This is a genomic window from Roseicella aerolata, assembly GCF_020523605.1.
Classification (GTDB): domain Bacteria; phylum Pseudomonadota; class Alphaproteobacteria; order Acetobacterales; family Acetobacteraceae; genus Paracraurococcus; species Paracraurococcus aerolatus.
In genome coordinates this window covers 1-56,239 of record NZ_JAJAQI010000002.1, presented here as the reverse complement: position 1 = coordinate 56,239, position 56,239 = coordinate 1, and the positions used below count along the sequence as shown (strand labels likewise).

The 56,239-nt window shown below is 73.3% G+C and carries 45 protein-coding genes (1 of these 45 cut by a window edge); 22 read left to right on the top strand and 23 right to left on the bottom strand.

Annotated features, from left to right (window positions below; all coding sequences use genetic code 11):
* From LHA35_RS01525 to LHA35_RS01515, 3 genes are all read right to left on the bottom strand, one after another.
* Window positions 1-3,807 carry the 5' portion of an AAA family ATPase gene (locus tag LHA35_RS01525; RefSeq protein ID WP_456316071.1) on the bottom strand. It extends 744 nt beyond the left edge of the window, so 3,807 of the gene's 4,551 nt are visible here — the first part of the coding sequence; the start codon lies at window positions 3,805-3,807; its stop codon lies off the left edge, out of view.
* Between the two features lie 80 nt (window positions 3,808-3,887).
* On the bottom strand, window positions 3,888-4,508 hold the full coding sequence (locus LHA35_RS01520; RefSeq protein ID WP_226603612.1) for a thioredoxin domain-containing protein: 621 nt from the start codon (window positions 4,506-4,508) through the stop codon (window positions 3,888-3,890).
* Window positions 4,509-4,554: 46 nt separating this feature from the next.
* Window positions 4,555-5,052 (bottom strand): DUF721 domain-containing protein, encoded by a 498-nt coding sequence (locus tag LHA35_RS01515; RefSeq protein WP_226603611.1) that lies wholly within the window; start codon window positions 5,050-5,052, stop codon window positions 4,555-4,557.
* Here LHA35_RS01515 and LHA35_RS01510 point away from each other — a divergent pair, their 5' ends adjacent.
* Together LHA35_RS01510 and LHA35_RS01505 are read left to right on the top strand one after the other, a co-directional pair.
* Complete coding sequence (locus LHA35_RS01510) at window positions 5,053-6,123, top strand: A/G-specific adenine glycosylase (protein ID WP_226603608.1); 1,071 nt, start codon at window positions 5,053-5,055, stop codon at window positions 6,121-6,123.
* A 103-nt stretch (window positions 6,124-6,226) separates the two neighbouring features.
* Window positions 6,227-6,745, top strand: a complete 519-nt coding sequence (locus LHA35_RS01505; protein ID WP_226603605.1) for a biotin transporter BioY — start codon at window positions 6,227-6,229, stop codon at window positions 6,743-6,745.
* 137 nt (window positions 6,746-6,882) lie between these two features.
* On the opposite strand, the gene LHA35_RS01500 is transcribed toward LHA35_RS01505, so the two are convergent.
* Window positions 6,883-8,097, bottom strand: coding sequence for a M20/M25/M40 family metallo-hydrolase (locus tag LHA35_RS01500; RefSeq protein ID WP_226603603.1), 1,215 nt, complete (start codon window positions 8,095-8,097; stop codon window positions 6,883-6,885).
* A gap of 118 nt (window positions 8,098-8,215) precedes the next feature.
* Between LHA35_RS01500 and LHA35_RS01495 the strand changes: the two genes are divergently transcribed.
* Window positions 8,216-10,054, top strand: a complete 1,839-nt coding sequence (locus LHA35_RS01495) for a GH39 family glycosyl hydrolase (protein ID WP_226603601.1) — start codon at window positions 8,216-8,218, stop codon at window positions 10,052-10,054.
* Between the two features lie 466 nt (window positions 10,055-10,520).
* A complete protein-coding gene (locus LHA35_RS01490; protein ID WP_226603598.1) occupies window positions 10,521-11,390 on the top strand; it encodes a hypothetical protein in 870 nt (289 codons plus the stop codon).
* 81 nt (window positions 11,391-11,471) lie between these two features.
* Here the strand turns inward: LHA35_RS01490 and LHA35_RS01485 are convergent, their stop codons facing one another.
* Window positions 11,472-12,197 carry an SGNH/GDSL hydrolase family protein gene (locus tag LHA35_RS01485; RefSeq protein ID WP_226603596.1) on the bottom strand — a complete coding sequence of 242 codons (726 nt, stop codon included), beginning with the start codon at window positions 12,195-12,197 and terminating at the stop codon, window positions 11,472-11,474.
* 113 nt (window positions 12,198-12,310) lie between these two features.
* Here LHA35_RS01485 and LHA35_RS01480 point away from each other — a divergent pair, with 113 nt between their 5' ends.
* The 3 genes from LHA35_RS01480 to glcF all read left to right on the top strand — a co-directional run bounded on the left by LHA35_RS01480 (window position 12,311) and on the right by glcF (window position 15,702).
* A complete protein-coding gene (locus tag LHA35_RS01480; RefSeq protein WP_226603594.1) occupies window positions 12,311-13,516 on the top strand; it encodes an OpgC family protein in 1,206 nt (401 codons plus the stop codon).
* Window positions 13,513-14,274, top strand: a complete 762-nt coding sequence (locus LHA35_RS01475; RefSeq protein ID WP_226603591.1) for an SGNH/GDSL hydrolase family protein — start codon at window positions 13,513-13,515, stop codon at window positions 14,272-14,274. The genes LHA35_RS01480 and LHA35_RS01475 overlap by 4 nt, the downstream gene beginning before the upstream one ends.
* A 105-nt stretch (window positions 14,275-14,379) precedes the next feature.
* Window positions 14,380-15,702: a glycolate oxidase subunit GlcF gene (gene glcF, locus LHA35_RS01470; protein WP_226603589.1), complete on the top strand. Its 1,323-nt coding sequence runs from the start codon at window positions 14,380-14,382 to the stop codon at window positions 15,700-15,702.
* Between the two features lie 158 nt (window positions 15,703-15,860).
* Here the strand turns inward: glcF and LHA35_RS01465 are convergent, their stop codons facing one another.
* Window positions 15,861-16,949, bottom strand: coding sequence for a YihY/virulence factor BrkB family protein (locus LHA35_RS01465; protein WP_226603587.1), 1,089 nt, complete (start codon window positions 16,947-16,949; stop codon window positions 15,861-15,863).
* Between the two features lie 393 nt (window positions 16,950-17,342).
* Between LHA35_RS01465 and LHA35_RS01460 the strand changes: the two genes are divergently transcribed.
* Entirely contained in the window at window positions 17,343-17,930 is a 588-nt protein-coding gene (locus tag LHA35_RS01460; protein ID WP_226603585.1) for a tetratricopeptide repeat protein, read from the top strand.
* Between the two features lie 425 nt (window positions 17,931-18,355).
* A complete protein-coding gene (gene ada / locus LHA35_RS01455) occupies window positions 18,356-19,417 on the top strand; it encodes a bifunctional DNA-binding transcriptional regulator/O6-methylguanine-DNA methyltransferase Ada (protein WP_226603583.1) in 1,062 nt (353 codons plus the stop codon).
* 379 nt (window positions 19,418-19,796) lie between these two features.
* Here the strand turns inward: ada and LHA35_RS01450 are convergent, their stop codons facing one another.
* Complete coding sequence (locus LHA35_RS01450; RefSeq protein ID WP_226603581.1) at window positions 19,797-21,377, bottom strand: coiled-coil domain-containing protein; 1,581 nt, start codon at window positions 21,375-21,377, stop codon at window positions 19,797-19,799.
* Between the two features lie 207 nt (window positions 21,378-21,584).
* Here LHA35_RS01450 and LHA35_RS01445 point away from each other — a divergent pair, with 207 nt between their 5' ends.
* The gene (locus tag LHA35_RS01445; protein WP_226603579.1) at window positions 21,585-23,051 is read left to right on the top strand and encodes a DUF2231 domain-containing protein; all 1,467 of its coding nucleotides are present in this window, start codon (window positions 21,585-21,587) and stop codon (window positions 23,049-23,051) included.
* 409 nt (window positions 23,052-23,460) lie between these two features.
* On the opposite strand, the gene LHA35_RS01440 is transcribed toward LHA35_RS01445, so the two are convergent.
* The 4 genes from LHA35_RS01440 to LHA35_RS01425 all read right to left on the bottom strand — a co-directional run bounded on the left by LHA35_RS01440 (window position 23,461) and on the right by LHA35_RS01425 (window position 27,879).
* The gene (locus LHA35_RS01440; protein ID WP_226603577.1) at window positions 23,461-23,853 is read right to left on the bottom strand and encodes a hypothetical protein; all 393 of its coding nucleotides are present in this window, start codon (window positions 23,851-23,853) and stop codon (window positions 23,461-23,463) included.
* Between the two features lie 151 nt (window positions 23,854-24,004).
* The gene (pyk, locus tag LHA35_RS01435) at window positions 24,005-25,642 is read right to left on the bottom strand and encodes a pyruvate kinase (RefSeq protein ID WP_226603574.1); all 1,638 of its coding nucleotides are present in this window, start codon (window positions 25,640-25,642) and stop codon (window positions 24,005-24,007) included.
* 95 nt (window positions 25,643-25,737) lie between these two features.
* The gene (locus tag LHA35_RS01430) at window positions 25,738-27,045 is read right to left on the bottom strand and encodes a glycerate kinase type-2 family protein (RefSeq protein WP_226603571.1); all 1,308 of its coding nucleotides are present in this window, start codon (window positions 27,043-27,045) and stop codon (window positions 25,738-25,740) included.
* 129 nt (window positions 27,046-27,174) lie between these two features.
* Complete coding sequence (locus LHA35_RS01425) at window positions 27,175-27,879, bottom strand: GntR family transcriptional regulator (protein ID WP_226603568.1); 705 nt, start codon at window positions 27,877-27,879, stop codon at window positions 27,175-27,177.
* Between the two features lie 37 nt (window positions 27,880-27,916).
* Between LHA35_RS01425 and LHA35_RS01420 the strand changes: the two genes are divergently transcribed.
* Window positions 27,917-28,990, top strand: coding sequence for a tartrate dehydrogenase (locus tag LHA35_RS01420; protein ID WP_226603566.1), 1,074 nt, complete (start codon window positions 27,917-27,919; stop codon window positions 28,988-28,990).
* Between the two features lie 298 nt (window positions 28,991-29,288).
* Here LHA35_RS01420 and LHA35_RS01415 read toward each other — a convergent pair whose 3' ends face one another.
* The gene (locus LHA35_RS01415) at window positions 29,289-31,193 is read right to left on the bottom strand and encodes an AMP-binding protein (RefSeq protein ID WP_226603563.1); all 1,905 of its coding nucleotides are present in this window, start codon (window positions 31,191-31,193) and stop codon (window positions 29,289-29,291) included.
* Window positions 31,194-31,400: 207 nt separating this feature from the next.
* Between LHA35_RS01415 and LHA35_RS01410 the strand changes: the two genes are divergently transcribed.
* From LHA35_RS01410 to LHA35_RS01390, 5 genes are all read left to right on the top strand, one after another.
* Window positions 31,401-31,730, top strand: a complete 330-nt coding sequence (locus LHA35_RS01410) for a DUF485 domain-containing protein (protein WP_226603562.1) — start codon at window positions 31,401-31,403, stop codon at window positions 31,728-31,730.
* Window positions 31,730-33,427 carry a cation acetate symporter gene (locus tag LHA35_RS01405; RefSeq protein WP_226603560.1) on the top strand — a complete coding sequence of 566 codons (1,698 nt, stop codon included), beginning with the start codon at window positions 31,730-31,732 and terminating at the stop codon, window positions 33,425-33,427. Before LHA35_RS01410 ends, LHA35_RS01405 begins: the two co-directional genes overlap by 1 nt.
* Before the next feature lie 136 nt (window positions 33,428-33,563).
* Window positions 33,564-35,384 carry a DUF294 nucleotidyltransferase-like domain-containing protein gene (locus tag LHA35_RS01400; RefSeq protein WP_226603558.1) on the top strand — a complete coding sequence of 607 codons (1,821 nt, stop codon included), beginning with the start codon at window positions 33,564-33,566 and terminating at the stop codon, window positions 35,382-35,384.
* 244 nt (window positions 35,385-35,628) lie between these two features.
* Entirely contained in the window at window positions 35,629-36,306 is a 678-nt protein-coding gene (locus LHA35_RS01395; RefSeq protein ID WP_226603555.1) for a 3'-5' exonuclease, read from the top strand.
* A 57-nt stretch (window positions 36,307-36,363) separates the two neighbouring features.
* The gene (locus LHA35_RS01390; RefSeq protein ID WP_226603553.1) at window positions 36,364-36,501 is read left to right on the top strand and encodes a hypothetical protein; all 138 of its coding nucleotides are present in this window, start codon (window positions 36,364-36,366) and stop codon (window positions 36,499-36,501) included.
* A gap of 75 nt (window positions 36,502-36,576) precedes the next feature.
* Here LHA35_RS01390 and LHA35_RS01385 read toward each other — a convergent pair whose 3' ends face one another.
* Window positions 36,577-37,815 carry an O-antigen ligase family protein gene (locus tag LHA35_RS01385; protein WP_226603552.1) on the bottom strand — a complete coding sequence of 413 codons (1,239 nt, stop codon included), beginning with the start codon at window positions 37,813-37,815 and terminating at the stop codon, window positions 36,577-36,579.
* A gap of 82 nt (window positions 37,816-37,897) precedes the next feature.
* Entirely contained in the window at window positions 37,898-39,292 is a 1,395-nt protein-coding gene (locus tag LHA35_RS01380; protein WP_226603551.1) for an aspartate aminotransferase family protein, read from the bottom strand.
* Between the two features lie 200 nt (window positions 39,293-39,492).
* Between LHA35_RS01380 and LHA35_RS01375 the strand changes: the two genes are divergently transcribed.
* Entirely contained in the window at window positions 39,493-41,034 is a 1,542-nt protein-coding gene (locus tag LHA35_RS01375; protein WP_226603550.1) for a PhoX family protein, read from the top strand.
* Window positions 41,035-41,446: 412 nt separating this feature from the next.
* Here LHA35_RS01375 and LHA35_RS01370 read toward each other — a convergent pair whose 3' ends face one another.
* From LHA35_RS01370 to LHA35_RS01345, 6 genes are all read right to left on the bottom strand, one after another.
* Window positions 41,447-41,677 carry a hypothetical protein gene (locus tag LHA35_RS01370; protein ID WP_226603549.1) on the bottom strand — a complete coding sequence of 77 codons (231 nt, stop codon included), beginning with the start codon at window positions 41,675-41,677 and terminating at the stop codon, window positions 41,447-41,449.
* A gap of 94 nt (window positions 41,678-41,771) precedes the next feature.
* Window positions 41,772-42,182 carry a hypothetical protein gene (locus LHA35_RS01365; RefSeq protein ID WP_226603548.1) on the bottom strand — a complete coding sequence of 137 codons (411 nt, stop codon included), beginning with the start codon at window positions 42,180-42,182 and terminating at the stop codon, window positions 41,772-41,774.
* Between the two features lie 202 nt (window positions 42,183-42,384).
* Complete coding sequence (locus LHA35_RS01360) at window positions 42,385-43,257, bottom strand: energy transducer TonB (RefSeq protein ID WP_226603546.1); 873 nt, start codon at window positions 43,255-43,257, stop codon at window positions 42,385-42,387.
* 33 nt (window positions 43,258-43,290) lie between these two features.
* A complete protein-coding gene (locus LHA35_RS01355) occupies window positions 43,291-43,740 on the bottom strand; it encodes a biopolymer transporter ExbD (RefSeq protein ID WP_226603544.1) in 450 nt (149 codons plus the stop codon).
* Window positions 43,741-43,745: 5 nt separating this feature from the next.
* The gene (locus tag LHA35_RS01350; RefSeq protein ID WP_226603540.1) at window positions 43,746-44,429 is read right to left on the bottom strand and encodes a MotA/TolQ/ExbB proton channel family protein; all 684 of its coding nucleotides are present in this window, start codon (window positions 44,427-44,429) and stop codon (window positions 43,746-43,748) included.
* Window positions 44,426-45,667: a PepSY-associated TM helix domain-containing protein gene (locus LHA35_RS01345; RefSeq protein WP_226603538.1), complete on the bottom strand. Its 1,242-nt coding sequence runs from the start codon at window positions 45,665-45,667 to the stop codon at window positions 44,426-44,428. Before LHA35_RS01345 ends, LHA35_RS01350 begins: the two co-directional genes overlap by 4 nt.
* Before the next feature lie 444 nt (window positions 45,668-46,111).
* Between LHA35_RS01345 and LHA35_RS01340 the strand changes: the two genes are divergently transcribed.
* Window positions 46,112-48,238 (top strand): TonB-dependent receptor, encoded by a 2,127-nt coding sequence (locus LHA35_RS01340; protein WP_226603536.1) that lies wholly within the window; start codon window positions 46,112-46,114, stop codon window positions 48,236-48,238.
* A gap of 21 nt (window positions 48,239-48,259) precedes the next feature.
* Here LHA35_RS01340 and LHA35_RS01335 read toward each other — a convergent pair whose 3' ends face one another.
* Both LHA35_RS01335 and LHA35_RS01330 read right to left on the bottom strand, forming a co-directional pair.
* Window positions 48,260-49,921: a peptide ABC transporter substrate-binding protein gene (locus LHA35_RS01335; RefSeq protein ID WP_226603534.1), complete on the bottom strand. Its 1,662-nt coding sequence runs from the start codon at window positions 49,919-49,921 to the stop codon at window positions 48,260-48,262.
* A gap of 85 nt (window positions 49,922-50,006) precedes the next feature.
* Window positions 50,007-50,738, bottom strand: a complete 732-nt coding sequence (locus tag LHA35_RS01330) for an orotate phosphoribosyltransferase (RefSeq protein WP_226603531.1) — start codon at window positions 50,736-50,738, stop codon at window positions 50,007-50,009.
* A 60-nt stretch (window positions 50,739-50,798) separates the two neighbouring features.
* Here LHA35_RS01330 and LHA35_RS01325 point away from each other — a divergent pair, with 60 nt between their 5' ends.
* Window positions 50,799-51,761 (top strand): mitochondrial fission ELM1 family protein, encoded by a 963-nt coding sequence (locus LHA35_RS01325; protein ID WP_226603528.1) that lies wholly within the window; start codon window positions 50,799-50,801, stop codon window positions 51,759-51,761.
* A 250-nt stretch (window positions 51,762-52,011) separates the two neighbouring features.
* Window positions 52,012-52,890, top strand: coding sequence for a protein-methionine-sulfoxide reductase heme-binding subunit MsrQ (locus tag LHA35_RS01320; protein ID WP_226603526.1), 879 nt, complete (start codon window positions 52,012-52,014; stop codon window positions 52,888-52,890).
* A 213-nt stretch (window positions 52,891-53,103) separates the two neighbouring features.
* Here the strand turns inward: LHA35_RS01320 and LHA35_RS01315 are convergent, their stop codons facing one another.
* Window positions 53,104-54,081, bottom strand: coding sequence for a phosphoribosylaminoimidazolesuccinocarboxamide synthase (locus tag LHA35_RS01315; RefSeq protein ID WP_226603523.1), 978 nt, complete (start codon window positions 54,079-54,081; stop codon window positions 53,104-53,106).
* Window positions 54,082-54,205: 124 nt separating this feature from the next.
* Here LHA35_RS01315 and LHA35_RS01310 point away from each other — a divergent pair, with 124 nt between their 5' ends.
* Together LHA35_RS01310 and LHA35_RS01305 are read left to right on the top strand one after the other, a co-directional pair.
* Entirely contained in the window at window positions 54,206-55,276 is a 1,071-nt protein-coding gene (locus LHA35_RS01310) for a tartrate dehydrogenase (RefSeq protein ID WP_226603520.1), read from the top strand.
* A 268-nt stretch (window positions 55,277-55,544) separates the two neighbouring features.
* Window positions 55,545-56,123: an NAD(P)H-dependent oxidoreductase gene (locus LHA35_RS01305; RefSeq protein ID WP_226603517.1), complete on the top strand. Its 579-nt coding sequence runs from the start codon at window positions 55,545-55,547 to the stop codon at window positions 56,121-56,123.
* The last annotated feature ends 116 nt before the right edge of the window (window positions 56,124-56,239 follow it).

The window sequence follows — 56,239 nt, the reverse complement described above, 5'->3', positions numbered from 1 at the left end:
CTCCAGCACGCGCTCCCGCACCGCCTCGGCCGCGGTGGTGGCCTGCCCGGCGGCGTTCTCGGCGCGCAGCTGCGCCTCGCGCGCCGCGGCGAAGGCGGCATCGGCGGCGCGGCGGGCGTCATCGGATTCGCGGCGCTCGGTCTCGGCAGCCGCGAGCGTCGCCGCGGCGGCGGCATGGGCCGCTTCCGCCTCGGCCAGCAGCGCTCCGGCCTGGCGTCGCCGGGCGGCGGCGGCCTCGGGCAGCTCGGCGAGCGCGTCACGTTCGGTGCGCGCCTCGGCCTCGCGCGCCTCCAGCGCCTCGCGCCGCGTCGCGGCATCGGCCCGGCGGGTGGCCCAGCCTTCCTGCTCCGCGGCGGCGGCGGTCCGGCGGGCGGCGACGCGCTCGCGCTCGGCGCGCAGCCCGGCCAGGCCCTCCAGCGCCGAGACCTCGCCGGCACGGGCGGCCGACAGCGCCTCGCGCGCCCGGTCCACCCCGGCCCTGATTTCGGCGAGGTCGGGCAGCGCCGCCTGGGCGTCCCGGGCGCGGGCGAGCGCGGCCTCGGCCTCTTCCGCCTCGGCGGTGATGCGGGCGAGCTGCGGCGCCAGGGCCTCGATCCGGCTCTCGGCCTGCGCGGCCTCGGCCGCGAGCCGGGCGGCCTCCCCGCGGGCCTTCTCCAGCGCGGCCTCCGCCGCGGCGCGGGCGGCGCGGGCGGCGGTCTCGGCCGCGACCGCGGCGGCGTCGCGGCCCTGCGCGGCGCGGGCCGCATCCCGCAGCGCAGTCACATCCGGCAGGGCCGCCACGGCGTCGCGGGCGGCGGCCAGTGCCGCCTCGGCCTCGCCGCGCTCGGCGGTCAGGCGCGCGAGCTGCGGCGCCAGGGCGCCCAGCCGGCTTTCGGCCTGCGCCGCGGCGGCGGCCAGGGAGGCCGCCGCGCTGCGCGTGCGCTGCAGCCCCATCTCCGCCTCGGCGCGGGCATCGCGCGCCTCCGCCTCGGCGGCAGCGGCGGCGGTCTCGGCCAGCGCCGCGGCATCGTATTCGGCAATCGCCGCTTCCGGCCCCGGCAGGGCGGCGAGCGTGGCCGCAGCCATCTCGGCGGCGGCCTCCGCCGCGGCGCACTCCTCGGCGAGGCGACGGAGCTGCGGCTCCAGCGCGGAGAGGCGGCTCTCGGCCTCGGCGGCGGCGGCGGTCAGGCGGCTGGCCTCGGCCCGCGCGGCGGCAAGCCGCGCCTCGGCCCTGCGCCGGGCCTCGCGCGCCGTGGTTTCCGCCGCGACGGCCTCGGCCTCGGCGCGCTCGGCCTCGGCGCGGGCGGTGCGGGCGGCGGCGGTCGCCTCCCGCGCCGTCGCCAGCCTGGCCTCGGCGGCGCGCAGCCGGTTGCGCTGCTGCAGCCGGACCGCCCCGGGATTCGGCGCATCGGCGCGGGCGGTATGGCCGTCCCAGCGCCAGACCGCGCCGTCCCGCGCCACCACGGCCTGACCGGGGGCGAGGGCCGCCTGCAGCGTGGCGCCATCCGCGCCCTCCGGCAGCAGCCCGATCTGGGAGAGGGCGCGGGCCAGGGCCGGTGGCGCCTCCACCAGCGTCGCAAGCGGCGTGAGGGCAGGGGGCAGGGCGGGCGGTTCGGCGAAAGGCGGCAGGATGCGCCAGTGGCGCGCCGCGGCCGGGTCGGCCGGGCTGTCCAGCGCCTCGCCCAGCGCGGCGCCGAGCGCGGCCTCCAGCCCCGGCGGGACGGAGACGGCTTCCAGCACCGGCGGCGCCTTGCTGCCGGGCTTCTCGCCGGCGGCCAGCGTCTCGCTCAGCGCCTGCACCTCGGCGGCGGCACGGGCCTCGTCGCCCTCGGCCCCGGCGGCGGCGGCGCGGGCGGTGCCATGGCCCGTTGCGGCGGCGGTGCGGGCAGCTTCGGCGGTGGTCACCGTCTCCAGCGCCGCGGCCAGTGCCGCCTCGGCGGCACCGGCCTCCGCCTGCGCGGCGGCGACGGCCTCGGCCGGCACCTGGGCGGCACGGGCGGCTTCCAGCTGCGTGGCCAGCCGCTCATGCTGCGCCCGGGCCTGGGCGGCGCGCTGGGCGGCGGCGGCCTGCTCGGCGGCGGCGCGCTCGCGCGCGGCCTCGGCATCAGCGATGCGGCGGCGGGCGGCGGCATGGGCTTCCTGTGCCGCGGCGCGGGCGGCCTCGGCGGCCTCCAGCGCGGCCCGGCGGGTGGCAAGCTCGGCCTCGGCCGCGGCGGCGGCGGCCTGCGCGGCCGCCAGCCGCTCGGCCGGAACCTGCGCGGCGAGGGCTGCCTCATGGTCCCTGGCGATGGCTGCATGCTGCGCGGCAATGCGCCCCGCGCGCTGCTCGGCCTCGGCCAGGACGGCGCGGGCACGGTTGGCCTCGGCCTCGGCGGCGGCGGCCTCGCGCCTCGCGGCGGCATGGGCTTCCTGCGCCGCGGCGCGGGCGGCTTCGGCCTCCGCCAGGCCGGTGCGAGCGGCGGAGAAACCCTGCTCGGCCGCAGCGACGGCGGCCTGCGCGGCCGCCAGCCGTTCGGGCGCCACCCGGGCGGCGAGTGCCGTCCCGTGTTCCGAGGCGAGCGCGGCGCGCTGGCCGGCCAGCCGCCGGGCGCGCTGCCCGGCCGCCTCCAGCTCGGCCGCCGCCGCATTCACCCGGGCGGCGAGGGAGGCTGCCTCCTCGGTCGCCAGATTGGCGGCGCGCTCGGCGGCGCGGGCAGCCTCGGCCGTCTCCTGCAGCGCCGCCTCGGCGGCGGCGAGGCGCTCCGGCAGGGTCCGGGCGGACTCCTCCAGCGCCTCCCGCTCCGTCTCCAGCCGGCGCTCGGCGGCGGCGGCATCGGTCTCCACGCCGCGGGCATGCGCCAGGTCGCGCTCGATCTGGGCGAGGCGTGCCTCGGCCGCCTCCAGCGCGGCGCGGGCGCGGCGCTCCTCCGCCTCCAGCCCTTCCGTCTCGACGCGCCGGCGTTCCAAGGCGGTGCGGGCCAGCCCCTCCGTCTCGCGCGGTGCCGGCAGGGCCTTCTCCGCCTCGAAGCTGCGGATGGCGGCGGCCTCCGCCTCCGCCTCGGCGCGCTTCGTCGCGGCGGAGGCGGCCTCGAAGCCGGCGCGGGCGACGGCGAGCGCCGCCTCCGCGCGGGCCTTCAGCAAGGCCAGCCATTCGGCCTCGGCCTGCCGGACCAGGCCGGAGATGTTGCGGTAGCGGTTGGCCTGCCGCGCCTGGCGTTGCAGGGAATTCCGCTGCACCTCAAGCTGCCCGAGCAGGTCCTCGGCACGGGTCAGGTTGGTCTCGGCCTGGCGGAGCTTCAGCTCGGCCTCATGCCGGCGGGCCCGCAGGCCGCTGATGCCGGCCGCCTCCTCCAGCACCTGCCGGCGTTCCTCCGGCTTGGCGCCGATCATGGCGGCGACCTTGCCCTGGCTGACCATGGCGGAGGCCCGGGCGCCGGAGCCGATATCGGCGAACATGGTCTGGACGTCGCGCGCCCGGACTTCCCGCCCGTTCACCCGGAAGCTCGATCCCTCGCCGCGGGCGATCTTGCGGACGATCTCGAGATCCGCCGCCTCGGCATTCGGCGGCGGGGCGAGGCCCTGCGCCTCCTCCAGGTAGAGCGTCACCTCCGCGAGATTCCGGCCCGGGCGGGTCGCGGTGCCGGCGAAGATGACGTCTTCCATCTCGCCGCCCCGCATGGAGCGGGCGGAGGTCTCGCCCATCGCCCAGCGCAGGGCTTCCACGACGTTGGACTTGCCGCAGCCATTCGGCCCGACGATGCCCGTCAGGCCCGGCAGGACCTCGACCGTGGTCGGCTCGGCGAAGCTCTTGAAGCCGGCGATGCGCAGCCGGGCGAGGGTGGCGCGCAGGGCGGCGCGCGCAGCCTCGCTGGCGGACGCCGCCTCCTGTCCGGGCTCGGGCGCCGTTCCGGCGGCTGCTGCCTCCTCGCTCAAGCCTGGCGGACTTCCGTGGCGAGTTGCGCGAACCGGTCGAAGGAGAGGTTGCCGGACTGGTTGACGGTCTTCTGCCGGCCCTGGAAGGAGAAGCTGGGCGTCGCCCGCACGTCGAACTCCCGCTCCGCCATGGCCCGATCGCCGAGGATGGCGCGCTTCAGCCCCTCATCGGCCTGCACCTGGTCGAACTGCGCCCTGGACATGCCAGCCAGCGCCGCCAGCTTGGCGAGTTCCGCGATGGGGTCGCCACCCCGGCTGAAGGCCCAGCGGTCCTGCGTGGTCAGCAGGGTGCCGATGAAGCCCTCATAACGCTCGGCCGGCAGGCTGCGGGCGACCGCCGCGGCGGTGAGCGCAACCTGGTCGAGCGGGAAGTCCCGCCAGATCAGGCGGACGGCGCCGGTCTCCACCAGTTCCCGCTTCACCCGCGGATAGGTGTCCCGGTGGAAGGCGGCGCAGTGGCTGCAGGTGAGGGAGAAGAACTCCATCACCTTCACCGGCGCGTCCGGCCGGCCGATGCCGCGCTCGGCCATGCGGGGATCGGTCCCCTGGGCGTGCAGGGCGGGCGCCGTCGCGGCCAGCGCGGTGGCGGCGAGGAGGGTACGGCGGGGCAGGCGCATGCGGCCTCCGATTGTCTCTGGCGTCGACTCCGGCCGCCGGTGGCGGTCAGCGGCCATTCCGATAAACGCCCCGGCCGAGCTTTGCCAGCGCCGCGCGCAATTCCTCCCCCGGGACCGTGGAGACGGCCTGCTCGACCTGGCTCGGCAGGGGGGCATCCGGGGCGGGGCGGGGCGGTGCCGGTCCCGGAGCGGCGGCCTGCTGGACGAAGCGCAGCCGCTCCACCGTCACCTTCCCGAGATGGCCGTTGATCCGGGCGATGAGCTGGGGGGCGAGATGGGAAAGTTCCATCGCCACCGGCCCGGCGCAGGCGATGGTGAGTGTGCCCGAGCTGAGCCGCCGGGGGGTGGTGACGGCGGCCAGCGCCGGGCCCACCACCTCCGCCCAATCGGCCATGAGCTGCGCGCCGGCCGGGCTCTTCTTCCGGAATACCGGCCGGGTGAGGGCGGGGATGAGCGCGCCGAGCGGCCGCGGCCCCCAAGGGGAACGAACACCTTGCGAGCGGGCGGGGGTGAAGGCGTCGCGCTTCCCGCTATCCTTGGCCATATGTCCGCCCCTTCCGCAAAGCTGCCCCCGGCCGCGCCGCTGCTTGCCTGGTATGACCGCCACCGCCGCGTGCTGCCCTTCCGCAGCCAGGGCGGTCCAGGCGGCGGACACCCCAATCCTTATCAGGTCTGGCTCTCCGAGGTGATGCTGCAGCAGACCACGGTCGCTGCCGTCGGGCCGCGCTTCGACCGGTTCCTGGCGCGCTTCCCGACCGTCGAGGCCCTGGCCGCGGCGCCCGAGGGCGATGTCATGGAGGAATGGGCCGGCCTTGGCTACTACGCCCGCGCCCGCAACCTGCATGCCTGCGCCAGGCTGGTGGCCGGGCAGGGCGGCTTCCCGCGCGACGCGGCCGGGCTGCGGGAGCTGCCGGGCATCGGCGCCTACACCGCCGCGGCGGTGGCGGCGATCGCATTCGGCCAGCCCGTGGTGCCGGTGGACGGCAATGTGGAGCGGGTGGTGGCGCGGCTGGCCGCCGAGGAAGCGCCGCTGCCCGGCGCCAGGCCGCGACTCGCCGCGCTGGCCGGGGGCTTCATGGAGGATCCGGCGGCGCGGGCGCGGCCGGGAGACTTCGCCCAGGCGCTGTTCGACCTCGGCGCCACCATCTGCACGCCACGCGCGCCCGCCTGCGCCCTCTGCCCCTGGCGCGGGGATTGCGCGGCGCAGCAGCGCGGCCTTCAGGAGGAATTGCCGCGCAAGGCACCGAAGCGGGCGCGGCCGCTGCGGCATGGGGTGCATTTCCTGCTGACCGATTCGGTCGGGCAGGTGCTGCTGCGCCGCCGGCCGCCGCGCGGGCTGCTGGGCGGCATGCTGGAGGTGCCGGGCACGCCCTGGCGGGACGAGAGATGGGGGGAGGCGGAGGCGCAGGATTTCGCCCCGCTGCCCGGCCTGTCCTGGCGCCGCGTGCCGGGCTTGGCGCGGCACGGCTTCACGCATTTCGAGTTGGAGATGGTGCTGCTGGCGGCCGAGATTCCCGCCTTGCTGCCACCGGACGGGATGGAGGCGCGGCCGCTGGCCGAGGCCGAATCGGCGCTGCCGACGGTGATGCGCCGCTTGCTCCACCTGCCGCGCTGACCGGGCCGGGCTTCGCGCCGGCCTGCGCGCACGCGGTTCGAACCGGCGCTTGCCGCCGGGCCCGCGCCATGGGAGAGGCGGCGCCCCTTTCGGAGTAGCGGATGTGAACGACCTTGCCCTCTCCCCGCCGCGTGCCCTGCGGCTTGCCGGCGCGGCCCTGCTCGGCTCCGCCATCCTGGCCGCGAGCGCCCAGGTCAGCCTGCCCTTCTGGCCGGTGCCGGCAACCCTGCAGAGCCTGGCGGTGCTGCTGCTCGGCGCCATCGGCGGCGCGCCGGTCGGCCTCGCCGCGGTCGGGCTCTACCTGCTCGAGGGCGCGCTGGGCCTGCCGGTCTTCGCCGGCGGCACGGGCGGCCCGGCGGTGCTGGCGGGCCCGACCGCGGGCTATCTGCTGGGCTTCCTGCCGGCGGCCTGGATCGCCGGCCAGGCGGCGGGGCGGGGCCTCGCGGCGCAGGCCGCCCTGCTGCTGGCGGCGCATCTCGTCCTCTTCATCCCCGGAGTCGCCTGGCTCGCCGGCTTCACCGGGCTGGAGAAGGCCTGGATGGCCGGCTTCCTGCTCTTCGTGCCGGGCACGCTGGTGAAGACCGGCCTTGCGCTCGCCCTGCTGCGCGCCCTGAAGCGCTGAGCCGGCGCGGCCGGGGCACCACACGGCCTGCCCGGACCGATCACCCCATCGGGGAGCGGGCCGGGCAGCATCGTCTCCGCGGGTCCCATGCGTCATGGCCGTGACCGGCCATGACGGAGTTGCGGCCCCGCCGGTTGCTACGCCTCCATCCCCGCCACGGCGAGGATCGTCGCCAGGCTCGCCGACATGCCGCGCAGGCTCTCGCGCGGCTCGACATCGATCCATTCCTCCAGCGAATGCGCCCGGCCGCCGCTGCCGCCCGAGCCGATCTTGATCGCGGGGATGCCGAGGCTCATCGGGATGTTCGCATCCGTCGAGGAGTATTCGTGCCGCGGCGCGTAGCCATGCGCCGCGACGGCGGCGGTGGCGAGCCGGACGATGGCGGCATCCATCGGCGTATGGCCGGCCGGGCGGTCGCCGATCGGCCGGCATTCCACCGTGACCGCGCCTTCCTTCGTCGAGCGCGCGGCATTCTCGGCGGCGACCGCCGTCTCGACGCCCGCCAGGAATTCGCGCTCCAGCCGGGCCAGTTCCGCGGCTGACCGGCTGCGCAGGTCCACCTCCATCCAGACCTCGTTCGGGATGGCGTTCACCGAGGTGCCGCCGCCGAGCACGCTCACGCAATGCGTGGTCTGCGGGTCGGCGGGCGCCGCGAGGTCCGAGAGGGTCAGCGCCGCGCGCGCCATGGCATAGGCGGGGTTGACCAGGCCGAAGGCGCCGAAGCTGTGGCCGCCCGGGCCGCGGAAGGTGACCCGGTAGCGCTTGCTGCCGATGCCGCCGGTGACGATGCGGTCCACCTCCGGGCTGTCCACGGTGAAGAAGGCCTCCACGTTGTGGCGGTGGCGCCCTTCGGTGAAGAAGTGCCGCACGCCGCGCAGATCGCCGAGCCCTTCCTCCCCCACATCGCCGAGAAAGAGGATGTCCGCCCGCGTGCGGATGCCGGCGGCGTCCATGGCGCGGAGGAAGGCGAGGTTCACCGCGAGGCTGCGGGTGTCGTCGCCGATGCCGGGGGCGAGGAGCCGCGTCCCCTCCCGCCGCACGCGAACATCCGTGCCGGCGGGGAAGACCGTGTCGAGATGCGCAGCGACGACGACCGTCGCGCCGTTCCCGGTGCCGCGGCGGCGGCCCATGACATTGCCGATCGCGTCCTGCTCCACCTCCTCCAGCCCATGGGCGCGCAGCATCTCCAGATAGGCCGCGGCGCGCTTCTCCTCGCCGAAGGGCGGGGCGGGGATCTCGGTGAGGGCGATGATGTCGGCGACGGTGCGGTCGTGCTCGCGCTCCATCACCGCGACGGCGTCGCGGAAGCGCGGGTCGGCGAGGATGCGGGCGATGGTCGCGTCGGCGGTCATGCTGGGGTCCCTGGGAGCGTCGGGCGGAGATCGGGGCAGGTCGCGCCCGGCGTCAAGCGGCGGCGGAACGGGCCCGGATGGCAACCGTTCTCGGCCCGGCGCGGATGGGGAGGGGGCGATGGCGGCACGGCGGGCGGTGCTGGCAGGGATGGCCGCGGCGGCCGTGGCGCCGGGGACGCCTCCGCGCGCGCAGGCCGGGCCGGGCGCGGTGTCCGCGCATGCCACGATCGGGGAGTTCCGCCGCGGCGAGTTCGACATGGTCGGCGTCTTCGACGCGGACTGGCTGCCGGAGCCGCGCATGGCGCGGATGCTGGACGCCATGGCGGCCTCGCCCGGGGCCTTCGGCGCGGTGCGGTTCTTCGGCCTGCTGAATGCGGGGGAGCGGGAGCAGACCTTCCCGACGGGCAGCGGCAGCACCTGGCCGTCGCCGGAGGCGCCGATGGACTTCTCGCCCTCCTTCGCGGCGCTCGACGCCCTGGTCTCGCGCGGCCTGATTCCCTTCATCGCGCTGACCTTCTTCCCCGCCGCCGTCTCGCCTTCCCCGATCGCGCCGCCGGACGGCTTCGCGCGCTGGCAGGCGCTGCTGCGCGGCTTCCTCGATGCCGCCGTCGCGCGCTTCGGCGCGGATGAGGTCGCACGCTGGTGGCTGGAGGTGTGGAACGAGCCGAACATGCCGCCCTTCTGGCAAGGCGATTTCGAACGCTATCTCGATCTCTACCGCGCGACCGCCCATGCGGTGCGCGAGAGCGGCCATCGCCTGCGGCTGGGCGGGCCGGCCATCGCCTGGATGCCGCCTGAGGAAGGGCCGCGGCTGATGCGCCGCTTCCTCGAATTCCTGCGCGACGCGCCGGACATGCCCTGCGACTTCCTCAGCTACCACCGCAAGGGCATCTGGGTGAATGAGGAGACGGAACCGCGAATCAGCCGCCTGGTCGAGGCCGCGGAGCAGACCGCGTCGATGGCGCGGGAACTGGTCCCGGAGCGCTGCCGCGGTCTCGTGCTGGTGAACAACGAGGCCGACATGAAGGTCGGCTTCGACCACCCCTATGCGCCGCGGATGGATGAGCGCTTCCCCTCCTGGCTCGCCGCCGCCGCCATCGGCCATGCCGCGCTGTCGCTGCGGCATGCCGATGCCGGGCTGCGCTTCATGGCGGCGGCGGACAATGCCAACCAGCACCTGGTGCGGGCGCCCTTCGATGGCAGGCGGGCGCTGTTCACGCGGACGGATGCCGGGCCGGCGGACCTCATCAGGCTGCCGGTCTTCCAGTTCTACGAGCTGCTGCGGCTGCTCGGCGACCGCCTGCTGGCGATCGAGCCGGGGCCCGGGCTCTTCCAGGTGACGACGGCGGGCGAGGGGCGGATCTCCGCCCTGATGACGCTGCACCCGGAGGGGCCAGGCGGGCCCCGGCGGCTGCGCTGGACGATCGCCGACCTGCCCTGGCCGCGGGTCAACCTCGCCGTCTTCCGGATCGACGGCGCGCATTCCAATGCCTTCGCCGCGGCGGGGCGGCGGATGCCGGCGCGGGTGGATGCGGCGGCGGCACGCCGGCTGCGGGTGGCGGCGGAACTCGCGGCGCAGCCGCCGCTGCGCTCCGGCCTGGTGCCGGAGGAGGGCGGGCGCCTGTCGCTCGACCTGGTGCTCGACCCCTTCGCCACGCTGCTGGTCTGGGTGACGCCCTTCGACCCCGCGCCGCCTGCCAGGCCCGCCGGCCTGCGCGCCGAGTCGCGCGGCGCCGATGTGCTGCTGCGCTGGGAGGCATCGCGCGCGCCGGAGCTGTTCGGCTATGAGGTGCTGCGGCGCGATCCCGGCCGGCCGTGGCGCGTCGTGGCGCCGGTGCTGCGCGGCGCCGAATGGACCGATACGGCGCCGCCCTCCGGCGCGCTGGACTATCGGCTGCGCGCCCTCTCCGCCTCCGGCAGACGCAGCCCGGCCGTGGCGGTGGCGCTGCGCCGCTGACGGGCCGCCGCCGCGGACAGGGCGGGACCCGCCGCTGTGCCGCCCTGCCGGTCATGGCGGGCCGGAGCCGCCACCGGCAACCCGCCGGCCCGTGGCCTGCCGCCGGCGATCACCACCCCCCCCCGCTACCCGGCCCGGCACGCGGGAGGAGAGGGTGATCATGTTCGCTGCCGTGCGCCCGACATCCAGGATGGCATGGGCAACAAAGCGGTGGAGCAGCCAAGCGCTGCGCCGCGCTCCATGGCAGCGCCGGCCCTGGCGGGGTGCTGCAGCGCTGTGCGTCCGGATCGGACCGACAACGCGGGAGGGACCGGGCGACGCGGTGGTGCCGGGGGGAAAGGGAAGGGCTGTGGGCATCGGCGGCCAGCTTCCCCGGGGATGCGGATTGCGACCCTCGTGCCACAGCCCGGGCCTTCCGGCGCCGCAGGCGAAGACGGCGCTGGCAGGCGGGCCTGCATAGTGTAAATTGAACGCGATCAATCATCACTTTTTTGAGACCAATATGGGAGGGCTGCTCGCCTTGCGCCTGCTCGCACGCGCCATCGGCTTCGGCCTGCTCCTGCTTGCTGCCCTCGTGCCGATCTGCGCCCTGGCCCTGCTGCTGACCTCGGCCGGGCCGGAGGGGCTGCTCGCGCTCGGGCCGGCAGGCTGGGCGAGCCTCGCGGCCGGCCTCGTCCTGCCATCCGGCATCGCGCTGCTCGCGCTCTGCTGGCTGACGCAGCGGCGGGAACTGGCGGAACTGCGCGCCGCGCTGCTGCGCCAGGGCCAGGCCTCCGACAGCCGGCAGCTGGCCCTGCAGGCGCTGGTCGCGGAGACGCGCGAGCAGACCGCCCTGCTGCAGGAGCAGGCGCGGCTGCTGCTCGGCCAGCTTTCCATCGGCAAGCGCCAGGCCGACACGACCCAGGCGCTGATGACCGAGACGCGGCTGGAGCGGCTGGTCGCCGAATGGGACATGACGGGGCGGGAACTGGCCGCGGTCATGGCGGCCATGTGGCGGCTGGTCTTCGGCTGGCGGACGCCCGAGGGGCCGGAGGGGCAGCCTTCGGTGGAACTCCCCCTGCCGGCCGGTCCGGAGCTGGGCCTCGCCATCCTGCGGCTGCTGCCGGCGACGCCGGAGGAGATGGCAAGGTTCGAGGTGGACGAGCGCTTCGTCCGGCAGGCGGCGCATTACCGCGCCATCTTCCGCTCCTTCCTCGATCGCGTGCCCGAGACCGGCCCGGTCAACCGCGCGCTCTTCCTCGATATGGTGCAGGGCCGCCTGGATGCGCGACTCGCGCTGCTGCCGCGCCCCAATCATGCGGCGATCATCGCGCCGCAAACCCTGGCGGCCGAATAGAGAGACGCAGACCGGCCCGGGCCATGGTCCGGCCCGGCGGCACCGCCGCCGCGGGCCGGGGAAGGCAGGGGCCGTCCGGATCTACCGCCTGGCGATCTGTGCCGGCGCCGTCGCCCCGAGGATGGTCCGCGCCAGCGCCTCCGCCACGCAGGCATAGCCGCGGTCGTTATGGTGCAGCCCGTCCGGCGAGAGCATCTCGCCCTGCGGCGTGCCCGCCGCCGCCCAGGCCTGCATCAGCGCGGCGCGCGAGAAGAGCGGCGCGTGGCTTTCGGCGGCCAGGTCGCGGATGGTGGCGTCGAAGCGCTCGAAGCCCGGGGCGTCGAGGATGCGTGGCGCGCGCTGGCTGTCCATCAGCAGCACGTCGATCCCGGCGGCCTGCAGCCGGGCAATGCCGCCGGCGAGCGCGGCGCGGAACTCCTCTGCCGGCATGCCGCGCAGCACGGCATTCGCGCCGGCCTGCCAGACCACCAGGTCCGGCCTGGCGGCCAGCACATCGGCCTCCAGCCGCGCCAGCATCTCCTGCACCTCCTGGCCGCCGATGCCGCGGTTCAGCACCTCGACCGGCAGGCCAGGGAGGGCGGCGCGCAGCCGCGCCTCGAGCTGGGCAGGATAGGCGCGGTCCGGCCCGCTGGCCCCGGCGCCCTCGGTGGAGGAGGAGCCGAAGGCGACGATGGTCAGCGGCTCCCGTTGCTGCATGGCGGCGCGGGTGATCGGCAGGCTCACGCCGGTGACCGGGGCGGGCGGGCAGGGCTCGGCCGCGACGGCGGCAGGCAGCAGCAGGGCGAGGAGGGCGGCGAGGCAGCGCATCCAGCTACTCTGCCAAAAGCGGCAGCGCCGTGCCAGCACGCCCCGGTTGCACGACTCCGTAACGTTGCTTGCATTGCCGCCCGGCCAGGGCAAGCTGCCCGGCGGAGGTGCGGATGCGGGGGCTGATCCGGGGTGGCGGCGGTGCCGCGCGCGACCTGCGGGTCGACTTCTTCCGTGGCCTCGCCCTCTGGTTCATCTTCATCGACCATATCCCGGGCAACCGGCTGGGCGATTTCACCCTTCGCAACATCGCCTTCTGCGATGCGACCGAGGCCTTCGTGCTGCTGGCGGGCTATGCCGCGGGCATGGCCTATGGCGCCGCGCTCGACCGGCGCGGCTGGCTATTCGGCGGCGCGGCGCTGCTGCGGCGGGCCGCTACGCTCTATGTCGCGCATATCTTCCTCTTTGTCGTCTTCGCGGCGCAGGTCGGCTATTCCGCCGCGCTCCTCGACAGCCCGGCCTATCTCGACGAACTGCAGCTCGACCCCTTCCGGGAGCAGCCCTACCACGCGCTGCTGCAGGCGCTGCTGCTGCGCTACCAGCCAGCCTTCCTCGACATCCTGCCGCTCTACATCGCCTTGCTGGCGATGCTGGCGCCGGCGCTGCCGCTGCTGCGGCAGCCGGTGCTGCTGCTCGGGCTGTCGGGCTTGCTCTATGTCCTGGCGCGGCTGCTCGGCCTGAACATGCCGAACTGGATCGATGGCGGCTGGTTCTTCAACCCCTTCGCCTGGCAGTTCCTGTTCTTCATCGGCTGCACGCTGGGCTATGCGCCGCGCCTGGCGGGGGGCGGGCGGGCGCCGGCCCCGGCGGTGCCCTTCCGCCGGGATCTCGCGGCCGCTTCGGTCCTCGTGCTGCTGCTGGGCGCGGCGGCGATGCTGATTCCTTTCCACGCCCCGGAGTGGCTGGCCCTGGTGCCGGAGAGCCTGGGCCTGCTGCTGACCACCATCGACAAGGGCGCGCTGCACCCCTTCCGGCTGCTGTCGATCCTGGCGCTGGCCTATCTGGTCGGCCATGCGGTGCCGCCCGGCGCCGCCTGGGTGCAGGCCAGGGCGGCCGCCCCCTTCGTGCTGATGGGCCAGCACGGGCTGCCGGTGTTCTGCTTCGGCATCTTCCTCTCCTTCCTCGGCAGGCTGGCGCTGGAGCAGTCGGACCGCGGCGTCATGCAGTTCGCGGTCAATTCCGGCGGGCTGGCCGCGCTGGTCGCGGTCGGCGCCATTGCCGCCTGGTACCGGGAGGGCGGGGACCGGAAAGCCGCCACCGGCGCCCCCCGAACGGTCGGCTTGCCCGCGGCGGCGCCGTCTTCTACGACTCCGGCATGATCCGGACAGCGCGGCTTCTCGGCCCGGTGCTGCTGCTCGGCGCGCTGCTCGCCCCGGCGGCGCGGGCCGAGACCCGCGCCTGCGCCGCGCCGCCCGAGCTGCTGGAGGCGGGCGCGCCGCTGCCGGCCACGGTCCGGGCCGCCCGCGCCGGCAGCCTGCGCATCCTGGTCGTCGGCGGCGCCTCCGTGCTCGGTCTCGGCACCAGCGGGCCGGCTGCCGTCTGGCCGGCGCGGCTGGAGGCACTGATCGCGGCGCGCCGCCCGGGCCTGACGGTCGAGGTGGCGGTGCGCGGGCGGCGTGGCCTGACCACCGCGGAGGCCGCCGCGCTGCTGGCCGCGGAACTGGCACAGGCGCCGGCGCACCTCGTCCTCTGGGCCACCGGCACGGTCAGCGCGGTGCGCGGCCTGGAGGTGGACGAGATGGTCGAGGCGCTGAATGCGGGGCTGGAGGCGCTGAAGGCCGCCGGCAGCGATGCGGTGCTGATCGACCCGCAATTCTCCCGCTTCCTGCGCACCAATGCCAATATCGAGCCCTATCTGGGCACCTTGCGGCTGGTGGCGGCGGCGCATCAGGTGCCGCTGCTTCGGCGGTGGGAGCTGATGCGCCACTGGACGGAAACCGGGCAGGTGGATGTCGAGCGGGCGCCGAAGCCCGAGCGCGTGGCGGCGACCGACCGGCTGAACGAGTGCCTGGCCGAGGCCATGGCGGCCCTGCTGCGCAGCGGTGTGGCGGAGGCGCGCGGCCAGCCACGGCCCTGAGCCGGTGCCCCGCCACGGCCGGCCCGGCGGGGGCGGGCGGAGAGCCCCGGTTTCGCCGCCTTCCTCCCCGTCCTATATCCGGAGGGAGGGGGCCCCCATCCGATCATGCAGACCAATTTCGCGCCTGAGCAGCTGAAGGACCCGGATACGCGGGAGAGCAACCAGATCCTCCGCACCTGTGTCCATTGCGGCATGTGCACGGCGACCTGCCCGACCTTCCTGCTGCTGGGCGATGAGCTCGACAGCCCGCGCGGGCGCATCTACCTGATCAAGGACATGCTGGAGAGCGGCCGCCCGGCGACGGCCGAGGTGGTGAAGCATGTCGATCGCTGCCTCTCCTGCCTGTCCTGCATGACCACCTGCCCCTCGGGCGTGCACTACATGCATCTGGTCGATCATGCGCGCCGCTATATCGAGGAGACCTATGACCGGCCCTGGCACGAGAGGCTGCTGCGTCGCGTCCTCTCCTCCATCCTGCCCTACCCCGCGCGGTTCCGTGCGGCGATCTCGGGCGCGCGGCTCGGCCGGCCGCTGGCCGGGCTGATGCCGGGCGGGCATGTGCTCGGGCGCCGGCTGCAGGCCATGCTGAAGCTCGCCCCCGGCGCGCTGCCGCCGCCGAGCCCGATGCAGGCGCCGCAGGTGCATCGCGCACAGGGCCAGCGCCGCGGCCGCGTCGCGCTGCTGACCGGCTGCGCCCAGCAGGTGCTCGCCCCCTCGATCAACGAGGCGACGATCCGCCTGCTGACCCGGATGGGGATCGAGGTGGTGGTGACGAAGGAGCAGGGCTGCTGCGGCGCGCTCGACCACCATATGGGCCAGCACGACCCGGCGATGCGCCTGGCGCGGGCGAACATCCAGGCCTGGAGCCGCGAGATCGAGGGCGAGGGGCTGGACGGCATCGTCATCAACACCTCGGGCTGCGGCACGACGGTGAAGGATTACGGCTTCATGTTCCGCGAGGAGCCGGAGGCCGAGCGCGCCGCGAAGGTCTCGGCACTGGCCATGGATGTTTCCGAGGCGCTGCAGAAATTCGCCTATGCCCCGGTGCGGGAGGCGCCCGGGCTGACGGTGGCCTACCACTCTGCCTGCTCCCTGCAGCACGGGCAGAAGATCACCGCGCTGCCGAAGCAGCTCCTGGTGAAGGCGGGCTTCGCGGTGAAGGACCCGGCCGAGCCGCATATCTGCTGCGGCAGCGCCGGCACCTACAACCTGCTGCAGCCCGAGATCGCTGGGCAGCTCCGGGAGCGGAAGCTCTCCAACCTCAACCGCACCGGCGCCGACCTGATCGCCGCCGGCAATATCGGCTGCTTGACCCAGCTCGGCGGAGATGCGCTGCCGGTGGTGCACACGGTGGAGCTGCTCGACTGGATGGCAGGCGGGCCGGAGCCCGCGGCGATCGGGCAGGCCAGGCGCGCGAAGGCGGCCTGAGGGCCGCCCCGGCCCGCCTGCGGGTCGCGCGCCGCACAGACGAGTGGCGACACGGCTGGTTCTCCCGCGGCCGGCGCGCTGCCGCTGACGCATGAAGGGGGCCAGCGCCGCCGTGCTGCACCGCTCAGCGCGGCGGCGTTGAAGACGCGCCTGGCCGGCTATCCCGCCACCGTGTCCGCCATCCGCGCGCCCCGCGCGCCCATCGGCCGCTCCGGCCCCTTGGTGGTGTCGCGCGCGGTCTGGTGCTCCATCTCCGCATCCAGCTCCGCTCCCACCAGGACGACGGTGGAGGAGAGCCAGATCCAGGTCATGAAGCCGATGACCGCGCCGAGCGAGCCATAGGTCTCGTTGAAATTGCCGAAATTCGTGACATACCAGGAGAAGCCGAGGGAGAAGGCGACCCAGGCAACGGAGGCGAAGGCGCTGCCCCAGCTCACCCAGCGCCACTGCGCCTCCTCGCGGTCCGGGCCATAGCGGTAGAGGCAGGCGAGGAAGAGGGCGACCGCCAGCAGCATGACCGGCCAGCGCGCCAGACGCAGCACCGCATCCAGCGTGCCACCGAGGCCGATGAAGCTCAGCACCACCGGGATCGCCACCACCGCGACCATGGCGAGCACGATGAAGAGGATGCCGGCCAGGGTGAAGGCCATGGTGACCAGCAGGCGCTTGAAGAAGCCGCGCTCCTCCTTTTCCTCGTAGACGATGTTTAGGGAATCGACGAAGGCCTTCATCGCCTGGTTGGCGGACCAGAGCGAGGTGGCGAGGCCGATCACCGCGCCGAAGCCGAGCGTGCCGCTCGCCGTCGCGCTGATGCGCTGCACCTGCTCGGTGAGGATCTCCATGCCGCCGCCCGGGATGACGCCGCCGAGCGCCGCGAGGTGGCCGTTGATCTCCGCCGGGTCGGCGAACAGGCCGTAGATCGAGATCAGCGCCGCCAGGGCGGGGAAGAGGGCAAGCAGGGTGTAGAAGGTGATCCCTGCCGCCTCGGTCAGCACGCGATCCTCGGAGACCTGGTAGGCCGTGCGCTTGAGGATGTCCCACCAGCCGCGGGCCGGGATCTCCGTCGGGCTGGTGGCGGTGCGGCCACGGTCATCGCCTGCCTCGCGCCGGGCCGGGCGATCGGCCCCGCGGGCGACGGCACGGGCCGGCCGGCGCGATTCGCCGCCGCGATTGAGCATGAGCATGACCAAGCCACCGGCGGCGGCGAGGGTGGCGAGCAAGGGATTCGGGCGACGTTCCGCCGGCATGGCCGTCTCCTGAACGCAAGGGGCAGCGGCTTGCGAACGCCTGGATCGCGCAAGGGTGCCCGGAGCGAGGCGATTTGCCCGCCAGCGCATCGCACGCCCTCTCGACGGCAGGACATCCCGGACAAGATCGCATGAGGCCGACCCGGCGCCTGCTCCCCGCCGCTGCGGTTGCAGCGCCCGCTGAGGCCGCGATCAGGCTCGGTATCGGCCCGCTGCGCGCTCCCCCTCCCGCCACCCCAGGGCGCAAATCGCGCGGGCTGGCGCGGGGGCGCCTGGCCCTGACCACACCCCCTGGCTCTGACCCGTGCCCCGCGAACCCCTGCTGGCACCGGAGGGACGCCCGACCGGCCATGCCGTCTTGCCAGATGGTCCATGGCGCCCGACTTTTGCGGCATGCGCCGGCTCCTCGCCCTGCTGCTGCTCCTGCCGATTGCCGCCCTGGCCCAGGCGCCCAGCGGCCAGCCGCCGCTGAGCCCCGCCGCCCGGGCGGCCGAGGCGCGCCGGGCCGAACTCGACCGCGCCTTCGAGGCGCTGCGCACCGCGCCGGACGAGGCCGGTGCCGCCATGGTGGAGGCGCGCATCCGCACCCTCTGGGCGCAGTCGGCCACGCCCTCGGTCACGCTGCTGCTCCGCCGCGGCGCCCGCAACGTGGAGGCGCAGCTCGCGGCCGAGGCGCTGGAGGACTTCGATGCCGCCATTACCCTGCAGCCGGATTTCGCCGATGCCTGGTTCCTGCGTGCCCAGGCCCATGCCCGTGCGGGGGACAGCGCCGCGGCGGCGCGCGACCTGCAGGAAGCCCTGCGGCTGGAGCCGCGGCACTGGATGGCGCTGCTGAGCCTCTCCTCGCTGCAGGACGAGGCCGGCAATGCCATGGGGGCGCTGCGGACGCTGGAAGCGGCGCTGGCCATCAACCCCCGCATGCCGGGTGGCCAGGAGAGGCTGCGCGAGCAGCGGCGGAAGGCGGAGGGCGACGTCACCTGACCCTCCCGGCTGCCGCGGAAGGGTTAACCGCCTGTCATTCCGTTGCTGCATGGCAGCATGTCGGATTCATGGATGGCGTGTCATCTTTCGGGCGGTCACGGTCCCGCCACCGGAAAGCGAGGCCATCCGGCCCGCCGCGTGAGGATGGTTGGCGTGAACGAGATCCTGTCGGTGCTCCCCTGGGTGTTCGGCCTGGTGGCCGCCGCTGCCGCGGTGTCCCAGTCGAAATAGGCGCAGGTCGCGGGACGGCGTGAACGACCGGGCGCCTGAATTGGCCCGAGGAACGAATCGCGGCAGCGGATCGGCATTCAGTCCTGAACGCCAGTGCGTTGCAGCCTGCGCGCCTGCCCGCCGCGCCGCGATGCCGGCGCAACCCGCGGATGGCCCCCCGCCGGGCACGGGGCCAAGCTACGGGCATGACGCACATGGCCCCCATCCCCGACCTCGACACCGCCCGCTGGGATGCCCTGCTGGCGCGTGATCCCGCCCCCGCCTGCGGCCCCTTCCTCTATGCGGTGACGACCCAGGGGGTCTTCTGCCGCCCGGGCTGCCCGAGCCGCCCGCCGCTCCGGCGCCATGTCCGCTTCTACGCCGATGCCCCCTCCGCCGAGGCGGACGGCTTCCGCGCCTGCAAGCGCTGCGACCCGAAGGGCGACCGCGCCGCGCTCCACGCCGCCGCGATCCGCGCCGCCTGCGACCTGATCGAGGCGAGCGAGACCATCCCGAGCCTCGCGGCGCTGGCCGACCGTGCCGGCTATGCCCGGCACCATTTCCTGCGGCTGTTCAGGGAGATCACCGGCGTGACGCCGCGCAGCTACGCGGAATCCGTCCGCGCCCGCCGGTTGCAGGCGGCCCTCGCCGCCGGCGACCGGGTGGCGGAGGCGGTGGCCGGTGCCGGCTATGGCAGCGAGAGCCGGGTCTATGAGGCGCCCGGGCGCGTCCTCGGCATGACCCCGGGCGCCGCCCGCCGCGGCGGGGAGGGGGAGACCATCCGCACCGCGACGGCGATGAGCGTGCTCGGGCCCCTGATGGTCGGCGCGACGGCGAGCGGCGTCTGCTTCATCGGCTTCGCCGAAGATGTCGAGGCCCTGGAGGGCGACCTGCGGCGGCGCTTCCCGAAGGCACGGGTCGAGCCGGCGCCGGAGGCGCTGGCCGCGACGATCCGTCAGGTGGTGGCCTTCCTGGAGGAGCCGAAGGCCGCCCTGGCGCTGCCGCTCGATCTCCGGGGCACCGCCTTCCAGCGCCGGGTCTGGGAGGCGCTGGTGGCGATCCCCTTCGGCGAGACCCGCACCTATGCCGAGATGGCCGAGGCGATCGGCGCCCCGCGGGCCGTGCGCGCCGTGGCCCGGGCCTGCGCCCAGAACCATGTCTCACTGGCCGTGCCCTGCCACCGGGTGGTCGGCAAGGATGGCGACCTCACCGGCTATCGCTGGGGCGTGCCGCGCAAGCGCGCGCTCCTGGCGAAGGAGCGCGCCGGCAAGGCCTGACGGCTCGCGCCCCCCCCGGCTGCCATCGGCCGCGCCCGCTTGCGCGAGACCTGGCGCCGGGCCGGGGCGCTGCCCCGACCGCCGGCGTCCTGGGGCGGGACAGGCGGCCGCTACGCGCCTGCAGCGGCCTGCGTTCAGACCAGGAGGCCAATCCGCCACATGTCCTGCCGACCGGCGTCGGTCCTGACAGGCAGCCGCCACCGGCGGCCGAGCGCCCGAACGGGCGCCGCGTCCGGGGGCGCGCAGCCAGACCGCCGGAGGCGGCGCCGGCGCCTGAGGCCGCGGACATGCGTCTGCACCTATGCGGGTGGTACCCTTGATGGGAGGGCAGGGTCTCGCTCCCGGGCGGGCATGCCCGTCCGCGATCCTCCTAGGCCGATCAGCGCCGGTCGCCCGCGCCCCCGCCCTCCGGCGCCGCGGCCGGGATCGCCGGTGCGCCCTCCGACCGCTCCCGTGCGATCCGCGCCGTGATCTCGGCCAGGTCGCGCCGCTGCGCCTCCAGCCGCGCCTGGGCGGTGGTGATCTCCCCGTTCAGCGCCTCGCGCCGCCGCTCCAGCGTCGTCACCTCGCCGCGCAGCCCCTCCACCTCGCGGCGGAGCTGCGCCTGCTCCTGCCGGGACGCCTCGGTGGCGCTGCTGGCCTGGCGCACCTGGCCCTCCAGCCCGGCAAGGGCGTTGCGCCGCTGCGCCAGCTCCTGCTCCGCCGCCGCCGCCTCCGCGCGGGCGGCCTGCAGGCGCTGCTCCTCCGCCGTGGCACCGTTGCGCAGTTCCGCCAGCCGGCGCTCGGCGGTGCCGATCTCGGTCCGCAGCTCGGCGGTCCGCTGCTCCAGGCTGCGCAGGGTCGCCGCCGCCTGCTCCCGTGCCGTGTTGAGGCGGGCCAGCTCCGCCTCGGCCTGGCCGACCGCGTTGCGCCGCTCGGCCAGCGTCGCCTCGGCCGCGGTGACGTCGCGCCGCAGCCCGGCCAGGCGCTGCTCCGCCTCGCCGCCCGTGCGGGTGAGCTCGGCCGAGCGCGTCTCGAGGCCGCGCACCCGCCGGTCCGCCTCCTCCGCTGCCTGGTTGGTGCGGGCGAGGCGGCCATCCGCCTCGGTCAGGGCGGTCCGCCGCGCCGCGAGGTCGCGCTCCGCCGCCGCGGTCTGCTCGCGTAAGCCGGCCAGCCGCCGCTCCGCCTCGCTGCCTGCCTGCCGCCGTTCGGCAATGGTGCGCTCGGCCTCGGTGATGGTGCTGCGCAGCGCCTGCAGCCGCGCCTCCTCCTGCGCCACCCGCTCGCGCTGGCCGGCGAGCGTCCGGTCCTCGGCCGCCGCCTGCTGGCGGAGCCCCGCCAGGCGCTGCTCGGTCGCGGTCGCCTGGTCGCGCAGCATCGCCAGCCTGCGGTCCTCGGCGGTGATCCGCTCACCGAGGGCGGCAAGGCGGCCATCCTGCGCCCTCGCCTGGTCGCGCAGCTCGGCCAGCCGCCGCTCCGCCGCGCCGGACTGGTCGCGCAGCCCGCCCAGCCGGCGTTCCTCGGCGCCGGCCTGCTCCTGCAGCCCGGTCAGGCGCCGCTCCGTCTCGCCCAGCAGGCCCAGCCGCTCGGTCCGGTTCCGCTCGACCTCCCCGGCCTGGGTCTGCAGCCCGCCCAGGCGCTGCTCCTCCTCGGCCAGCAGGGCGCGCTGCTGGCGCAGATCGGCCTCGGCCTGGGCGCGGTTGCGCTGCGCGGCGGCAAGGGAAGCGCGCGCCTGGCTCAGCCGCTGCTCGATGGCAGCGAGGTCGCCGGCCGCCTGCCGCTCCTGCGCCAGGCTCTGCTCCAGCTCCGCCACCCGCTGCCGCAGCGTGCCGGTCTCCGCCCGGGTGGTGGTGAGGTCGCGCTGCAGACCCTCCACCCGGCTGGTGCGTTCGACCGTGAGGCCGCAGCCGGCGAGCGATGTCAGCAGTATCGGCCCGAGCACGGCCATGGCCGGCCCCGGCCCACGCGACGACCATAGCATGTCGATCTCTCCCCCAACCCCCAATCCCGCCGGGCATGGCGCCCGGTTGCGGCAGGGCGGTCAATCATCGGCATGCCGGTGCGCTGCCGCCCGATGGTCACGATTCAGTTTCCTATTCTAAGCGACAGGGCGAACCCGAGCGGCTGCACTGCTTTAGGCGGGGGAGGCGGCCTGCATCCCATGCGGCCCGAGGCAGGAGGGCAGGCAATGGCACGGTCACCGCGGCGCGGGGTGGAGGCCCTGATCGGACGGATCGAGGCGACGGAGTCGCTCGACCCGCCGGGCTACGCCATCGGCAATGCACTGGCCCGGCCGGCGCAGATCGCCGGGCGGCCGGCGCAGCGCCTCGGCAATGCGCTGCATGGCACCCGCTACGGCCATCCGGTCCATCCGATGGTGGTGACGCTGCCGATCGGCGCCTGGACGCTCGCCTTCGGGCTCGACCTGCTGGCAATGCTCGGCCTGGCGCGGGAGAAGCGGGCGGCGCCGGTCGCGGAGACCGCGTTGCGGGCGGGGGCGCTCGGCGCCGTCGCCGCGGCGGCGACCGGCCTTGCCGACTGGCAGTACACCGATGGGCGCGACCGCCGGCTCGGCCTGGTGCATGCGCTGGCGAATGGCACGGCGCTCGGGCTCAACCTGCTCTCCCTGGCGCTCCGGGGGCGCGGCCGGCTGGGGGAGGGGCGGGCGGCCTCCGCGGCCGCCTGGGGCGCGATGTTCGCGGGCGGCTATCTCGGCGGCCATCTCGTCTATCGCCGCCGCGTCGGCACCGACCATGCCGACCGCAGCCCGGAGCCGCGGGAGTGGCAGCCGGTGGTCCCGCTCGCCGAGTTGCGGGAGGACCGGCCGCGCCGGGTCGAGGTCCGGGACGCGAACATCCGGCAGGAGATCGGCATCGCCCTGGTCCTGCATCGCGGCCGGGTGCATGCCATGGGCGCCCGCTGCTCGCATGCCGGCGGACCGCTGGACCAGGGCTGGGTGCTGGAGGGGCGGCTGGTCTGCCCCTGGCATGGCTCGCGCTACTGCCTGGAGAGCGGCCAGCCGATCGACGGCCCCTCCACCATCCCGCAGCCGCGCTACGCCGTGCGGATCCGGGACGGCATGGTCGAGCTGCGGCGGGAGCAGGAGCCGGGCGACGAGGTGGTGACGCGCGAGCGCGTGGCGCAGGCCGCGGTCCCGCAGGGTGGCGCGCTCGGTCGCCGGGCGGATGAGGTGCTCGTCGAACACCACATGATGCTCCGGCGGATGTTCGAGCGGATCGAGGCCATGCCGCGCGAGGATCCCGAGCGGCGCGACCTGATGCGCGCGCTGGCAGAGGAGCTGGAGATCCACGAGCATATCGAGGACAAGCTCTTCTACCCCGCGGTCCGGCCGATCAGCGAGGATGTGGCGATCGCCCATGCCGAGCACCGGCAGCTCGCCGACCTGCTGGCGATGACGCTGAAGCTCAACACGGCGACGCCGGAATTCGAGGAACACCTGCGCGCCCTGCATGCGGCGGTGGACCACCATGCCGGTTCCGAGGAGCGGTCCATGTTCCGGGAGGCGGAGCGCCTGGGCGAGCGGCGGCTGCGCGAGATCGGCCACGCGCTGGAGGCGCTGCTGGAGGAGATGCGGGCCTCCCGCGCCCGGCAGGCCTTCCGGGCGCTGAAGGTCAGGCTGCTGGAAGGCGCCTGACGCCGATCGGAATGATACCGGCGGCCTTGATGGGCCCCCATCAATGGCCGCTCCATCGCCGCGCGGGTTGCTCCGCACGCCTTGACGATGCCGCATCTGCGGCGGCGCCCCTTCGGACACTCGGGCGGAATGGAACATCGATCCCGCTGGTGTAAGCCCTGCCTTGCAGCCGCAAGCGGCGGCCGAGGCCGCATCCATGCGTCAGCATTGATGCGGGATGGGGTGACGCCGTTCCGCGGGCGGGGCGGCCCTTCCCGGTGCAGATGGCCTGCGGGTCACGCTACAGGTCATCTACGGGCGGCGCGGCCGCGGTCGGGCCAGCGGCCGAAGGTCCGAGGATGGGCAGCAGGGTTCGCGGCCGGGCCGGCCCGTGAGGCGTTTCTCTGCGGCGCGGCCCGGCTATGCCGGCTCAGCGCGGGGTGGAGCCGGGCGCGGGGGCGCCGCCGCCGGAACGCTGGACCTCGGCATTGCTGATCCCACCCATGATCTGGCCGGTGCCGGGCACGATGGGGGCCTGCACGCCGGCGCCGGGCGTGGTCCGCTGGACCTCGGCATTGCTGATGCCGCCCATGATCCGGCCGGTGCCCGGCACGATCGGTGCCTGGGCGCCAGTGCCCTGCTCGACGCGCTGGATGTCGGCATTGCTCGACCCGCCCATGATCCGGGCCGTGCCCGGCACGACCGGGGCCGCCGCGCTGGCCCCGGGCTGCGGCACCGTGCTGGTGCGGGTGGGGTTCTGGCAGGCCGCGAGCAGGGCGAGGCTGGCGGTGAGTGTCACGGCGGCAAGGCGGGGTCTGGACATGTGCGGTTCCCTTCGCTGGTCGGGATCCGCCGACGGGAACGGCAGCCCGAACGCGAGCGGCAACGCGCCAGCACGCCGGTCTTTCCACCCGAGTATCACCGCCGGGTCACGAAACGGCGGATAACCGCATCACAAACGGGTGGGGGCGCAACTACTTCACCGTCGCCACCCGGAGCGCGTTGGTCGTCCCCGGCGTGCCGAAGGGCACGCCGGCGGTCACCACCACCTCCTGTCCCGGCGTGGCGAAGCCTTCCTGCTGCGCGCTCCGCGTCGCCTTCGCCACCATGTCGCCCATGCTGTGCGGCTCCTGCGTCACCAGCGGATGGACGCCCCAGACCACGGCCAGCCGCCGCGCGCTCTCCATGCTCGCGGTGAGGCCGAGGATCGGGCAGTCCGGCCGCTCCCGCGCCACGCGCAGCGTGGTGCTGCCGGTGCTGGTGAAGGTGGCGATGACCTGGGCCTGGATGGTGTGCGCCACCTGCCGCGCCGCGGCAGCGATGGCGCCGGCGCTGTTCGGCTCCGGCGCCGGCCGCGCCGCATCCGTCAATTGCCGCCAGTCGCTGTCCAGTTCCACCCGGAAGAGGATGCGGTCCATCATGTTGACCGCCTCGAAGGGGTACTGGCCGGCGGCGGTCTCGGCCGAGAGCATGACCGCATCCGCCCCATCGAAGACGGCCGTCGCGACGTCCGACGCCTCGGCCCGGGTCGGTGCCGGGGCGGCGATCATGCTCTCCAGCATCTGGGTGGCGACGACCACCGGCTTCCCCGCGGCCTTGGCGGCGCGGACGATGCGCTTCTGGATGAGCGGCACCTCCTCCGGCGGGCATTCCACGCCGAGATCGCCGCGCGCGACCATGACGCAATCCGTCAGCGCCATGATGGCGTCGAGATTCTCGACCGCCTGCGGCTTCTCCATTTTCACCATGATGAGGGCGCGACCGGCGACGATCTCCCTGGTCTCCGCCACATCCTCCGGCCGCTGCACGAAGCTGAGGCCGACATACTCGATCCCGCGCTCCAGCACGAAGGCCAGGTCCTCGCGGTCCTTCTCGGTCAGGGCGGGGATGGGCAGGGCGACATCCGGGACGTTGACGCCCTTGCGGTCGGAGAGCGGGCCGCCGATCACCACCTCCGTCTCCAGATGGTCGCCGCGCACATGGGTCACGCGCAGGCGCAGCTTGCCGTCATCGAGCAGCAGGGAGGTGCCGATCTGCGCCGCCTGGATGATCTCCGGATGCGGGAGCTGGACGCGGCTGACATTGCCGGGGGTGGGGTTGAGGTCGAGCCGGAAGGGCTGCCCTGCCTGGAGCTGCACGCGGCCGCCCTGGAAGCGGCCGACGCGCAGCTTCGGGCCCTGGACATCGGCGAGGATGCCGATGGGGCGGCCGACCTTCTGCTCGATGGCGCGGATGATGGCGATGCGCTCGGCATGGTCGGCATGGGTGCCGTGGGAGAAATTCAGCCGGAAGACATCGGCGCCGGCGCGGTAGAGCCGCTCGATCACCTCCGGCGAGGAGCTGGCGGGGCCGAGCGTCGCCACGATCTTGGTGCGCCGCCGGCGGCGGAGGGGGATGCGGGGCGCGAGGCGCAGCTTTCCCTCCGGCGGCGGGTGCAGGTCGGGGCGGAGCTGCCAGGCCGGCAGGTCGAGCAGGCGGGAGAGCTCCGCAACCCGGTCGGCGGGGATGCGCTGCCATTGCGAGACTGCGGCGGGCGAGATGCCGAGGGCGGTAGCGATCTTCGCGCCGGTGCCGCGGCGGTTCAGGAGGTCGTCAAGGATGGCGTCTCTCATGGCCACAGCTTACGGCGCTTAATTTGCGGCGCAAAGACTTAATCTGTCTTGGCTTTACTTAAGATTAATCTTCCGGGCCGCCGGGCGATGCGCGTTCAGCCGATCAGCACCGCCCGGACATCGTTCACATTGGTCAGGGTCGGTCCCGTCACCACCAAGTCGCCCAGCATCCGGAACAGTCCGGTGCTGTCATGCCCCGCCAGCGCCGCCCGAGGGTCCCGCCCGAGCGCCCGGGCGCGGGCGAGCGTGTCCGGCGTGGCGATGGCGCCGGCGGCATCCGACTTGCCGTCGATCCCATCCGTGTCGCAGCAGAGCGCCCAGACGCCCGGCGCGCCGTTCAGCGCGAGGGCGAGGCCGAGCAGCGTCTCCGTCCCGCGCCCGCCCTCGCCGGCAGGACCATCGATGGTCACCGTCGTCTCGCCGCCCGAGAGCAGCACCGAGCCCCGCCCGACCGGCAGGCCATGGGTCGCGGCGGAGAGGGCGATGCCGCCCAGCGCCCGGCCGAGCTCGCGCGCCTCCCCCTCCAGCGCATCCCCGAGGATCAGCGGCGTGAGGCCCATGGCCCGCGCCGCCTCCGCCATGGCCCGCAGCGCCATCAGGGGGGTCGCGATCATCCGCAGCTCGGTCCCGGCGAGGCGCGGGTCGCCCGGCTTCGGCGTCTCCTCCACCGCCGCCTCCAGATGGCGCAGCGCGGCCTCGGGCAAGCGCATGCGGTAATGCGCGACCAGCGCCCGCGCCTCGGCGAAGGTGGTGGGGTCGGCGACGGTGGGGCCGGAGGCGATGACTGCCGGATCATCCCCCGGCACGTCCGAGATCGCCAGCGTCACCACCCGCGCCGGATGCGCCGCCGCCGCCAGCCGCCCGCCGGAGAAGGCGGAGAGATGCTTGCGGATGCAGTTCATATGGTCGATCGGGGCGCCGCAGCGCAGCAGCTCCCGATTCACCGCGATCAGGTCCTCCAGCGTCAGGCCGGGGGCGGGGAGGGTGGAGAGCGAGGAGCCGCCGCCCGAGACCAGGAAGAGGACGAGGTCGGCCGGGGTCAGCCCGCGCATAGCGGCCAGGATCTCGGCCGCCGCCGCGGCGCCATGCGCATCCGGTACCGGGTGGCTGGCGAAGCGGACAGGGATTCGGCGGTTCGGGGGCGGGTTGGGCAGATCGGCGCCATGCGTCGTCACTACCAGGCCGGTCAGCGGCACTTCCGGCCATGCCTGCTCGACGGCCAGCGCCATCTTGGCCGCGGCCTTGCCGACGCCGACCACGACGACGCGGCCGGCTTTCGGCGGCTCCGGCAGGTGCGGCGCAAGGACCGCGAGCGGATCGGCGGCGTGCACTCCGGCCTCGAACAGCCTCAGCAGCGCCGCGCGGGCCGATGCGTCATCCCACTGCCTGGTCCCGCCTGCCATGGCCGTCCTCCCGCTCTCGATCCCTTGTCCCGTCCGGCGCCGCCCGGCGCCAGGGGGCGGGTTGTAAGATTTCTCGTGGTATGGAAGAAGGTCCGCAACCGGAGCGCCGGAGCAGGAAACTTGCGGTCATCAGGCCGGAACGGCGCCCAGCACACGGAGAATCTCCTCGCTCGCCCGGCGCCGATGCGCCGCGACGGCGGCCCGGGCCTCCTCGGCCCGGCCGGACCGCAGCGCGGCCAGGATCGCCGCATGTTCGGCGGTCGAGGAATTCGGGTCAGCCCGCAGCGCCGCGGTGGCGCTGCGGGCGCGCTGCGCCTGGTCAGCCGCGGTCTGCGCCAGCCGGGCCAGCTTGGCATTGCCGCAACCCTCGATCAGGCTACGATGGAAGCGGTCATCGGCCGCTGCCCAGCCCCGGCGGTCACCGCGGGCGAGGGCGCCGGCCATCTCCGCCGTCGCATCCGCCATGCCCGCCAGCGTCCCTGCCGCCGCGCCGCCCTGCGCCGCGAGCCGGGCCGCCGCCGCGCCTTCCAGCGCGATCAGCACCTCATAGGTCTCCCGGAGATCGGTCGGGTCGATCGGCAGCACCCGCACGCCGCGGCGGGGCAGCACGCGCAGGAAGCCTTCATGCTGCAGCCGCAGCACCGCCTCATGCACCGGGGTGCGGCTCATGCCGAGCTGGTCGGCGATGGCCTGCTCGGTCGCCTCATGCCCCGGGGGCAGGAGGGTTTCCAGGATGCTCGCCTTCAGCGCGGTGTAGGCGGCCTGGGCCAGGCTCTCGCGCGGCTGGTCCGGCCGCGGCGCCGGCCGCACGCGTAGCCCCGTCTCGTCTTCCATGCCACTTGGTATGCCAGGAAACCCCCAAGGAGTCCCCATGCGCACCCATCGCATTGCCGCCATTCCCGCCGATGGCATCGGCAAGGAGGTTATCCCGGCCGGCCTCCGGGTCCTGCAGGCGCTCGCCGAGCGCAGCGGCGACTTCCGGCTGGACGTCACGGAATTCCCGTGGGGCAGCGACTACTACCGCCAGATCGGCCGGATGATGGCGGAGGACGGCCTCGAGACCCTGAAGGGCTTCGACGCCATCTTCTTCGGCGCAGTCGGCGACCAGCACATCTCCGACGACATCACCCTCTGGGGCCTGCGCCTGCGCATCTGCCAGGGCTTCGACCAGTACGCCAATATCCGCCCCACCCGGGTGCTGCCCGGCCTGACCAGCCCGCTGCGCGCCGTGAATCCGGGCGACATCGACTGGGTGATCGTGCGGGAGAACTCGGAAGGCGAGTATGCCGGCCATGGCGGCCGCGCCCATCGCGGCCATCCGGAGGAGGTGGCGACCGAGACCGCCATCTTCACCCGTGCCGGCGTCACCCGCATCATGCGCACGGCCTTCGAGATCGCGGCGAAGCGCCCCCGCAAGCTGCTGACGGTGGTCACCAAGTCCAATGCCCAGAAGCACGGCATGGTCTTCTGGGACGAGATCGCGGCCGAGGTCGCGGCGCAATACCCGCAGGTGACCTGGGAGAAGGAACTGGTGGACGCGATGGCCGCGCGCATGGTCCGCCGGCCCGGCTCGATCGACACGGTGGTCGCCACCAACCTGCATGCCGATATCCTCTCCGACCTCGCGGGCGCCGTTGCCGGCTCGCTCGGCGTCGCGCCGACTGCCAATCTCGACCCCTCCCGCCGCTTTCCCTCAATGTTCGAGCCGATCCACGGCTCGGCCTTCGACATCGCTGGTCTTGGGGTGGCCAATCCGGTCGCCACCTTCTGGACCGCGGCGATGATGCTGGAGCATATCGGTGAGGCCCCCGCGGCCGAGCGGCTGATGGCGGCGGTGGAGCGGGTCTGCGCCGATGGCGTGCTGACCGCCGATCTCGGCGGCACGGCGAAGACCGAGGAGGTGACGCAGGCGGTCATCGCCGCCATCCGCGGCGCCAACGCCTGAACCGCCCGACATAAGCCCTGACCGGCCGCCGCTCCGGGCGGCTGAGGCCGCAGCCATGGGCCTGCATGTCTGCGGCGCGGTATGAGGTCATGCCGCCACGGGTCGCGGGGGAGGGGGCGGCCGACGGCACCGCGTGCCGCCCTGCGCGCCCTTGACGAATGGCCAGCGGCACAGGGAGGAGGGATGGCGATGCTGCGGCTGCCGCGGCCGCGTTCATCGCCGAACCCCAGGCCGCGGCGCTCCCTCGCCTTCTCGCGGGGAGGCGCGCGCTCGGGCGCGCGGCCTCCGGCGCGTTGCGCTACCGCACCACGCCCTTGAGCGTGCCTTCCATCTCGCCCAGGATCGCCGGGTCGTCGATGGTGGGCGGCACCACATAGTCCTCGCCATCGGCGATCTTGCGCAGGGTCGCGCGCAGGATCTTGCCGCTGCGGGTCTTGGGCAGGCGCGGCACCACCTTGGCGTCCTTGAAGGCGGCGACAGGCCCGATCCGGTCGCGCACCAGCCCGACCAGTTCCCTGCAGATGGCCGCTTCCTCCTTCGCCACGCCGGATTTCAGCACGACGAGGCCGAGCGGCACCTGGCCCTTCAGGCTGTCCTTCACCCCGACCACGGCGCATTCCGCGACATCGGGGTGGCTGGCCAGCACCTCTTCCATCGCGCCCGTGCTCAGGCGGTGGCCGGCGACGTTGATGATGTCGTCGGTGCGGGCCATGACGGAGACATAGCCTTCCTCGTCCACCACACCGGCATCGGAGGTGTTGTACCAGCCGGGGAAGGTAGCGAGGTAGGATTCGCGGAACCGGTCATCGGCCTGCCAGAGCGTCGGCAGGCAGCCCGGCGGCAGCGGCAGCCTGATGGCGAGCGTCCCGCTCTGGCCGCGCGGCAGGCGATGCCCCGCCTCGTCCAGCGCCGCCACGTCATAGCCGGGCGCTGGCTTGCCGCCGCTGCCGTAGCGCGCGGGGAAGAGGCCGAGGCCGCGGAAATTGCCGGTGATGCACCAGCCCGTCTCGGTCTGCCACCAGTGGTCGATCACCGGCTTCCGCAGCATCGCCGCGCACCATTCGGCGGTGGGCGGATCGCAGCGCTCACCGGCCAGGAACAGGGCTTCCAGCTTCGAGAGGTCATGCTGCGCCAGCAGCCTGCCCTCGGGGTCGTCGCGCTTGATGGCGCGGATGGCGGTGGGCGCGGTGAACATCGCCTTCACGCCGTGCTGCGCGCAGACCCGCCAGAAGGTGCCGGCATCCGGCGTGCCCACGGGCTTGCCTTCGAACAGGACGGTCGTCGCGCCGGTCAGCAGCGGCGCATAGACGATGTAGGAATGCCCCACCACCCAGCCGACATCGGAGGCGGTGAACATGACATCGCCCGGCCCGATGCCGTAGAGCATCGCCATCGAGTTGCGCAGCGCCACGGCATGGCCGCCATTGTCGCGCACCACGCCCTTCGGCTTGCCGGTCGTGCCGCTGGTGTAGAGGATGTAGAGCGGATCGGTCGCGGCGACGGGAACGCAGCCCGCCGGCGCGGCGGCCGCTTCCGCTGCCGCCCAGTCCTCATCGCGGCCGGCGACGAGTTCCGCCGGCGCCTGTTCCCGCTGCCAGACCAGCACGGCATCCGGCTTGTGCGGCGAAAGGGCGATGGCGGCGTCGAGCAGCGGCTTGTAGGCGACCACCCGCCCGGGCTCGAGCCCGCAGGAGGCGGCGAGGATCACCTTCGGCCTGGCATCGGCGATGCGCGCGGCGAGTTCCGCCGCGGCGAAGCCGCCGAAGACCACGGAATGCACGGCGCCGAGCCGGGCGCAGGCCAGCATGGCGATGGCCGCTTCCGGCACCATCGGCATGTAGATCACCACCCGGTCGCCGGCCGTGACGCCACGTGCCGCCAGGGCGCCCGCCAGCCTGGCGACGCGACCGAGCAGGGCGTTGTAGGTGATGGTCTCGCACCGGCCGGTCATCGGGCTGTCCCAGATGATGGCGGGCTGCCCGCCCCGGCCGGCCGCGACATGGCGGTCCACCGCGTTGTGGCAGGTGTTCAGCCGGGCATCGGGGAACCAGCGGCCATAGGGGCCGGAGGCGGGGTCGAAGATGCGCTCCGGCGCGCGGTCCCAGTCGATCCCCGCTGCGACCTCCGCCCAGTACCCCTCCGGGTCGCGCTGCCAGGCGGCATAGGTCGCGTCATAGGTGCTGGAGCCGGTTCTGGCCTGCATTCTGAGCCTCCCGCGTTCTTCGGCGCCCGCAAACTGGCAAGGCCCGGTCCGGGCGACAAGCCGCTGCGGCAGCGTCACGAGGCCTGCCCGACCAAAGGCGGTCTGGCGTCCCCTCCGCCCGGCCGGTAGGCGAGGCGTGCCTGCGGCGCCTTGCGCTGGATCAACGGCCGGCGCGCTCTGGCGAGCATAGCCTACGATATACCCGCCATGCCGAACAGGGAGGTGACTGCGGTGGTTTCAGCTGAACAGGAGCGGATTTTACGGAATCCGAAATTTCAGGAGCTTGTGCGGACCCGGTCCGGCTTCGCCTGGACCCTCGCCGCCCTCATGCTGGCGATCTATCTCGGCTTCATCCTGCTGGTCGCCTTCGCGCGCGACCTGATGGCGATGAAGGTTGGCGGGGGCGTGACCTCGCTCGGCATCGTGCTCGGGCTGGTCGTGATCGTCTCGGCCTTCGCGCTGACGGGCATCTATGTCCAGCGGGCCAATAGCCGCTTCGACGAATTGACGAACGACCTCCGGAAGGAAATCTCGTGATGCGGCGGCTGCTCTACCTCCCCCTCGCCGCGGCCCTGCTCGGCGCGACGGCGACCTATGCGGTGTCCTGGGCCGCCCCTGCCATGGAAGGCGCGGTGGACCGGCAAGGGCTGAACATCGCCGCCATCGCCATGTTCTTCCTCTTCGTCGTCGGCACCCTTTTCATCACCTACCGCGCCGCCGCCTCCTCCAAGTCGGCAGCTGATTTCTATGCGGCGGGCGGCGGCATCACCGGTTTCCAGAACGGCCTCGCCATCGCCGGCGACTACATGTCGGCGGCCTCCTTCCTCGGCATCTCGGGCCTGGTCTTCGCCACCGGCTTCGACGGGCTGATCTACTCCATCGGCTTCCTGGTCGGCTGGCCGATCGTGCTGTTCCTGATCGCGGAGCGCTTGCGCAACCTCGGCAAGTTCACCTTCGCCGACGTCGCCTCCTTCCGCCTGGACCAGACGCAGATCCGCATCCTGTCCGCGACGGGCACGCTGGTCGTCGTCGCCTTCTACCTGATCGCCCAGATGGTCGGCGCGGGCAAGCTGATCCAGCTGCTCTTCGGCCTGGAATACCTCTATGCCGTGGTCATCGTCGGTGCGCTGATGATCGTCTATGTCGCCTTCGGCGGCATGAAGGCGACCACCTGGGTGCAGATCATCAAGGCCTGCCTGCTGCTTGGCGGCGCGACCTTCATGGCCTTCATGGTCATGCTGCATTTCGGCTTCAGCCCGGAGGCGATGTTCGCCGAGGCCGTGCGGATCCACCCGAAGGGCGACGACATCATGGCGCCGGGCGGCATGGTCTCCGACCCGATCTCGGCCATCTCCCTCGGCCTTGCGCTGATGTTCGGCACGGCCGGCCTGCCGCACATCCTGATGCGCTTCTTCACGGTGTCCGACGCCCAGGCGGCACGGAAATCCGTGTTCTATGCCACCGGCTTCATTGCCTATTTCTACATCCTGACCTTCATCATCGGCTTCGGCGCCATCACCTTCCTGATGAGCGACCCGAGCTACTACACGGCCGGCGCGGGCGGCGTGATCAACCAGGTGACCGGCCTGCTGGGCGGCACCAACATGGCGGCGGTGCACCTCTCCAACGCGGTGGGCGGCAGCCTCTTCCTCGGCTTCATCTCGGCCGTCGCCTTCGCCACCATCCTCGCGGTGGTCGCCGGCCTGACACTCGCCGGCGCCTCGGCCGTCAGCCACGACCTCTATGCCGAGGTCATCGCCAGGGGCCGTGCGAACGAGCAGAAGGAGGTCAACATCTCGAAGATGTCGGCGGTCGTGATCGGCATCGTCTCGATCATCCTCGGCTACATCTTCGAGAACCAGAACGTCGCCTTCATGGTCGGCCTGGCCTTCGCCGTCGCCGCCTCCTGCAACTTCCCCGTCCTGCTGATGAGCACGATGTGGAAGGGCTGCACGACCCGCGGTGCCATGGTGGGCGGCTTCCTCGGCCTGATCTCGGCGGTGATCATGGTGGTGCTGTCCAAGGCGGTCTGGGTGCAGACCCTCGGCTTCAGCCAGGCGCTCTTCCCCTATGACAACCCGGCCCTCTTCTCCATGACCATCGCCTTCGTCGGCATCTGGGCCTTCTCCAGGATGGATGCCAGCCAGCGGGCGAAGGACGAGGTCGCCTCCTACGACGCACAGTATGTGCGGTCGGAGACCGGGATCGGCGCCGCCTCCGCGCATATCCACTGACCCGGACCCCGGGGAGGGATGCGGGCCCCCATCGTGCCAGGGCGATGGGGGCCGCAGCGCCCTCCCCGGACCTTCGCGGCAGTGCCGCAAACCCGCCAGGCCGGGACCTGGCCTGGCCCGGTGTGAGTTCGGCTGAATGCCCAGCGCCTTCGATGCCAGCAACCCGCCCTTCGACCGGCTGACGCAGCAGGAGATCGGCGAACTCCGCGCCGCCCTCGATATCGGCTATCTCCGGCCCGGCGAGGCGGTGCTGACCCCCGGCCAGAAGGCCGAACACCTCCATGTCATCATCAAGGGCTCGGTCGAGGTCCGCGACAACGGCACCCTCAACGCCGTGCTCGGCCCCAGGGACAGCTTCGACAGCCGGGCGGTGGTGCATGGCGCGGCCGGCGAGGATTTCGTCGCGGCCGAGGAGACGCTCTGCTACCTCATTCCCCGCGCGCTGGTGCTGGACCTGATCGCCCGCAACCCGGGCTTCGCCGCCTTCTTCTATTCCGAGGTCTCGGCCAAGCTCGACGCCTTCGCCCGCGCGCACCGGGCGGAGAGTGTGGAGAGCGTGCTCCGTGCCCGGGTGCGGGAGGCCAGCCGCGGCCCGGCCGTCTTCCTCGATGGCCATGCCACGCTGACCGAGGCGGCGGCCCGCATGCAGGATGCCAACATCAATGCCGCCTATGTGCGGGAGGACGGGCGGATCGGCGTCGTCACCGGCATGAACCTGGCGAAGGCCGTGCTGCTGCGCGGCCTGCCGCTCGATGCCCCGGTCCGCGAGGTCTGCCACTACGAGGTCGTGGAGGTGGATGCCGAGGATTTCATCTTCGAGGCGCTTCTGCTGATGACCCGGCATGACAAGCGCCGTGTCGCCGTGCGAACCGCGGGCGAATACACCGGCTTCCTCGAGGACATCCACATCCTGGGCCTGGTCGCCGGCAATTCGCAGCTCATCCCCGGCCGGATCGACCGCGCCCGCAGCGTCGAGGACCTTGCCGCGCCGGCGCAGGACATCCAGGGCCAGGTCGAGCGGCTGCACCGCCAGGGCGTGAAGGTGGAGCAGATCGCCGAAATCACCTCCGACCTCAACCGCCGCCTTTTCGTGAAGCTGTTCGAGCTGCTGGCTCCGCCCGCAATCCGCCAGCATGGCTGCCTGATGATCATGGGCAGCGAGGGCCGCGGCGAGCAGACCGTCCGGACCGACCAGGACAATGGCCTGCTGCTGGACGGGCCGGTGCCGGAGGCCGAGCTGGCCGGGTTTCGCGAGGCTTTCTCGGGCGCCCTGGCCCGCTTCGGCTTCCCGGACTGCCCGGGCAATGTCATGGTCCGCAACCCGCTCTGGTCCCAGCCGCTGGACGGGCTGGTCCGCCAGCTCCGCCTCTGGATCATGGACCGGACGCCGGAGGCGGCGATGAACCTGGCGATCTTCTTCGATGCCGTCGGCGTCACCGGCAGGACCGCCCTGCTGGCCGAGGCGAAATCCGCCATGGCCGGCATGATGCGCGGCGAGCGCGCCCTGATCGCGCGCTTCGCCAACCTGGTCGAGAGTTTCGAGACGCCTGCCCTCGGCGTGCTCTCGACGCTGATGGAGCGGGTCGGCGTCGCCTCGGACGCCATCGACATCAAGAAGGCCGGCATCTTCCCGATCGTGCATGGCATGCGCGCCATGGCGATGGACCGCGGCATCCTCGCCACCTCAACCGCCGGACGGATCGAGGCGCTGACCGAGGCCGGCGCCTTCAGCCATGATTTCGGACGGGAGCTGCTCTCGGCGCTGCGGGTCTTCATGGAGTACCGGTTGCGGGCGCAGCTCGAGGCGGTGCGCCGCGGCGCGCTGGAACAGGAAGCGCTGGTGCATCCCGCCGGTCTCTCGGCCGCCGACCGCGACATCCTGCGCGACGCGCTGCGCATCGTCCGGCAGTTCCGCGAGATGATCCGCAGCCGCTTCAACCTGGCGGCCTTCGGATGACGCGGTGCAAGGCCCGCGCAGCCAGGGCACCCGCGGCGCCGCCGGCGGTGGAGGCAGAGGGCATGCAGCCTGCGCGGCAGGCCGAAGCCGCTTCTGCGGCCCGCGCCCGGTGGCGCGCAGCCAGGCCGGCGGCGCCGACGCCGGCAACTGAGGCACAAGGCATGCAGCCTGCGCAGCAGGCTGAGGCCGCTTCTGCGGCCCGCGCCCAGTGGCGCGGAGCCAAGCCGGCAATTGAGGCATAAGAATGCACCGCGGCGCGCTCTGGCGGCTCTTCTACAGGGCGTCGCTGGGGGACCACTCCTACAAATTCCTCTTCGAACCCGGGCCGCCGGACGAGGCGGTGGCGCTCGACTGCGAGACCACCGGCCTCGATCCCAGGCGCGACGACATCGTCGCGGTCGCCGCCGTGCGCATCCGCGGCAACCGCATCCTGACCAGCGAGCGTTTCGAGGCCATCGTCCGGCCGGAGGACCACCAGCCGGGGGCGGAGTCGATCAAGGTGCACCGCCTCCGTCAGCGCGACATCGCCGACGCCCTGCCGATGCGCAAGGTCCTGCCGGCCCTGCTGCACTTCATCGGCGGCCGCCCGCTCGTCGGCTACTACATCGATTTCGATGTCCGCATGCTGGACAAGTATGCGATGGACCTGATCGAGGTGAAGCTGCCCAACCCGCAGATCGAGGTCAGCGCGCTCTATTACGAGCGGAAGTACGGCAACGCGCCGCCGGGCACGGCCTTCGACCTGCGCTTCGACAGCGTGCTGCGGGATCTCGGCATCCCGCCGCTCGCGGCGCATGACGCGCTGAACGATGCGGTGATGGCGGCCATGGCCTATCTGGCGCTGCGGGACATGAAGGCGCGCGGCGCGCGCATCCCGCGCGAGCGGGCCGGGCAGGGGCCGCCGCCGCCGACAGGGGGCTGACGGCACCGCCTGGCGGATTTGGTCTGGACGTGCCGCGCATGGGCTGAACCGCTGCTCATGCAGGCGACGGAGACCGGCATGGCGCGGCGGCGGATCGGCCAGGAGGACCGCATCGCCCGACCGGAGGCGCGGGCTGCCGCCCCGCTCGCGCACGTCGTGGCCCCACCCGGCGCGCCGGAATCGACCGCCACCTGATCGGCACCTCGGCAGCGGCCTTGCCTGCCCCCGGCGGGATTGCGTTCCGTTGACAGGAAAAACCTCGTGCGAGGTTCATGACGTCGTTTCCGGCAACCCCGCGACGGCCGCCAGGGCCATCAGCTCCGCCCCCACCCACCATTCCTGCCAGGTGCCGAAGCTCAGCATTGCCGTGACCGCGCCGGCGGCGAGCACCGCGGTCGCCACGGCCGGCCGTGCCAGGCGCGCGACCGCCAGGCCGAGCAGCAGGGCGAGTGCCGCGCCCGCCAGGGCGCCGGGCAGGCCAAGCTCCAGCCAGAGTTGCAATGCGCCATTATGCGGGTGCAGCGGCAGCAGCCCGGCGGCCGGCAACCAGGCGGGTGTATCCGGCCCGGTCAGATGCAAGCGGGCCAGCGCCTCGGCCGAGGGCGGGTCGCGATGCCCGGGGATCGTCCGGCTCGCCTCCATGCCCCAGCCCAGAACCGGTCGCTCCGCGATCCGGTCGGTCACGAAATCCCAGATCAGCAGCCGGTGCGCCGCCGAGGGCGCGAGGCGGTCAGCCGGCAGCCCGCGATCCAGCACCGCCCCCAACACCACCGGCATGGCGAGGATCGACAGTGCCAGCCCGGCGCCCAGCAGCCGCGGCGTCCAGCGTGGCGCCAGCAGCGCCAGGCCGCCCGCGATGCCGGCCGCCGCCACGGCGATCTTCGGCGTCTCCCCCGGCAGCAGCACCAGCACCAGGGCCCCGGCGGCCAGCGCCAGCGCGCGCAGCCCGCGCGGCAGGCCCGGCACCGTCGCCAGCAGCGGCAGCCAGAGCGCCATGGCGGAGGCCGCCGGCTTCAGGCCGAAGATCAGGGTCGGCGGCACCTCCCGCAGCCCGCGCACCGCGGCGCGCACGGCATTGCCGGTTGCGGCATCCGCTGCTGCCAGCGCCAGGCCGGCGGCCAGCCCGGCGGACGCGGCCAGGACCAGCCGGCGCTTTGCCGTCTCGGTATCCGCGGCCACCGCACAGGCGGCCGCCGCACCCAGCGCGACGAAGCCGCCGATCTGCAGCGAGGTGCCGAGCGCCCTGAGCGGCTCCGGCGCCCAGAGCGCCGTCAGGGCGGCCCAACCGAACAAGCCCAGCGCCACCCAGGCCGCCGCGCCGCGCGGCCAGGGCCAGGTGCCGTGCCGGCGCCGGTGCGCCAGCACGCAGAGCAGCAGGGCCAGGGTGGCGATCGGCGCCAGCGCCTTGGATTGCAGCACGCCGGCAGCCGGCGCGATGGCGAGCGCGACCGCGAGCGGCAGGCTCGGCGCGCCGCCACGCGACGCCGCGAGAGTGGGGGAGATCTGCATCGGCGGCCGCGTCACGCTCCTTGGGGGCGGGGCGGGGCAGGGCCCCGCGCGCCGCCCCTCTGGACCGCCGCGGCCCGCCTCGTCAAACCGGGGTGATCGATTCCCGCCGCAGCTCGACCGCCAGCTCGTCCAGCGCGCGGCCGACGCGGTCCAGCATCTCGTCGATCTCCGACTCGGTGATGATCAGCGGCGGGGAGAAGCCCAGGCTGTCATTCACCATGGCCCGCATGATCACGCCGTGCTTCTCGCCGAACTTGGTCAGCCGCGGCCCCACCTTCTTCGCCGGGTCGAAATTCTTCGCGCTCGCCTTGTCCTCGACCAGCTCGAGGGCGGCCACCAGGCCGACGCCGCGCACCTCGCCCACCAGCGGGTGGTCGGCAAAGCGCTCGCGAAGCTGCGCCTGCATGTAGGGGCCGACCTTCCGGACATGGGAGAGCATGTCCATCTCGTCATAGATCTTCAGCGTCTCGATCGCGACCGCCGCCGGCACCGGATGGCCGGAATAGGTGAAGCCATGGCCCCAGGTGCCGACGGTGGAGGAGCCCTCCGCGATGCCCTGGAAGACCCGCTCATTCACCAGCACGGCCGAGATCGGCATGTAGGCGGCCGAGAGCGCCTTGGCGCAGACCAGGATGTCCGGCTGGATGTTGAAGGTCTGGCTGCCCCAGTAATTGCCGGTGCGGAAGAAGCCGGCGATCACCTCGTCGACGCAGAACAGGATGTCGTGCCGGCGCAGCACGGCCTGCACCTTCTCGAAATAGGTGGCGGGCGGGATGATGACGCCGCCCGCGCCCATGAAGGGCTCGGCATAGAAGGCCGCGACGGTTTCCGGCCCCTCGCGCAGGATCACCGCCTCCAGCTCCTCGGCCAGGCGGGTGGCGTAATCCTCCTCCGACTCGCCGGGATTGGCGCCGTGGTAGTGGTGCGGCGTGGAGACATGGATGAAGCCCGGCAGCGGCAGGTCGAACAGCTTGTGGTTCGCCGGCAGGCCGGTGAGGGAGGCGCTGGCGAGGGTGATGCCGTGATAGCCCTTCAGCCGCGAGATGATTTTCTTCTTCTCCGGCTTGCCGATGGCGTTGTGCATGTACCAGAGGATCTTGATGACGCTGTCATTCGCCTCCGACCCGCTGTTGGCGAAGAAGACCTTGCTCATCGGCGCGGGGGCGCGCTCGATCAGCATCTCCGCCAGATCGACCATCGGCTCGTGCGACTTGCCGGTGAAGGCGTGGTAGTAGGGGAGCTTCTTCATCTGCTCCGTCGCAGCCCGCACCAGCCTTTCGTTGTCGAAGCCGAGGCTGGCGCACCAGAGGCCGGCGACGCTCTCGATGTAGTCCTTGCCCTGGTCGTCATAGACCCGCACGCCCTGGCCGCGGTTGATCACCAGCGGGCCGGTCTTCAGATGCGCCTTGTGATCCGTGTAGGGATGCAGCGCATAGGCGATATCGCGGGCGGCGGTGGAGTTGCGGGGCGGGGTCATCGGCCTGGCCTTCTGTGCGGGATGGCGCAGTCTAGCCAGGGTTTGCGCCGCAGCCCAAGTCTCCCCCGGCGGCGCGGGCTTTTGTCGCGGCGCAGCAGATGGACGGCGGCGGGGGAGCGGTGGCAGACTCGGCGCTGGTTTGCCAGGGATGACAGCATGATCGGGTTCGCGCCGCAGTCCGGACGCGCGGGGCAGGGCGCATGATCGCGCGTCGCGCGCTGTTCGCCGCGCCGCTGCTGGCCGCGCCGGCTCTGGCCCGGGCGCAGGTCCGCCGGCATGAGCTCGACGCGCTGGCCCTGCCGGTGAAGCAGGATGATACGGTGGCGCGCGGCTACCGGCGGGACGTGCTGGTCCGCTGGGGCGACCGCGTCACCTATGACGCGCCGGCCTGGAACCCGCGCCGGCCCGACCCGGAGGGCGCGGCCGCGCAATTCGGCTGGGATGCCCGCCTGGCCGGCATCGCCGTGCCGCAGCAGCAGGCGGCGGACGGCGTCCCGCGCGCCGTCCTCGCGGTGGTGCACCCGAGGGTCGACCCCGCCTTCGCCTTTCCCGGCGGTCGGGACCAGCCCGCCGCGGCGGCGGGGATGCAGGGCGCCTCGCTGCTGAACCTGGAGAAGCGCGGCGGCGGCTGGGTGGTGGTGGATGGCGGCTATCAGAGCCGCCGGCTCGGCGGCGGCACGCTCTGCCGCATCTCCGGCCCGGCCGCCTCCGGCAGCGTCCAGGGCCTGCTGGGCCCCATGGGCGGCAGCGTCACCCCCTGGGGCACGCTGCTGCTGGCGGAGGGCGACCCGGCGCCCTGGCTGGCCCGCCTCGGCCGGGTCGATCCGCGCTTCGCCAATCCGGCAGGCTTCGGCTGGGTGGTGGAGCTGAATCCCTTCGATCCGCAATCCGTGCCGGTGAAGCGCACCGCGCTCGGCCGCTTCGCGCATGGCGATGTGGCGGCGACGCTCTCCCGCGACGGGCGGGCGGTGGTCTATCTCACGGATCGGCGGGTGGGCGGCTTCCTCTTCCGCTTCCTCTCCGCCGGGCCGGCCACGGATGAGGCGCTGGATGCCGGCACCCTCTCGGTCGCCCGGCTGGAGGATGACCGCTGCCTCTGGGTGCCGCTGCCGGGCGGGGCACCGGACCCGGTGGCGGCCGCACAGCAGGCGGGCGGCAGCCCGCTCGACACGCCCTCCGGCCTCGGCCTCGACCCCACCCGGCCGCGGCTGCTGCTGGCCTGCCATGGCAGCCCGGCGCGACCGGCCGGCCATGTGATCGAACTGACGGCGGCGGACGGCGATGACGGCGCGGAGACCGCGCGCGCCGCCCTCCTCTTCGCCGCCGGTGACCCGCGCAGCCCGGAGGCGCGCTACGGCCGCGCCGGCCTGCCGCCCGGCAGCGCCTGGCCGGAGAACCCGGACACCGTCACGGTGGATGCGCGCGGGCGGGCCTGGATCGGCACGGATCGCGGCGGCCGGGTGGGGCCGCAGGCGGAGGGGCTCTATGTCTGCGACCTGGACGGGCCGGGGCGCGGCGTGCCGCTGCCGATCTATGGCGCGCCGCGGGCCGCCTCGATCGGCGGGGCGGCGCTGACCCCGGATGGGGAGGTGCTGTTCACCGCGGTGCGCCACCCTGGCGCCGAGCCGGGGACGAGCTTCGAGCGGCCGGCGACGCGCTGGCCGGAATTCCAGCCCGGCGTGCCGCCGCGCACCACGCTGATCGGGCTGGTGCGGGGCGCGGGCGGGCCGGTGGGCGGCTGAACGCCCGCGGGCCCGCCGCAGGAGGCCTGGACCTTCGGCGGCCGGCATGGGCCAAGCCTTGCGGGTCGCCCCATCCGGGGCGCCTGACTACCCAAGGCCCCGATCATGGACCCGTACGGCGCCAGGGCGGATCGCGGACGGGCGTGATGGCCCGGCAGCGTGAACCTGCTCGAAGACCAAAGGGCCCTCGCGGATGGGCGTTCCGACATGGACGCACTCCGCTGTAGCGCCAGCCTGCGGAGGGCCGCTCCGGGAGGGAGCAACCCTGGGCATCGGGCGGGTGGACGGATGCCGTCCCCTCGCCTCTCCCCTCTCCCCAGGGCCGGTGCCCCCGTCGGGCCCCCGACCTCCCTCGCGGGGAGTGACGTCCTGGGCATCGGGCGACCGCAGGGATGCCGTCGCCCCGCCTGCCTCAGGGCCGGCCGGACCGGTCCTTGTCGTCCTGCACGCGCTCCGTCTCCTGCGGCGTCCCGCCGCCGGCCTGCCCGGCCTCGCCGCGACGGCCGCTGACATCGTCGTGGTAGCGGAGCGGGTTGGTGCCGCCGAGCTTGCCGCCGGTCACGCCGCCGGTCTGCTGGTCGCCGGCCGAGCGGCCCTTCTCCTTGCCACCGCCGGCGCCGGGCGCGTGATTCTTGCGGGACATGTGCGGTCCTCCTTGCCGTTCGGCGTCCCCGCCACCGCAAGGCGACAGGCACGCCGGGGAGGAACGCCGCCGGGTTGGCGCCTGTTCCCCGCCGTTACGGGGCCCGGCCCGGCCCGGCAGGCGTTGCCGCCTTGATCGCATCGGCCAGCGCGGCGCAGGCCCGGCGCGTGTCGCCGCGCGCCACTTCCTCCCGCGCCAGGGCGATGCATTTCAGCGCGCTCTCCAGCCGCGGTGACCGGTCGCCATGGCTGATGGCCAGCCGGATGCGGGTCTCGGCCAATTCCAGGTTGATGCCGGCGGCCCGGGCATGGTCGTCGCGGATGTCGCGGTCGGCGCCGAGCAGCAGGTCCAGCACCCGCTGCGATTCCGGCGAGCCGCCGGTCAGCGGCAGCATGCGCGGCGTGGGCGGGTCCTTGCTGTGGTCCGGCCCGTGCTTGGCATAGGGCACCAGGGCGAAGGCGAAGAGGTCGAGATAGGGGTGCTGCTCGCGGACGGCGTTGGGCATGACTCTCTCCCTCGGCCGGGGCGCCGGGGACGCCCGGGCCATGGGGCAGGCTACAGCGGATTGCGCTCAAGACTGAACGCCAATCCGTTGGTGCTCTTTGTTTTGCGAGCGGCTGCACGCGTCCGGCCGTGCACTACCTGCCGCGATCCGCTCTGGCACCGATGCCGGCGCTGCCGCGAATACGGCGCGGTGATGCCGCCGCTCAGCGCAGGGCGAAGCGGACCGGCACGGTCAGCTCGATCGGGTCGCCCGGCAACTCGGCCGGCGGGGCGGGCAGCGGGGAGGCGCGCTGGATCATGGCCAGCACCGCCTCGTCCAGCGCGGCGTCGCCGGCGCTGCGCTCCAGCCGGTAGCCGACGACCGTGCCGTCGCGCCGCATCCGGAAGCGGAGCATGGCGACGCCCTGGGCACGCCGGTAGCGGGCCTCGGAGGGATAGGTCTTGTGGCGTTCCAGCGCGGCGAAGAGCTGCGCGACATAGTGCGGCGAGGGCGCCGCCATGGCCGCCGCCGGGGCCGGCGCTGCGGCGGGCGGGCTAGGCGGCGCGGCAGGCGCGGGGCTCGGCGCGGCCTGCGCCATGGCCGGGCGCGGCGGTGGCGGGCGGCGCGGCTGCGCCGGGGCGGGCGGCGGCGGGGGCGGCGGCGGCGGCAGCTCCGCCGCCGTGGCCGGCGGCTCGGGTGGTGGCGGATCGACCTTCGCCGGCTCGGGCGGCGGCGGTTCCGGCGGCGCCTCGGCGAGCGGCGGCGGCGGTTCCGGCGGCGGCTCGGCCATGGGGGGCGGCTCCGGCGGCGGCGGCTCGGCGGGGATGGGGGGCAGGGGTTCCGGTGCTGCCTCGGCTGCCATCTGTCCGGCCGGCATCGGCGCTTCGACCGGCAGCGAGGGTTCAGGGGCCGGCATCTCCAGCAGCATCACCGGCAGCGCCTGCGGCGGCTTCGCCGGCAGGCCGATCATCAGCACGGCGCCGGCCGCCAGATGCAGCGCGGCGGAGCCGGCCCAGGCCAGGGCGCGGCCCCGGGCGGCCGGGCCGGGCGGGGCCGGTGCGGCCGCCGGCGGGGTCGGGGGTGTCTCCAGTGCCATGGGGACCGGGCGGGGCCTGCCGAGCGCCATCGATCAGCGCGCCGCGGGCGCCGGCTCGGGCTGCGAGACCAGCGCCACCCGGTGGATGCCGGCGCGGTGCACCAGCCCCATCACCCGCAGCACCTCGCCATATTCGATGCCGCGATCGGCGCGGAGATGCAGGGCGCGGTCCGGCGTTTCGGCATGCAGGGCGGCGAGGCGCGGCTCCAGTTCCGGCTCGGCCAGTTCCTCCTTGAACAGGAAAAGCTTGCCGTCCCGCGTCAGGCCAAGTTCCAGCGGCGGCTCCGGCGGCTCCGGCGGGGCGAGTCGCGGGGCCGCGGTGCGTGGCAGGTCCACGGTGACGCCGGCCGTCAGCATCGGCGCCGTCACCATGAAGATGACCAGCAGCACCAGCATCACATCGACCAGCGGCGTCACATTGATGTCGGCGACGGGATGCGCCTCCCCGTCTTCCTTGCCTCCGCCCGGCAGCATCATGGCCATGGCCGCTACTCCGCCGCCGCGCGGCCGCCGGCCACCAGGGCCGGCCGGCGCGCCAGCCGCCCGGCGATCGCGCCGGCCGCGGCCAGCGCCTCCTGCCGGATGCGGGAGAGGCGGGTGGCGTAGCGGTTGTAGGCGATGGTCGCGGGAATGGCGGCGACAAGGCCGATGGCGGTGGCGAAGAGCGCCTCCGCTATGCCCGGCGCCACGGTGGCGAGGCTGGTGTCCTGCTGCGCGGCGATGCCGGAGAAGCTGTGCATGATGCCCCAGACCGTGCCGAAGAGGCCGATGAAGGGGCTGACCGAGCCGATGGTCGCCAGCAGCGGCAGGCCGGGTTCCGCCTGGCGCAGTTCCTGCGTCACGGCGCCGCGCATGGCGCGCTCCAGCCGGTCGCGGAACTCGCCGGCGGTCTCGGCATGGTCGCGCCCCTCGCGCCATTCCGCATGGCCGGCGCGGAGCGTCACGGCGGCAAGGCCCTCACCCGCGGGGGCGGCACCGTCCGGCCGCACCCTTGCCTGGGCGGCCAGCGCACGCGCCTCCCGCGCCAGGCGGCGCAGCACCACCGTCTTCTCGAGGATGATGGCCCAGCAGGCGAGCGAGGCGAGCGCCAGCACCGCCATCACCGCCTGCACGACGATATCCGCCTGCAGGAGAAGGGCGAGGGGCGAGAGATCAGGGGGGGCGGGGTTCATGCGGGGCTCCCGGACAGGAAGGCGGCAGCGCGGAGGCGGCGGCGGTTGCGGCGGCGGAGCAGCCAGGCGGCGAGGCCGGTGACGAAGAAGAGCGGCATGGCCAGGCCGGAGAGGAACACGACGACCCGGCCGGGCATGCCGAGCAGGGCGCCGCCATGCAGCCAGCGCTGCTGCGCCAGCGCCTCCCCCGCCGCGCCGCGGGTGCGTGGGCCGCGCTCCTGCAGCACGGCGCCGGAGGTGGCATCGAGGCTGAGCATGGTGCGGCCGCGGATCTCCGGATCGGTGCCGAGAGGGCGCAGCGTCACCGACCAGGGCTGGCCCGGGCGCGCCGGCGGCGTCACGCCGGTGACCTCCTGGCCCGGCAGATGGGTGAGCACCATGGCGGCGATCACATCGGCATCCGGCCCCACGGGCGCGCCAGGGCGGTCCTGCCGCGGCGCCTCGCGCGCCTCTCCGCGCCCGGCGGGGCCGGGGCGCTGCGGGGCGGGGGCGGGCGCCTCGATGCCGAGCAGCGGACGGAACCAGCCGGGGAAGATGATGGCGATGCCGGAAAAGGCGACCACCGCCAGCACCGCCGCCATCCAGATCCCGACGACCCGGTGCAGGTCGAGGTGCAGCAGCAGCGCGGGCCGGCGGCGCAGGGTGACCAGGGCACGGCCGAGGCCGCCGGTGCGCGGCCACCACAGCCAGATGCCGGTGGCGCAGAACAGCAGCGTCGCCACGCCGAGCCAGCCCACCGCCTGGCGTCCGCCGTGGTCGCGGAGCAGGAGCGTGTCGTGCAGTTCGCGTGTCACGCCGATGACGCTGCGGCGCGGGTCGCGTTCGCCGAGCAGGGTGCCGGTCGTGGGGTCGTAATGCGCGGTCAGCGTCCCGCGCGCGCCGCGCGGTGGCGAGACCACCCAGACCGGCCAGACCGTGTCCGGCGGGCGGATGCTGCCGATGGCTTGGCCGCGGGCCTCGGCCAGGCGCCGGATCGCCGCGAAGCCGATCGCCGGATCGGCGGGGCCGGAGGCATGGAACAGCGCCGGGTTGAGCGCCGCCCCGATCTCCCGCTGGAAGGAGAGGATGCTGCCGGTCGCCCCGATGACGGCAAGAACGAGGCCGAGCAGGAGCCCCGCCCAGCGATGCAGCAGCAGGAGAGGCCGAGAGGGGCTGCCGCCCGGGCGGCGCCCTGTCCTGGCCGGGAGGTGCGCCATGGCCGGGTTCTCGGGGGAGGGCGCATGCGCCGGGCTGGACATGCGGCGAGGCCTACTGCAATTGCGAATAACTTGCAAACCTGGCCTTGGATCGATGGCTCCGATCCTCGACTCTTGCAACGCGCGCTCCAGTGCAACGCGGGCGCCAGTGCAACGCGGGCGCCAGTGCAACGCGCGCGCCAGCCTGCCCGGGTCGGCCCGCCGCAGGTGCGGCGCCCCGACCCGGATGCGGCCACGCGTCCGGGCGGCCGGCGGGAATCACGACGTGGTGTGGCCTGCAGCCGGCAACCGGCCGGTCCGCGCAAGCGGCAGCCCCTTGCCAGACCGACCGATCTGCGTTCTAAGCCCCGCAAATGCGACTGATTCGCATTCTCGGATACGGAGTTGGGACCGATGCACGAGGCAGGGCGGGACGCGGGAGCGAACGGGCAGGGCGGGGCGGCCGTAATCCGGCAATCTGGGCGCCCCTGCCTGCGGGCGCGGCTGATGGCGGCGAGTTCGCTGCTCGCCATCACCCTCGCGGCGCCGGCGGCCGCCCTGGCCCAGGCGGCGGCACCAGCCGCCCCGGCCGAGGGCGGCGCCATCGCCCTGCCGCAGATCGATGTCAGCGCCGCCCCGGCCGCGGCCACGGGCTATGCCGCGCAGCGCACCGGCACGGCGACGAAGACCGACACGCCGCTGCGCGACGTGCCGCAGAGCGTGACCGTCATCACGCAGGAAGCGATCCGCGATCTCTCCGCGCAGAACCTGGGCGACGTGCTGCGCTACGTGCCCGGCGCCGGCTATGCGCAGGGCGAAGGCAACCGCGACACCCCCGTGCTGCGCGGCCAGTCCACCACCGCCGACCTATTCGTCGACGGTCTCCGTGACGACGTTCAGTACTACCGTGATTTCTACAACATCGACCGCGTCGAGGTGCTGCTCGGCCCGAATGCGATGATCTTCGGCCGCGGCGGCACCGGCGGCGTGATCAACCGCGTGACCAAGCAGGCGGACTGGGAGCAGCGGCGGGAGGTCCGGCTGCAGGCCGGCTCCTTCGGCCAGTGGCGCGGCAGCCTAGACCTCGGCCAGGCGATCAACGAGAACGCCGCCTTCCGGCTGCTCGGCATGTACGAGGAGTCGGACAGCTACCGCGACGGCGTGAACATCAAGCGCTACGGCATCAACCCGACCTTCGCCTTCCGCATCGGCGATTCCACCCTCATCCGCGCCTCCTACGAGTATTTCCGCGACGAGCGCACGGCGGACCGCGGCGTCCCCTCCTTCCGCGGCCGGCCGCTCGACCTCGGCCGCTCCACCTTCGTCGGCGATCCCGGCCGCAGCCCGGTGCATGCCCAGGTCAACGCCCTGAACCTCTCGGCCGAGCACCGCTTCACCAACGGCGTGCTGCTGCGCAACCAGTTCCGCTTCGCCGATTACGACAAGTTCTACCAGAACGTCTTCTCCGGCGCGGTCAGCGCCAATGGCCAGGCGGTCTCGATCGCGGCCTACAACATGGCGACCCACCGGCAGAACCTGATCAACCAGACCGACCTGGTCTTCGACCTGACGACCGGGCCCTTCCAGCACAAGATCCTGGCCGGCGTCGAACTGGCGCGGCAGGAGACGGACAACTACCGCAATACCGGCTACTTCACCTCGGTCGGCGCGAATGCCACCAGCTTCGTCACCCCGCTCGGCGCCACCCGCATCAACGTGCCGGTCACCTTCCGCCAGAGCGCGACCGATGCCAACAACAGCAGCGTCGCCAGCACGGCCGCCTTCTACCTGCAGGACCAGGTGCAGCTCCTGCCGGGGCTGCAGCTGATCGCCGGGCTGCGCTTCGACCACTTCAACGTGGATGTCCGCAACAACCGCACCGGCCAGAGCCTCGAGCAGACGGACAACACCGTCTCGCCGCGCATCGGCCTGGTCTGGCAGCCGCTCCGGCAGCTGCCGCTCTCGCTCTATGCCAGCTTCAGCAACACCTACCTGCCACGGGCGGGCGAGCAGCTCGGCTCGCTGACCGTGACCAACCAGTCGCTGAAGCCGGAGCGCTTCACCAATTACGAGGTCGGCGCCAAGTGGGATGTCCGGCCGGCCTTCTCCGTCACCGCGGCGCTGTATCAGCTTGACCGCACCAACCTGGCGGTGACCGACCCGAACGACATCACCCGCTCCATCCTGGTGGACGGCACCCGCACGCGTGGCTTCGAGCTGGGCGCGCGCGGCCGCGTCACCGACAAGTGGAGCGTGCTGGGCGGCTGGGCGATCCAGGAATCGGAGATCACCAGCGACCAGTCGGCGACCGTCAGGAAGGGCAACAACGTGCCCTTCGTGCCGCAGAACACCCTCTCCCTCTGGAACCGCTACGATTTCCTGCCGCAGTTCGGCGCCGGGCTCGGCGTGGTGCACCAGTCCGGCTACTACGCCGCGACGGACAACGCGGTGCGGATCCCGGCCTTCACGCGCTTCGACGCCGCGCTCTACTGGAACGTCACGGACCGCATCACGGCGCAGGCGAATTTCGAGAATCTCTTCGGCGCGAAGTACTACCCCGTGGCGCACAGCAACAACAACATCACCCCGGGCGCGCCCTTCGCCGCACGTTTCGCGCTGACGACGCGGTTCTGAGGGAGACCTGCAAGGCGGGTGCTACCGCACCCGCCACTCCTCCACCCAGAGGGAGGTCGGGTTCAGATGCCCGGTCGGCCGCACATTCCCCAGCCAGTGCGGCCAGATATGCGCATCGGCGCGGAACCAGAGCGGCAGCGCCGGCAGCTCCTCCGCATAGATCGCCTGCAGGCGGGACCAGAGGGCGCGGCGCTTCTCCCGGTCCAGCTCCACCGGGATCGCCTCCAGCAGCGCGTCCATCTCCGGGTTGCGGTAGCCCGTGTAGTTCTGGCCGGACCAGTTGCGGGCCTCGGTCGGAATCTCCTCGGAGTGCAGGGTGCTGCGCGGCACGCCCTCCGGCGCGCTGATCCAGGCGAAGAGGGCGGCGCCCTGGAAGCGGCGCTTCGACATGGTCTCGGCGAAGAAGACCCGCGGCGGCTCGTTCCTGATCCGCGCCTCGATGCCCGCCTGGCGCCACATGCCCTGCAGCACCTGCTGCACTGCCTCCCGCGCCCGGTTGCCGGCGGTGGTCATCAGCTCGACCGAGAGCCGGTCGCCGCCCGGGTTGCGGCGGATGTCGTCCGGCCCGCGGGTCCAGCCCGCCGCGTCCAGCAGCGCATTGGCGCGGGCCGGGTCGAAGGGCCAGGCGCGGACGCCGGGATCATGCATCGGATCGAGCGGGTTGACGCTGCTATGCGCGACGGTCTGCCGCCCCTCGAACAGCCGGGCGACGATCTGCGCCCGGTCGATCGCCAGCAGCAGGGCCTGCCGCACCCGCGGGTCCGCCAGGACCGGGTTGTCCAGCCGCAGGTCGAGATGCTCGTAGATCAGCCCCGGCTTGTACTCGATGTGGAAGCGGCTGCCGGTGCGCCGCTCCAGCGCCGCCGCCTGCTCGACCGGCAGGCCGAGCTCGCCCGCCACCATGTCGAGCTGCCCCGCCAGCAGCTGCGCCTCCAGCGCCGCGGTGTTCTCGACCGTGCGGATCTGGATGCGCCGGAAGGCGGGCGAGGGGCCCTGCCAGGTCGAGTTGCGCTCCAGCGTCACGCCGGCGCCGGGCTGCACCCCGGTGATGCGGTACGGGCCGGACCAGAGGGCGGGGTTCGTCGTCTCGGTGTCATAGGCCGTGCGGTTGCGGTAGGTGCGCGGCTCCTGGCTCCAGCGGGTGCGTTCGACATGCGCCGGCAGGGGCTGGAAGTCGCCGAGCGAGGCGAAGTCGAAGGTCACCTTATCGACGCGCAGCGTGACGGTGCGCGCATCCTCGACGATCAGCTCATAGGTGGAGCGGTAGAACTCCGCCGGACCGAAGCCGGTCTCCGGGTTCCGCCCGGCTTCCCAGGCGAAGCGCAGATCCTCGGCCGAGACGGGCGTGCCATCCCCCCAGCGGGCATCGGCGCGGAGGCGGTAGGTGACGCGGAGGCCTGGCTTGCCCTCGGCCGTCGTCTCCCGCACCGCGAGGCCGTTCTCCAGCGTCGGCAGCGTCTCGCAGAGCAGGCAGGTGAGCTGCCAGTCCGGGCCATAGGCGGTGACCGGGCGGCGGGCGAAGCCGAGGACATAGGACTTCGCCGCCATGTTCTCGATATTGGGGTGGAAGGTGCTGGGATACTGGGTGATGCCGATGGTCAGCGTCTCGCGCTGGCCCTGTGCGGCGGCGGGCAGGGCCGCCAGCACGGCGCCGGCGAGGCCGGCCAGGACGGCCCGGCTCATGCCGCGGCCCGCGCCGGGATGCGAAGGGGGGCGGTGGGTCGGTTCATCCGGTCTCTCCTTCGCATCGGGCCGCCTGCTTCGCGGCCTAGCCCTTCTCCGCCCCGTCGCGCATCGCCCGCGCCTCCTCGACCGAGCCGATACCGCCATGCGCCTTCGACCAGGCCACCGGGTCCTCCAGGAATTTCCGCACTTCCTTCAGCGCGCTCTCGGCGAAATAGGGGCGCTCGCGGCAGACCTCCAGCACGTCCCACCAAGTGCAGAGGTGGTGGAGGTTGAGGCCCATATTCTTCATGGTCTCGAAGCTGCCGGGGAAGACGCCGTAATAGAAGACCACGAAGGTGTGGTCGCAGGTCGCGCCCGCATCGCGCAGCGCCTGGGCGAAGCGGATCTTGGAACCCCCATCGGTCGTCAGGTCCTCGACCAGCAGGGTGTTCTTGCCCTCCGGCACGTCGCCCTCGATCTGCGCGCCGCGGCCGAAGCCCTTCGGCTTCTTGCGCACATAGGCCATCGGTGTTGCCATGCGCTCGGCGATCCAGGCGGCGAAGGGGATGCCGGCCGTCTCGCCGCCCGCCACCACCTCGATGGTCTCATAACCGACATGCCGGCCGATCTTCTCGACGCCCAGGTCGCAGATCTTGGTCCGGGCGCGGGGGAAGTAGATGATCTTGCGGCAGTCGATATAGACAGGGCTCTTCCAGCCGCTCGTGAAGGTGTAGGGCTCCTCCGGGCGGAAATTCACCGCCTTGATCTCCAGCAGGATGCGCGCGGTCGTCAGCGCGGCGTCCCGGTCCCAGTCGGAAGCATGTTGCATGGCCATGGCGCATATCCCTGCCGGCGTCGTGTCGCCGTCTCGTAACCCTCACGCGGAACGGCGTCCATGACGGAGGAGGCGACGACCTGGGTCCTGGCCGATCCGCGCGCCGGCACGGCGGCCCAGCCGCTCGGCATCGCGGAACGGCTGGGGGTGCCCTTCCGGACCGTCCCGCTCGGCTGGGGGCCGCTCGCCCGGGTGCCCTGGCCCTGGCCGAGCCTGGCCGGCCTCGACTCCGCAGCGCGGGCCCGGCTGCGCGCGCCCTGGCCGAGGCTGGTGCTCTCCGCCGGCCGGCGCTCGGCCCCGGTCGCGCGCTGGCTGGGGCGGCAGGGGGCACGGCTGGTGCATTGCATGCGACCGGGCGCGGGGGCGGCGGGGTTCGACCTGCTGGTGCTCGGCCGGCACGACCTTTCCCCGGCGCGCTCCGCCCAGGACCAACCGCCGGAGGCGGCCAATGCCTTTCCCATCCTGGGCGCCTGCCACCGCATGACCCCGGCGCGGCTGGCGGCGGCGGGGGCGGAATGGGCGGTGCTGGCGGACCTGCCCAGGCCGCGCGTCGCCCTGCTGGTGGGCGGGCCGGTGCGGGCGGAGAACATGGCGCCCGGCATCGCCGCCGCGCTCGGGGCGGAGGTCGCGGGCTTCGCCGGCAGCGTCCTGGCGACCGCCAGCCGCCGCACCGGCGCCGCGGCGACCGAGGCGCTGGCCGGCGCCCTCGCCGGCCGGCCGCATCGGCTGCATCGCTGGGGTGATGGCGGCCCGAACCCCTATGCCGGCTTCCTCGCCTGGGCGGATGCGGTGGTGGTGACGGGCGACAGCGTCTCCATGCTGTCAGAAGCACTGGCGACCGCCGTGCCGGTCTTCATCGCCGATCCCGGCGGGCTCGGGCCGCGGCATATGCGGCTGCATGGCAGCCTGATCGCCGCCGGCCAGGCCAGGATGCTGGCGGCGGCGCCGGCGCCCTTCCCGCGGCAGCCGCTGGACGAGGCGGGGCGGGTGGCAGCCGAGATCCGGGCGCGCGGCTGGGTGTGACACCGGCCTGCGGTGGCCGGGACGGCAGGAGTGGGGCGTTCCCGGCCCGGCACCTCCGGGCTGCCCCGTGGCCCCAGGACTGGCCGCGGCGGAGACCTCTCCCGGCCGCCTATACGGCCAGCCCCGGCGAGAAGGCGCAGGCCGCGCCACAGGAGCGCATCCGCCGCCACCGGGTTGGGCCGGTGGCGCTCGAGGGGTTGTCGGCGGGGCAGGGGGTTCCCGGAGCGGCGGGCGCGACGACATGTCAGGCATGATGCAGGCCATCCTCCGCTCCGCCTTTCCCCTGCCGGCCGGGCGGCCGCGCCCCTTCACCTGGCCCTGGCAGGACCGCGCCGGCCGGTTCTCCGTGCTGCGGGCCATCGTCTTTGCCCTGCTGATGGCGCCGGCCGCCTGGGTGGCCGCGCAGGCCGCGCTCGGCCTGCTGGGGCCGGAGCCCTGGAAGGCGGCGCTGAAGGAGATCGGCCTCTGGACCATCCGCCTGCTGCTGCTGACCCTGGCGGTGACGCCGATCGGGAAGATCCTGGCGGAGCCGCGCATCCTGGCCCTGCGGCGGCTCCTCGGCCTGACCACCCTGGCCTATGCCGGGCTGCACCTCGCGCTCTACGTCGGGCACGAGAATTTCTCGTTGTGGAAAGTGGCATCCGAGATCGCGCTGCGTGTCTACCTGACCATCGGCTTCGTCGCCCTGCTGGGGCTGGCGGTCCTCGGCTGGACTTCGTCCGATGGCTGGATCCGGCAGCTCGGCCCGCGCTGGAAGCGGCTGCATGCGCTGGCCTTCCCGATCGCCGCGCTTGGGGTCCTCCACTTCTTCCTGCAGTCCAAGTCGCAGCTGTGGGAAGCGGTGATGGCGGCCGGCTTCCTGGCCTGGCTGCTGCTGTGGCGCGCGATGCCGGCGGGCTGGCGGGTGCGGTTGCCGGCGCTGGTCGCGCTGGCGCCGCTGACGGTGCTGGCGGCGGCAGGGATCGAATATGCCTGGTTCGCCCTGGCGACCAACCTGCCAGCCGGGCGCATCCTGTGGGCGAATCTGGATGTCAGCTTCGGCCTGCGTCCGGCCGTCTGGGCGGGGGTGGTGGCGCTGGCCGTGCCCTTGTTCGCCCTGGCCTGGCGGCTGATCCCGCTGCGGCGCTGAGGGCGGTCGCCCGGGGCGGAAGCCGGCCGGCCTGCCCTGTTTGCGAGAGCCTCTCGCCTCGCTCCGGGAGGCGTGCCCCTGCGTGGCGGGGGCGTGGCCAGTTCGGGAGAACGCTGCCCGGGCCGTTCCGGCCTGCCGGACTACCTCGTCCGGCCGCAGGCTCTGCCCGGATGAACGCCTTCCTGGCGGCGGTGTCCGGGCCCGGGCGCCCGCTCAGAAATAGGGACGGAGATTGGCCCGGATGCGCTCCAGCACCGGGCGGTCCGTGGGCGGCAGGGGGAAGGGCCTGCCGGTCACCATCTCGAAGGCCTCGATATAGATCCGTGAGGCTTCGAGGTTCACTTCGCGCGGGATCTCCGGGATCGCGTCCTTGTAGGGATCGCAGCGGGCGACGACCCAGCTCCGGACGAAGTCCTTGTCGAAGCTCTGCGGCGCCTGGCCGGCCTCGAAACGCTCGGGGTAGCTCGCCCCGAACCAGTAGCGGCTGGAATCCGGGGTGTGGATCTCGTCGGCCAGGACGATCTCGCCCGCCGCGTCGAAGCCGAATTCGTATTTCGTATCCACCAGGATCAGACCCTGCTTCGCCGCCATCTCCCGTCCGCGGGCGAAGAGCGAGAGGGCGAGGGCCGAAACCTTCTCCCATTGCGCCGCGGTCAGGAGCTTGCCCTCCAGGATCTGCGCCGGCGTCAGCTCCTCGTCATGGCCGGCATCGAAGGCCTTGCTGGTCGGTGTCAGGATGGTCTGCGGCAGCTTCTGGTTCGGGCGAAGGCCGTCCGGGAAGCGGTGGCCGTACATCTCCCGCCGCCCCGCCCTGTACATGGAGAGGATGGAGGTGGAGGTGGTGCCCGCCAGGTAGTCCCGCACCACCACCTCGACCGGCATGATGGAGAGTCGCTGGCAGACGACCACGTTCGGGTCCGGATATTCGATGACATGGTTCGGGCAGAGATCCGCCGTCCGCTCGAACCAATGGCGGGCGAGCTGGGTCAGCACCTGCCCCTTCAGCGGCACCGCCGTGAGGATACGGTCGAAAGCCGAGAGCCGGTCGGTGGCGATGATGATCCGGCGCCCGTCCGGCAGGTCGTAATTCTCGCGCACCTTGCCGCGGTAGTGGTTCGGCAGCTCCGGGATGGCCGCGTCCCGCAGGACGAAATCGGCATAGGGGGCGAGGTCGGCGACGGAGGGCGGCATGGCGGGTCCTGGTCGGGCGGGGTGGGGGGCATAGCATAACGCGGGCGCCCTGCACCTGCAGGGCGGGGGCTTGCCGGCCCGCGCCCTCCGCTTCAGGTTGCGCCCCCTGATCGGAGGACACGCCATGGCGCGGAAGTATCGCATCGCCGTCATCCCCGGCGACGGCATCGGCAAGGAGACGACGCCCGAGGGGTTGCGCGTGCTGGACGCCGCCGCCCGCCGCTTCGGCTTCGAGCTGGAACTGACGGAATACGACTGGTCCTGCGACACCTACCAGAAGACCGGCAGGATGATGCCGGATGACGGCATGGACCGGCTGAAGGACAGCGACTCGATCTTCCTCGGCGCGGTCGGCTGGCCGGGCGTGCCGGACCATGTCTCGCTCTGGGGCCTGCTGATCCCGATCCGCCGCGGCTTCGACCAGTACGTCAACCTCCGCCCCTGCAAGCTGATGCCGGGCGCGAAGACGCCGCTCGCCAACCGTGGGCCGGAGGATATCGACTTCTACGTGGTCCGCGAGAATACCGAGGGCGAGTACAGCTCGGTCGGCGGGCGCATGTTCGAGGGGACGGACCGCGAATTCGTCTCCCAGCAATCGGTCCTGACGCGCACCGGCACCGACCGCATCCTGAAATACGCCTTCGAACTGGCGATGACCCGCAAGCGCAGGAAGGTGACCAGCGCCACCAAGTCCAACGGCATCACCTTCACCATGCCCTATTGGGACGAGCGCTTCGCCGCCATGGCGAAGCAGTACCCGGACGTCACCACCGACCAGTTCCATATCGACATCCTCTGCGCGCATTTCGTGCAGCACCCGGACTGGTTCGACGTGGTGGTCGGCTCCAACCTGTTCGGGGACATCCTCTCGGATCTCGGCCCCGCCGTCGCCGGCTCCATCGGCATCGCGCCCTCGGCCAATATCAACCCGGAGAAGGCGTTCCCGAGCATGTTCGAGCCGGTGCATGGCTCGGCCCCCGACATCGCGGGCAAGTGGATCTGCAACCCCATCGGCCAGATCTGGTCCGGCGCCATGATGCTGGAGCATCTGGGGGAGAAGGCCGCGGCGGACGCGATCGTGAGCGCGATCGAGAAGCACCTGGCCGAGGGCGGCCCGCGTACCCGCGACATGGGCGGCAATGCCGGAACGGTGGATGTCGGCAAGGCGCTGGCCGAGGTGGTCGGGCGGGGCTGATGCCTGCCCCGCGACGTCCCGACCTGCGGCATGCGCCGCGAAGCCATGGCCCGGAGGGCTGCCGACGTCTGAGGCATGACATGCGTCGGCATGTCATGGCCCGGGTCTGGCGTCCTCCTTCAGGGTAAGGTCCGGCCGCCGAACGGCGCGGCGGCGCTCCGGCGGCCGTCCCGCCCGGGTCACCCGGTCCGTCCCGTGCGGGAGGCGTCGAGCGACCCGCTTGCGGCGGCGCAAGGCGGGCCACGGCCTGCGGCGCCATTCTTTTCGTATGCGCCGCATCGCGATCATCCAGGGTCATCCCGACGCCGCCCCGCATCTTGGCCATGCCTTGGCCGAGGCCTATGCCGCCGGCGCGCGGGAGGCCGGGCACGAGGTCCGGGTCATCGCGCCCGCGAGGCTGGGCGTCCCGCTGCTCCGCAGCCAGCGGGATTTCGAGCACGGCACCCCGCCGCCCGACATCGCCGCGGCACAGGAAGTGCTCGGCTGGGCCGAGCACTGGGTGGTGGTGATGCCCGTCTGGCTCGGCGACATGCCGGCCCTGCTGAAGGCCTTCCTGGAACAGGCGCTGCGGCCGGGCTTCGCCTTCCGCTACAAGGACCGGGGCTGGACCGAGCCGGCGCTGCGTGGCCGCTCCGGCCGGATCATTGCCACCATGGGCATGCCGGTATTCCTCTACCGTTGGTGGTTCGGTGGCGGCGGGGTGCGCGTGCTGGAGCGCAGCATCCTCCGCTTCGTCGGCCTCGCGCCTGTCCGGACGACGCTTGTCGGGCAGGTGGGCGCGCTGGACGCCGCCGGCGTGGCGCGCTGGGAGGCAAGGCTGCGCGCGCTGGGCCGCCGGGCCGCTTAGACCTTTATTGCCCTGACTGTGCATAGCCGCAGTGTTGGAAGTAGGCGGCGCACTCGCTCGGACTGAAGCGGTCGAGGAGACTGCCGATGGTATCCCAGAGGGTGCCGACGGTCCTG

Excerpts from the sequence above, each read along its gene's own strand:
- LHA35_RS01315 (WP_226603523.1), bottom strand. The coding sequence starts at position 54,081 with ATGCCGCCCTCCGTCGCCGACCTCGCCCCCTATGCCGATTTCGTCCTG.
- LHA35_RS01430 (WP_226603571.1), bottom strand. The coding sequence starts at position 27,045 with ATGGCAGGCGGGACCAGGCAGTGGGATGACGCATCGGCCCGCGCGGCG.
- LHA35_RS01355 (WP_226603544.1), bottom strand. The coding sequence starts at position 43,740 with ATGGCCATGATGCTGCCGGGCGGAGGCAAGGAAGACGGGGAGGCGCAT.
- LHA35_RS01475 (WP_226603591.1), top strand. The coding sequence starts at position 13,513 with ATGATCCGGACAGCGCGGCTTCTCGGCCCGGTGCTGCTGCTCGGCGCG.
- glcF (WP_226603589.1), top strand. The coding sequence starts at position 14,380 with ATGCAGACCAATTTCGCGCCTGAGCAGCTGAAGGACCCGGATACGCGG.
- LHA35_RS01440 (WP_226603577.1), bottom strand. The coding sequence starts at position 23,853 with ATGTCCAGACCCCGCCTTGCCGCCGTGACACTCACCGCCAGCCTCGCC.
- LHA35_RS01465 (WP_226603587.1), bottom strand. The coding sequence starts at position 16,949 with ATGCCGGCGGAACGTCGCCCGAATCCCTTGCTCGCCACCCTCGCCGCC.
- LHA35_RS01425 (WP_226603568.1), bottom strand. The coding sequence starts at position 27,879 with ATGGAAGACGAGACGGGGCTACGCGTGCGGCCGGCGCCGCGGCCGGAC.
- LHA35_RS01365 (WP_226603548.1), bottom strand. The coding sequence starts at position 42,182 with ATGCCCAACGCCGTCCGCGAGCAGCACCCCTATCTCGACCTCTTCGCC.
- LHA35_RS01445 (WP_226603579.1), top strand. The coding sequence starts at position 21,585 with ATGGCACGGTCACCGCGGCGCGGGGTGGAGGCCCTGATCGGACGGATC.
- LHA35_RS01375 (WP_226603550.1), top strand. The coding sequence starts at position 39,493 with ATGATCGCGCGTCGCGCGCTGTTCGCCGCGCCGCTGCTGGCCGCGCCG.
- LHA35_RS01385 (WP_226603552.1), bottom strand. The coding sequence starts at position 37,815 with ATGCAGATCTCCCCCACTCTCGCGGCGTCGCGTGGCGGCGCGCCGAGC.
- LHA35_RS01345 (WP_226603538.1), bottom strand. The coding sequence starts at position 45,667 with ATGTCCAGCCCGGCGCATGCGCCCTCCCCCGAGAACCCGGCCATGGCG.
- LHA35_RS01400 (WP_226603558.1), top strand. The coding sequence starts at position 33,564 with ATGCCCAGCGCCTTCGATGCCAGCAACCCGCCCTTCGACCGGCTGACG.
- LHA35_RS01510 (WP_226603608.1), top strand. The coding sequence starts at position 5,053 with ATGTCCGCCCCTTCCGCAAAGCTGCCCCCGGCCGCGCCGCTGCTTGCC.
- LHA35_RS01305 (WP_226603517.1), top strand. The coding sequence starts at position 55,545 with ATGCGCCGCATCGCGATCATCCAGGGTCATCCCGACGCCGCCCCGCAT.
- LHA35_RS01485 (WP_226603596.1), bottom strand. The coding sequence starts at position 12,197 with ATGCGCTGCCTCGCCGCCCTCCTCGCCCTGCTGCTGCCTGCCGCCGTC.
- pyk (WP_226603574.1), bottom strand. The coding sequence starts at position 25,642 with ATGAGAGACGCCATCCTTGACGACCTCCTGAACCGCCGCGGCACCGGC.
- LHA35_RS01310 (WP_226603520.1), top strand. The coding sequence starts at position 54,206 with ATGGCGCGGAAGTATCGCATCGCCGTCATCCCCGGCGACGGCATCGGC.
- LHA35_RS01320 (WP_226603526.1), top strand. The coding sequence starts at position 52,012 with ATGATGCAGGCCATCCTCCGCTCCGCCTTTCCCCTGCCGGCCGGGCGG.
- LHA35_RS01495 (WP_226603601.1), top strand. The coding sequence starts at position 8,216 with ATGGCGGCACGGCGGGCGGTGCTGGCAGGGATGGCCGCGGCGGCCGTG.
- LHA35_RS01360 (WP_226603546.1), bottom strand. The coding sequence starts at position 43,257 with ATGGCACTGGAGACACCCCCGACCCCGCCGGCGGCCGCACCGGCCCCG.
- LHA35_RS01380 (WP_226603551.1), bottom strand. The coding sequence starts at position 39,292 with ATGACCCCGCCCCGCAACTCCACCGCCGCCCGCGATATCGCCTATGCG.
- LHA35_RS01390 (WP_226603553.1), top strand. The coding sequence starts at position 36,364 with ATGCAGGCGACGGAGACCGGCATGGCGCGGCGGCGGATCGGCCAGGAG.
- LHA35_RS01340 (WP_226603536.1), top strand. The coding sequence starts at position 46,112 with ATGGCGGCGAGTTCGCTGCTCGCCATCACCCTCGCGGCGCCGGCGGCC.
- LHA35_RS01350 (WP_226603540.1), bottom strand. The coding sequence starts at position 44,429 with ATGAACCCCGCCCCCCCTGATCTCTCGCCCCTCGCCCTTCTCCTGCAG.
- LHA35_RS01405 (WP_226603560.1), top strand. The coding sequence starts at position 31,730 with ATGCGGCGGCTGCTCTACCTCCCCCTCGCCGCGGCCCTGCTCGGCGCG.
- LHA35_RS01450 (WP_226603581.1), bottom strand. The coding sequence starts at position 21,377 with ATGCTATGGTCGTCGCGTGGGCCGGGGCCGGCCATGGCCGTGCTCGGG.
- LHA35_RS01325 (WP_226603528.1), top strand. The coding sequence starts at position 50,799 with ATGACGGAGGAGGCGACGACCTGGGTCCTGGCCGATCCGCGCGCCGGC.
- LHA35_RS01410 (WP_226603562.1), top strand. The coding sequence starts at position 31,401 with ATGCCGAACAGGGAGGTGACTGCGGTGGTTTCAGCTGAACAGGAGCGG.
- LHA35_RS01370 (WP_226603549.1), bottom strand. The coding sequence starts at position 41,677 with ATGTCCCGCAAGAATCACGCGCCCGGCGCCGGCGGTGGCAAGGAGAAG.
- LHA35_RS01420 (WP_226603566.1), top strand. The coding sequence starts at position 27,917 with ATGCGCACCCATCGCATTGCCGCCATTCCCGCCGATGGCATCGGCAAG.
- LHA35_RS01330 (WP_226603531.1), bottom strand. The coding sequence starts at position 50,738 with ATGGCCATGCAACATGCTTCCGACTGGGACCGGGACGCCGCGCTGACG.
- LHA35_RS01480 (WP_226603594.1), top strand. The coding sequence starts at position 12,311 with ATGCGGGGGCTGATCCGGGGTGGCGGCGGTGCCGCGCGCGACCTGCGG.
- ada (WP_226603583.1), top strand. The coding sequence starts at position 18,356 with ATGGCCCCCATCCCCGACCTCGACACCGCCCGCTGGGATGCCCTGCTG.
- LHA35_RS01520 (WP_226603612.1), bottom strand. The coding sequence starts at position 4,508 with ATGCGCCTGCCCCGCCGTACCCTCCTCGCCGCCACCGCGCTGGCCGCG.
- LHA35_RS01335 (WP_226603534.1), bottom strand. The coding sequence starts at position 49,921 with ATGAGCCGGGCCGTCCTGGCCGGCCTCGCCGGCGCCGTGCTGGCGGCC.
- LHA35_RS01515 (WP_226603611.1), bottom strand. The coding sequence starts at position 5,052 with ATGGCCAAGGATAGCGGGAAGCGCGACGCCTTCACCCCCGCCCGCTCG.
- LHA35_RS01395 (WP_226603555.1), top strand. The coding sequence starts at position 35,629 with ATGCACCGCGGCGCGCTCTGGCGGCTCTTCTACAGGGCGTCGCTGGGG.
- LHA35_RS01460 (WP_226603585.1), top strand. The coding sequence starts at position 17,343 with ATGCGCCGGCTCCTCGCCCTGCTGCTGCTCCTGCCGATTGCCGCCCTG.
- LHA35_RS01500 (WP_226603603.1), bottom strand. The coding sequence starts at position 8,097 with ATGACCGCCGACGCGACCATCGCCCGCATCCTCGCCGACCCGCGCTTC.
- LHA35_RS01415 (WP_226603563.1), bottom strand. The coding sequence starts at position 31,193 with ATGCAGGCCAGAACCGGCTCCAGCACCTATGACGCGACCTATGCCGCC.